The organism is Megasphaera sp. DISK 18 (assembly GCF_001682955.1).
GTDB lineage: Bacteria > Bacillota > Negativicutes > Veillonellales > Megasphaeraceae > Megasphaera > Megasphaera massiliensis.
The window spans coordinates 1-57,671 of sequence record NZ_LUGJ01000005.1 but is presented as its reverse complement, the minus strand read 5'-3'; the positions used below and the strand labels follow the sequence as shown (position 1 = coordinate 57,671).

Genomic DNA, 57,671 nt, shown 5'->3' with positions numbered 1-57,671 from the left:
CTACACCATCGGTGACGTCATCGCCCGCTACCGCCGCATGAACGGCTACAACGTTCTCCATCCTATGGGTTACGATGCCTTCGGCATGCCTGCTGAAAACGCAGCCATTAAACACAATATTCCGCCGGCAGAATGGACGTACAGCAACATTGAAAACATGACCCGTCAGCAAAAGGCCTTGGGCCTGTCCTACGACTGGGACCGCGAAGTAGCGACGTGCCATGAAAAGTATTATAAATGGACCCAGTGGATCTTTGAACTGTTCTACAAACGGGGCCTGGCCTACCGCAAAGAAGCCAAGGTCAACTGGTGCGATACGTGCAACACCGTCCTTGCCAACGAACAGGTCATTGACGGCAAGTGCTGGCGCTGCGACAATCCCGTCGTCAAAAAGGACCTCAAACAGTGGTTCTTCAAGATCACGGACTATGCCGACCGCCTCTTAGACGACCTCAAAGAACTGCCGGGCTGGCCGGAACGGGTCAAGACCATGCAGAAGAACTGGATCGGCCGCAGTGAAGGGGCCGAATTCTCCTTCGACATCCCGGAAATCGGCAAAAAGGTACCCATGTTCTCGACCCGTGTCGATACGATCTTCGGCGTTACCTACATCGTCCTGGCTCCGGAACACGAATACGTTGCCGACCTCATCAAAGGCAAGGAAAATGAAGCCGAACTCCGGGCCTTCATTACCCGCATGAAGAACATGAGCGACATCGACCGCACGGCGACGGACGCCAAGAAGGAAGGCATGTTTACCGGGGCTTATGCCGTAAATCCGGTCAACAACGAAAAGGTCCCCATTTGGATCGCCAACTACGTCTTGGCCGACTACGGTACCGGCGCCGTCATGGGCGTACCGGCTCACGACCAGCGCGACTGGGAATTTGCTAAAGAATTTGGCCTGCCCCTGCGCCTCGTCGTCCAGAATAAAGAACAGAACCTCGATCTTGCGACCATGGAAGGGGCCTACCACGAACCGGGCACCTTGGTCAATTCCGGTGAATTCAACGGCCTGACCGACGAAGAAGGCCGCAAAGCCATCACCAAATGGCTGGCTGACAAAGGCCTTGGCAAAAAGACCGTAAACTATAAGCTCCGGGACTGGCTCATTTCCCGTCAGCGCTATTGGGGCGCTCCCATTCCCATCATCTACTGCCCGACCTGCGGCGAACAGCTCGTCCCCGAAGACCAGCTGCCGGTTAAGCTGCCGGAAGACGTCGAATTCACGGCCGGTGCCGTATCGCCCTTGGCGACGAGCAGCAGCTTTGTCAACTGCACCTGCCCGAAATGCGGCGGCCCGGCGAAACGGGAAACGGATACGATGGATACCTTCATCTGCTCGTCGTGGTACTTCCTGCGTTATACCGACGCCCGCAACGATGAACAGGCCTGGGATCCGAAGAAGGGCAATCACTGGATGAACGTCGACCAGTACATCGGCGGCATCGAACACGCCATCCTTCACCTCATGTACTCCCGCTTCTTCATGAAGGTCTTCCATGACGCCGGCCTCATCGAAGCGAAAGAACCCTTTGAACGCCTCCTGACCCAGGGGATGGTTCTCCTCGACGGCAGCAAGATGAGTAAATCTAAGGGCAACATCGTATCGCCGGAAGATATCATCGCCAAATACGGTGCCGATACGGCCCGCTTATTCATCCTTTTTGCCGCTCCGCCCGAACGTGATCTGGCTTGGTCCGATCAGGGCGTCGAAGGCTCGTACCGCTTCTTGAACCGCGTATGGCGCATCGTTCACCAGTTCCGGGACATGGAAAAAGTCGGTGACTCCCATAAGGCCTATACTGAAGGGGAAAAAGAACTGCGCTTTGAAGAATTCAAGGCCATTTCCAAGGTCACCGAAGACGTCCTCGGTAAAGACGGCGAATACGGCCTCAATACAGCCGTCAGCTCGATCATGGAATTCGTCAACGCCATGCACGCCTATGCCGGTGCCAACACGACGATCCATGACGACGTAGCTCTTGAAGCCAATAAGAACCTGCTCAAGATGCTGGCGCCCTTTACGCCGCATATTACGGAAGAACTGTGGCAGATCTGCGGCTTTGAAGGCAGCGTCCACCAGGAATCCTGGCCGGAAGTCGACAAGACGGCCCTCGTCGTCGATGAAATCGAACTGCCGATCCAGGTCAACGGCAAAGTCCGCGACCGCCTGACCGTCGCCGTCGATGCCGATAAGGAAGCCCTCGAAGCACAGGTCTTGGCCCTGCCGCATATTAAAGAATTCATCGGCGATAAAAAAGTCGTCAAATTTATCGTCGTACCGAAGAAAATCATCAATATCGTCGTTAAATAAAGAAATGTGAATATACTTAACAAAGGAGGGGACTGTCTGTCAGGCAGTCTCCTTTTCTTTAGATTGTACTTATTGTAACGTAATCTATACCTGAAAGGAGATTGACATGAAGCCTTTTACGCCTTGGCCCGAGCGCATTGTCCGTCAAAACCACTGCCTCAATACCGTTCCCTGCGCTGTCTTGGTACCGGTCATTCACAAAGACGGGGAAGAACATTTAGTGTTTGAAGTCCGCAGTTCCAAGCTCGACTGGCAGCCCGGAGAAATCTGCTTTCCCGGCGGCCGCATCGATAAGACCGACGAGAGTCCCTTGGCGGCAGCCCTGCGGGAAACGAGGGAAGAACTGGGCGTTTCTGCCGACCACATCCACCTCTGGGGGCCTTTGGACTACCTGGAATCGCCTGTCGGCGTCACCGTCTGGCCCTTTGCCGCCTATATGGATACCAGTGATTTTACCCTCAGTGCCGGCGAAGTCGACCACACCTTTACGGTTCCCTTGAAATGGTTCGACGCCCATCAGCCGGAAATCGGCAACATCGAGCTGGCAACCCGGCCGGCACCGGACTTTCCGAAGGACCTGGACATGCCCATGCGAGGCCAGTGGCGGCCGCGCCGGACCTACCAGGTAAAGATTTATACGTACGGCGATTATAAAATTTGGGGAATTACGGCACATATCCTTGACAACTTTAGGGGTATCCGTGCTATAATACAACCGTAAGCTTTCCTAAGTATTTGTAACCAGTATAGTTAGGTATAAGAATAAAAACCGACAGTAAAATAAGACGTACCGTGTCAAGGCTATTTTCTCCTTTTTGCCTTGCTAGTACCAAAAAGTCTTGTTAATACTTTAAGATGAGAAAATGGAATGGTTATATTGTGATTTATAGCACTTTTGCTATTGATTTAACTTGTGAAAAGTTGTACAATGCACTTGTAAGCACTGAGACCGTGTGAATATATATCCAAGCTGTTTTTTTGTATCAACCGGACAATGTATTGTCTCAGATTTCAGGTTTTATCTTAAGGCTTTACTGTAAATTAACTATACACTAAGGAGAGTGGACACATCATGGATTTTAACTTAACAGAAGTACAACAGGATTTCATGAACCTCGCTAGAGATTTCGGTGAAAAGAGATTAGCTCCTACGATCATGGAACGCGACCATCAGGGCATTTATGATGACGCACTGATCGCTGAACTGCTCAGCTTGGGCATCACAGGCGCTTACTTTGAAGAAAAGTACGGCGGTGCCGGCGATGACGGCGGCGACGTTTTGAGCTACATCTTGGCTGTTGAAGAATTAGCTAAATACGATGCTGGCGTTTCCATCACCTTGTCTGCAACGGTTTCCCTCTGTGCTAACCCGATTTGGCAGTTCGGCACGGAAGAACAGAAAGAAAAATTCTTGGTTCCCTTGGTTGAAGGCACGAAACTCGGCGCTTTCGGCTTGACCGAACCGAATGCCGGCACGGACGCTTCCGGCCAGCAGACTGTCGCTGTTAAAAACGACGACGGCACGTACACCCTGAACGGCTCCAAGATCTTCATCACCAATGGCGGCCATGCTGATATCTACATTGTCTTCGCTATGACCGACAAGAGCAAAGGCAACCACGGCATCACGGCCTTCATCCTCGAAGACGGCATGCCTGGCTTCACTTATGGTAAAAAAGAAGACAAGATGGGCATCCATACGTCCGTCACGATGGAACTCGTATTCCAGGACGTCAAAGTTCCGGCTGAAAACATGCTCGGCGAAGAAGGCAAAGGCTTCAAGATCGCTATGATGACCCTCGACGGCGGCCGTATCGGCGTCGGCGCTCAGGCTCTCGGCATTGCAGAAGCTGCTTTGGCAGATGCTGTTGAATACTCCAAACAGCGTGTACAGTTCGGCAAACCGCTCTGCAAATTCCAGTCCGTTTCCTTCAAATTGGCTGACATGAAGATGCAGATCGAAGCTGCTCGCAACCTCGTTTACAAAGCTGCTTGCTTGAAACAGGAAGGCAAACCGTTCACGGTTGAAGCTGCTATCGCAAAACGCGTTGCTTCCGACGTTGCTATGCGTGTTTCCACTGAAGCTGTCCAGATCTTCGGCGGCTATGGCTACAGCGAAGAATATCCGGCTGCTCGTCATATGCGCGATGCTAAGATCACTCAGATCTACGAAGGCACGAACGAAGTTCAGCTCATGGTTACAGCTGGTGCTCTGTTAAGATAATTGAAGTTTATGATGCAGGCTTGGCATCAGCCAAGCCTGTTGCATAAAAAAAGACTTTAGGAGGCAAACGTAAATGGAAATATTGGTATGTGTCAAACAGGTTCCGGACACAGCAGAAGTTAAGATTGACCCCGTAAAAAATACCATCATCCGTGCTGGTGTTCCTAACATTTTCAACCCCTTCGACCAGAACGCACTGGAAGGTGCTCTGCAGTTGAAAGACGCTGATAAGGATAACGTCAAAGTCACGTTACTCTCCATGGGTCCTGAACAGGCTAAAGATGTCCTTCGTGAAGGTCTCGCTATGGGTGCTGACGATGCTTATCTCGTATCTGACCGTAAACTCGGCGGCTCCGATACGTTAGCCACGGGCTATGCTTTGGCACAGGCTGTTAAAAAAGTTGCTGAACTCAAAGGCATCGAAAAATTTGATTTGGTTCTTTGCGGCAAACAGGCTATCGACGGAGATACCGCTCAGGTTGGCCCGCAGATCGCTTGCGAACTCGGTATTCCGCAGATTACGTATGCTCGCGACATCAAAGTCGAAGGCGACAAAGTCACTGTCCAGCAGGAAAATGAAGAAGGCTACATCGTAACTGAAGCTAATTTCCCTGTCCTCATCACAGCCGTAAAAGACTTGAATGAACCGCGTTTCCCGACCATCCGCGGCACGATGAAAGCAAAACGCCGTGAAATCCCGACCTTAGACGCTGCTGCTATCGGCGTTGACGAAACGCTTATCGGTTTGAGTGGTTCTCCGACAAAAGTTCGTAAAACTTTCACTCCGCCTCAGAGATCCGGCGGTCTCGTTCTCAAAGTTGAAGACGACAACGAACAGGCAATCGTCGACCAGCTCATGGAAAAACTGACTGCCCAGAAAATCATTTAATTCAAGGAGGAACAGTGAAAATGGATTTAGCAGAATGCAAAGGCATTTATGTAATTGCTGAACAGTTTGAAGGCAAATTACGTGATGTATCTTTTGAATTGTTGGGTCAGGCCCGCATCTTGGCTGACACCATTGGCGACGAAGTCGGCGCTATTCTTATTGGTAAAGATGTAAAACCGTTGGCACAGGAACTGATCGCTCACGGTGCTCATAAAGTTTTCGTCTATGACGATCCTAAACTCGAACATTACAATACGACGGCATATGCAAAAGTTCTTTGCGACTTCTTCGAAGAAGAAAAAGCTAACGTATTCCTCGTCGGTGCAACCAACATCGGCCGTGACCTCGGCCCTCGCGTTGCCAACACCTTGAAAACGGGCCTTACGGCTGACTGCACGCAGCTCAGCGTTGACGACGACGGCAAGACCATCGTTTGGACTCGTCCGGCTCTCGGCGGCAACATCATGGCTGAAATCATTTGTAAAGACAACCGCCCGCAGATGGGTACGGTTCGTCCGCACGTTTTCAAAAAACCGGAAGCTGACCCCAATGCAACGGGTGAAGTTATCGAAAAAGAAGTCAAAGTTTCCGATGCTGACATGATGACTCGTTTCGTCGAACTCATTAAAATGGGCGGCGAAGGCGTTAAGATCGAAGACGCTGACATCATCGTTTCCGGCGGCCGCGGCATGAATGGTGAAGAACCGTTCGCTACGGGCATCCTGAAAGAATGCGCAGACGTTCTCGGCGGCGCTGTCGGTGCTTCCCGTGCCGCAGTTGACGCTGGCTGGATCAGCGCTCTCCATCAGGTCGGCCAGACGGGTAAAACCGTTGCTCCGAAGATCTACATTGCCTGCGCTATCTCCGGTGCTATTCAGCACTTGGCTGGTATGTCCGGCTCTGACTGCATCATCGCCATCAACAAAGACGAAGATGCTCCGATCTTCAAAGTTTGCGACTACGGTATCGTAGGCGATGTCTACAAAGTTCTTCCGATGCTCACCGCAGCTATCAAGAAAAAGAAAGGCATTGCATAAGTTACCTGATTGTGCATAATCAAAGCACTGTCTCTTGTGAGGCAGTGCTTTTTTTTGCGACATATTCCGGGTGGAAAGATGGTTTCTCTCACTTGACAAGGCCCGAAACGTGCCGTATAATTTACGCATACCTTAGATATAAGAGAAAAGCTTTGAAAAGGACAACACTTTACAGCTCCTTTATGACAGAGAGAGGTACGTTGCTGGGAGTACCTTATAAAGACTGAAAAGTTACCGCCTTGGAGCTGAGTTTCTGAACTGAGTAAGAAGCTCCGGACGCCCCGTTACGGCGCTTGAGTACGCTGGGATTTTTCCTGGTGAACTAGGGTGGAACCACGTGAGTAATGCTCTCGTCCCTTGAGGACGAGGGCTTTTTTTATTAAGGAGGATGTTTCGTATGGCAGAATTACTGTTGAAAGATGGAAGCAAAAAAAAATTTTCCGATGGCATTTCTCTTGCCCAGGCCGTAAAAGAACTGAGCAACAGTCTTGCTAAAAAAGTATTGGTCGCAAGGGTAAACGGCGAAGTCACGGACCTTCGTGAAACCATCGTCGACGGCTCGACGGTCGAATTCTTCACCTTTGCCGATCAGGAAGGGAAGGATACCCTTCGCCATACAGCCTCTCATATCATGGCCCAGGCGATTCAGCACCTCTATCCGGGCGTCAAGTTCGCCATTGGCCCGTCCATTGAAAATGGTTTCTACTATGACCTCGATACAGAACACCGCTTCACACAGGACGACTTCGGTGCCATTGAAGCTGAAATGGCTAAGATCGTAAAAGAAAACCTTCCCATTACCAAAGAAATTCTCTCCCGTGCCGACGCGTTGAAGATGTTCAAAGATGCCGGCCAGGATTATAAAGTAGAACTCATCCAGGACCTTCCGGAAGATGCCGTCATCTCCGTCTATCGCCAAGGCGACTTCTACGACCTCTGTGCCGGTCCGCACTGCGAATCGACAGGCCGGGTCAAAGCCTTTAAGATCCAGACCGTTGCCGGTGCCTACTGGCGGGGCGATGAAAAAAACAAGATGCTCCAGCGTATCTACGGGACGGCTTTTGAAAAGAAATCCGAACTCGACGACTACTTGAAGATGATGGAAGAAGCTGAAAAGCGCGACCATCGTAAATTGGGCAAACAGCTCGGCCTGTTCATGCTCAGCGAATACGGCCCGGGCTTCCCCTTCTTCCTGCCGAAGGGCATGATCGTCCGCAACCTGCTCATCGACTACTGGCGCGAAGTTCACCGCCGCTACGGCTACCAGCAGGTCATGACCCCGATGATCATGAACCGCGAACTCTGGGAAACTTCCGGTCACTGGGATCATTACAAAGAAAACATGTACTTCACCAAGATCGACGATGAAGACTACGCCATCAAACCGATGAACTGCCCGGGCGGCATGTTGGTCTATGCCAACGAACCTCATTCCTATAAGGAACTGCCCCTGCGCATCGGCGAACTGGGACTCGTTCACCGTCATGAATTGTCCGGCGCCCTCCACGGCCTGTTCCGCGTCCGCTGCTTCACCCAGGACGATGCCCACATCTTCATGATGCCCAGCCAGATCGAAGACGTCATCCAGGAAACGATCCGCCTCTTCGACGAAGTCTATGCAACCTTCGGACTGACCTACCACGCTGAACTGTCGACTCGTCCGGACAACTCCATGGGCGACGACGCTACTTGGGAAATGACGACCGATGCCCTGCGCAAAGCCATGGATGACTTCGGCCTCGACTACAGCATCAACGAAGGCGACGGCGCCTTCTACGGTCCGAAGATCGACTTCCACTTGAAGGACTCCATCGGCCGTACCTGGCAGTGCGGTACCATCCAGCTCGATATGCTCCTGCCGGAAAAATTCAACCTGACCTACACCGGGGAAGACGGCCAGAAACACCGTCCGGTCATGATCCACCGCGTCGTCTACGGTTCGATCGAACGCTTCATCGGCATCTTGACCGAAAACTATGCCGGCGCCTTCCCGACCTGGCTGGCTCCGGTTCAGATCAAGATCCTGCCGATCTCTGAAAAACACTTGGCCTACTGCCAGGACGTCGCCAAGAAGATGGAAGCCAAAGGCATCCGCGTCGAAGTGGACGAAAGCAATGAAAAACTGGGTTACAAGATCCGCAAGGCACAGATGGAAAAAGTTCCTTACATGGCCGTCGTCGGCGATAAGGAAATGGAAAACGGTGCCTTCGGCCTGCGCGACCGCTCGAAAGGTGATTTAGGCGACAAGCCGATCGATGACGTCATCGAACACATCCTTCATGTGAGCGCAACTAGAGAAGGCTAATCTCCTTTGTCGAAAGCATGCCCTATGGTAAGCCCTCGAAGGACGAAATCGCTTATACTGTCATTCGCTGTCTCAGGACAGTGAAAAGGGGCTGTTTTTAGGAACAGCCCCCTTTCTTTTTTCTATAAAGGAGTTTCTATGATAATCAACTGGTATCCCGGCCATATGGCCAAGGCCAAGCGCCTGATTCAGGAAAATCTCAAAATCATCGACGTCGTCATCGAACTCGTCGACGCCCGCATCCCGTTGAGCAGCACCAACCCCATGATCAAATCCCTCATCGGCGACAAGCCGTCCGTCGTCGTCCTCAATAAGGCCGATTTGGCCGATCCGGCCGTCGTCGACGAATGGGTGGCCTACTATAAACAGCAGGGGAGAAAGGTCATGGCCCTCAACAGCAAAGGCGGCAAGGGAGTCAAACAGCTCGTGTCCCTCATCCGCTCCTTAGCGGCGCCCAAGCTCGAACGCTGGAAGGCCCGGGGCCTCAAGAACCGCGCCGTCCGGACCATGATCCTGGGCATCCCCAACGTCGGCAAGTCGACGCTGATCAATAAGTTGTCCCACAGAAGCGCCGCCAAGACGGCCGATAAGCCCGGGGAAACGAAGGGCAAGCAGTGGGTCCACATCGGCGACCAGCTCGACCTCCTCGATACGCCGGGCGTCTTGTGGCCGAAACTGGAAAATCAGACCAGTGCCTACCGGTTGGCCGCAACGGGGGCCATTTCCGATACCGTCTTCGATATGGAAACGGTCATTTGCCGGCTCATGGAGGAGCTGACCGACCGCTATCCGGAAGCCCTGAAAGGCCGGTATAAGCTGGAAGCCCTCAGTGACAAGCCACTGGAAACGATTGAAGCCATCGGCCGCAAGCGGGGCTGTATCGTCTCCGGCGGCGTCGTCGACCTGGAAAAGACGTATAAACTCATCTTGAAAGAGTTTCGCGAAGGCGTGATCGGCGCCATTTCCCTCGACCGCCTCGGTGAATTTGAAGGGGATGAATGACATGGACATTGCCAAATTAAAGGTAGCCGACCTGAAAGAGCTGCTGGCCCAAGGCCGGGACATCGAAGCGTTGCTCTCGGCCATGAAGGGCGACGGCCGGGTGTCGGTCCGAAAGCTGGCCGACACCTACATGAAGCGGAAAATCAAGGAAGAAGAGGAACGGGAACGGGTCCTTCACCTCTATGATCCGGAAGGGCAGTATTACCGCCAGGGCCTGTACCATGTAGCCGGTATCGACGAAGCCGGCCGCGGCCCTGCGGCAGGTCCGGTCATGGTAGCCGCCGTCATCCTGCCGCCCTTTTGGGACTGTCCGGGCCTTAATGACAGCAAAAAAGTACAGCCCGCCAAACGAGACGAGCTGTACGATAAAATCATGGCCGAAGCCGTGGCCGTGTCGTGTATCGCAAAATCAGAAAAGGACATCGACCGCCTCGACATCTACCATGCGACGATGCAGGCCATGTACGAGACGGTAGAAGGCCTTGCCGTTCCGGCCGAAGCCGTCCTGGTCGATGCCATGCCCCTGCGGGACCTTACGATGCCGCATCGGTCCCTGGTCCACGGCGACGCCTTAAGCGCGTCCATCGCCGCCGCGTCGATCATCGCCAAGGTGACGCGAGACCGGCTGATGGTCGAATACGACAAAAAATATCCCCAGTACGGCTTTGCCGTCCACAAGGGATATTTGACGAAGATGCATATGGAAGCCCTTCGGGAATATGGGCCCTGTCCGATACACCGGCGGTCTTTTGAACCGATCAAGAGCATGGTGCAGGGGCAAGGCAGTTTTTAGCATAACTTTTAGAATAAATCCTTTCGCCACAATAAGATAGCCGCCGTAATCGTACAGATGAGGGCGATGCCGGATACGTAGAAGAAGCCGTTGGCCGTATCTTGGAAGGGGACCTGGACGTTGATGCCCCATAAACTGAAGATAATCGTCGGAACTGCCAGCATGATCGTAATCGAGGCTAAGAATTTCATGACTAAGTTCAGGTTGTTGGAAATGATCGACGCGAAGGTATCGGACATACTCATAAGGATGTTGGAATACATTTCAACCATTTCGATAGCCTGCTTGTTTTCGATGATGACGTCTTCCAGGAGGTCTTCGTCTTCTTCATACATTTTAATGAGATGGTGAAGGGCCGTGTTGCGGCGCAGGCGCATGAGGCGCTCCATGACGATGCCGTTGCCCCTGAGGGCCGATGTGAAGTAGGTCAAGGATTTCTGTAATTCCAAGAGCATGAAAAATTCCTTGTTGCGCATGGAATGGCGCAGTGTTTCTTCGAGATCATCCGTTCGGTGATTGATCTGCATTAAGTAACGAAGGAATAAGGTTGCCGAACGATAGAGTATTTGAAATAAGAAGCGCGTCTTTTTAAAGGTGTGGAACAGGGGATAGGTGTTTTTCGTAAAAGCGCGCATGACTTCCGTCTCCTCGATACAGAGGGTGATGATGAAGTCGGATGTGATGAAGATACCGAGGGGCAGTGTGTCGTAACTGTCCGTTTCCAGGACGACGGGAATGTTGATGACGACGAAGATGTAGTTGTCTTCGATTTCAACGTGGGAACGTTCTTCCGTGTCCAAGGCGGTTTTCAAAACATCGGTGGGGATTTCCGTGACCATGGATACGAGCTGCAAATCGTCGGAATCCGGGTTTACGACGTTGATCCATGAGCCTTTTTCAGCCGATGCCAAGGAAATGTTTCCATCCAAGTGGCCGTTGCTGTGCTTGTAAACTTGAATCATGTTACGGTACTCTCCCTTTCTGCAGAATCAGGGCCTCTAACCCCAAATTCTAATATAATCATTAATCTTTCGTTCGTCAACCCTTTTGGGGATTTTTTACACAATCTTTGTCTGTCCCGGCGGCGAAGAGGTGCGGCTGGCGACGGACGGCTAATTATGGTATGATAACTATACGAAAAAATAAGGGGAGGCCTGCGTATGACCAGAAAATTCGTACTCACGGCTGATGAAGAGAGTAAACCATTATGCAGTTATTAAAAATGGAGCTGAGAGGCTTCAAATCCTTTGCCGATAAGACAATTTTGAACTTTGATAAGGGGATTACGGCCATCGTCGGGCCCAACGGCAGCGGTAAGAGCAACATTTCCGATGCCGTCCGCTGGGTCATGGGGGAACAGAACATCCGCCAACTGCGGGGCCAGCGTGCCGAAGACATCATCTTTGCCGGTACACAAACCCGCCGGCCTCAAGGTGCGGCCGAAGTATCGCTCTATTTTGATAACAGCGACCATGCCCTGGACACGGAATTTACGGAAGTCGTCGTCACCCGGCGCCTCTTCCGGTCCGGTGACAGTGAATACTATATCAACCGTCGGCCGTGCCGCTTAAAGGATATCCACATCCTCTTTGCCGACACCGGTATCGGTCAGGATTCCATGGCCGTCATCGGCCAGAACCGCGTCGACCGCATCTTGAACAGCAAGCCTGAAGAACGGCGGGTCATCTTTGAAGAAGTGGCCGGCATCAGCCGCTTTAAGGGGCGAAAAGCCGAAGGCCTGCGAAAAATTGCGGAAACGGAACGCAATTTGGAACGCATCGGCGACCTTACCAGTGTCCTCGAAGAGCAGCTGGAGCCCTTGCAGAAACAGGCTGAAACACTGAAGGAGTTCCGAACCCTCGACAGCGAACGACTGGCCTATGAAGGAACTTTGACCTTGCAGGAGCTGCGCAACAGCGAACGCCTCTTGGCCAAAACCGAAAACAGCCGCCAGTCGGCAGCGGCGGAAGAACAGGAAGCGGCCAAAGCCTTGACCGATGCCGAACAGCGGCGCAAGGCCCTCATGGCCTCCATGGCGGCGGAAGAAGAAAAACTGCGCCGCCTCGATGAGGAAGCCATGGCCGTGCACAACGAATTGGACAGCCTGACCCATCGCCAGGAAGCCTGCATTCAGCGAAAAGCCGAGCTGGCTGAGCAGCAGGCTGCCGATGAAAAGGATGAAGGCCAGCTCCAAGAGCGGCAGACGTCTTGGGAAGCCAAGGAGAAAGAACTGCGGCAGCAGAAGGAACAAAAGGAAACCGAGCTGGCAGCGGCTCAAAAGGCCCTGGCCCTGACCGAAACTTTAGTCACCCAAGCGGACGACAAGGCTAAACAAGCAGCCGACGCCCTAAAGGAACGCCTCGATGCCAATTCCAGCCGCAGCCGCGACGCCTTCATGCTACGCCGCGACCGCGATGACCTGCGCCGCCGCTTAGAAGAAAATGCCGACGCCTGTGAAGAAGCCTTTCGCGCTTTCGAAGAAAAAAAGCAGGCCTTGGAAGACTTGAAGGGCCGTAGTCAGGATGTCGAAGACCGAAGAGACCAGTGGCAGCAACGCCTTCGAGACCGGGAAAAGGAGGTTGCCGCTCAGAAGGAGGCCGCTGCCAAGGCGCAGGCCCTCCTGGAGGACGTCGAACGAGACTATCGCCGTCTTCGCAGTGACGTCGACGGGGCTCAACAGCGCATCGGCGTCTTACGGAGCATGGAACAAGAACACGAAGGCTTGGGCCGGGCCGTCAAGGTCGTCCTTACGGCATCGCAGCCCTGGCGCAGAGAACTTTGCGGCGCCGTCGGCGAATTATGCCGCATTCCCGGTAAATTTGCCGTCGCCGTCGACATTGCCCTGGGAGCCGCGGCCCGGTACGTCGTGGCTGAAAACGAAGGGGCGGCCAAACAGGCCATTTCCTATTTAAAAGAAAAGAAAGCCGGCCGGACGACCTTCCTGCCCCTGGATACCCTGAGAAACCGGACGCGGACCGCCGATGAAGAACGGGCCGCATCCGAAAAAGGCATCCTGGGTTTTGCCTCTGATGTCATTACGTATGAAGAAAAATATAAGACGGTCTTTACGTCTTTATTGGGGAAGACCCTCTTGGCCGATACGATGGACACGGGGTCGACTGTCGCTAAGAAATACGGCCACCGCCTGCGCATCGTCTGCCTCGACGGCACGCAGTTCAATGCCGGCGGCTCCCTGACCGGCGGCAGTACGCGAAATCAGGAAGGCTCCCTCATCAGCCGCAGAGCCTTGATGGAAGACTTGCAGCAGCACCTTGACGACGGTCAAAAAAAGCTCCAAGGGTTGACGGAAAAGGGTAAGGCTTTGCGCCGAACGGCTGAAGACGGGAAACAGGTCTTGGAGGCGGCCGAAGAAGCCCTGCAAAAGGCCAAGCAGGAATCGGGCCAAGCCGCATGGCAGGCTGCGCAGCTCGCTTCGGAATTGCGCGGCCTTGAAAAGACCGTGACCGATATGGATAAGCGCGTCGAAGCCCTCGACACGGCCCGCTCGGATATCCAAGCCGACCTCGTTTCCAAAGAAAAGGCCCTCTCGGCCCTGGAAGAAGAACCGGAAACGGACATTCACCAGTGGCAGGCCGCAGCCGATGCAGCCAAGGCCGAAGCGGAGCGGTGCCGGAAGAACCTGACGGAATGTCAGATCACGGCGGCGACCTTAAAAGAACAGGTCCGCCATGGGGAAGAACAGCTGACTCAGCACGCTTCCTGGCAGGACGAATTGACGAGTCAGCAGGAAATCCTTGCGCAACGGCGTAAGGACCTTCGCGAGCGCCGCCAAACGACGGAAAGGCTCTTACAGGAGCTGGCTCAGAATATCGAAGTGAAGAAGGCCGAAACGGCTCGTTCCGATGAGGCCAAAGAAGCTTTCTATAAGAGCCGCAGCGAACGGCTGCAGCAGAGCCATGACCTGGACGAACTCGTCGACGACCTGCGTAGGCGCAGTCAGACCTGGCAGCAGCGCCTCAATGCCGCCGATATCCAGATGGAAAAATATAAGAGCGATATCAGTCATCATGAAGAACGGCTGGCCATGCAGGGCCTGAGTCGGCAGGAAGCCATGGATCGGCGCCGCGAAGGCTCGCTGAAAGAGCTTCACGACAAGGTCAGTCAGTTAAAATCACAAATAACGGCCTTAGGTACCATCAACCCGGCTGCCGAAGACGACTATCAGGCAGCCCTGGATAAACAAGAATTTTACAAGAAGCAGTGCCTCGATTTAGAAGAATCGAGAGAAAAGCTGCGGGCCGTCGTCGCCGACATCGACAAGGCCATGGCTGACCAATTCGGTCAGGCCTTTCAAGATATCGGCGTCCATTTCCAGCAGATTTTCAGCTGCCTCTTTGAAGGCGGCACGGCCCATTTGGCCCTGACCGATAAAGAACACATCTTAGAGTCCGGTGTCGAAATCTACATCCGGCCGCCGGGAAAGAAACAGCAGTCTCTGACCCTCCTCTCGGGGGGCGAACGAGCCCTTACGGTCATCGCCCTGCTCTTGGCCTTTTTGGCCTTTCATCCGGCGCCGTTCTGTCTGGTCGACGAAGTCGACGCGGCCCTCGACGAAGCCAATGTAGAGCGCATGGCCAAGTATCTCCAGAATTACAGCGGCTCGACGCAGTTCATCGTCATCACCCACCGCCGCAAGACGATGGAAGCGGCCAATACGCTCCTCGGCGTCACCATGGAAGAAAAGGGCGTATCGCGGCTGCTGTCGGTCAAAGTAGATGAATTATTAAAGGAAGGAACATGATCATGGGATTTTTTTCAAAACTTCGAAAAGGCTTAGAAAAGACGAAACACTCGCTCATTCAAAATATAGAGACCGTCGTCCGCGGCTACGCGAAAATCGACGACGACATGTATGACGACTTGGAAGCGGTCATGCTGACCGGTGATATCGGCGTCGAAACGACGGAATACCTCCTCAATCAGATTCGGACCGGCGTCAAGAACCGGGATATCAAAGACGGGAACGACGTCGTACCTTACCTCGAAGGGGGCATCGTCAAGCTTTTGAATGAAAACGATGAACCCCTGCCGGAAACGGAGGGGACACGGGTCATCTTCGTCGTCGGCGTCAACGGCGTCGGCAAGACGACGACCATCGGCAAGTTAGCGAAATACTATGAAGAACAGGGGAAATCGGTCATGCTGGCTGCCGGCGATACCTTCCGGGCTGCCGCGTCGGAACAGCTGACCATCTGGGCCGAACGGGTCGGCGCTCCCATCGTCAAGCATCAGGAAGGGGCCGATGCGGCAGCCGTCGTCTTCGACGCCACGGCTTCGGCGAAAGCCCGGAACATTGATATCCTCCTGGTCGATACGGCAGGCCGCTTGCAGACCAAGTCCAACCTCATGGAAGAACTGCGGAAAATGGCACGCATCGCCGGCCGCAACATCGACGGGGCTCCCCAGGAAACGCTGCTCGTCCTCGATGCCACGACGGGACAGAATGCCGTCAGCCAGGCCAAGCTCTTCGGCGACGTCGTTCCTTTGACCGGTGTCGTCCTGACCAAGCTCGACGGCACGGCCAAAGGCGGCGTCATCCTGTCGATTAAACGGGAACTGGGTGTTCCTGTCCGCTGGGTCGGCGTCGGTGAAGGCGTCGACGACCTTCGTCCCTTCGATGCTGCTCAGTTTGCCGATGCCCTCTTCGACAAGAACGTCGCTGCCCGTGAAGAGGGCGGCGAATAAGGAGGGAGGAGGTCATGACCATCGTCGAAGACATGGGCTCGAAACTTGCGGCCCTGCGCCGGGAACGGCCCCTCATTCATCACATTACTAACTTTGTCACCATGGACGACTGCGCCAATGCGACCTTAGCCATCGGCGCCTCGCCGACGATGACCAATTCCGTCGAAGAAGTGGCCGAAATGGCGTCGGCCGCGAAAGCACTGGTCCTCAATCTGGGTACCCTCCAGCAGTGGACCCTGGAGGCCATGATCCTGGCCGGAAAGGCGGCAGCCCGTAAGGGCGTTCCCATCATCTTCGACCCTGTCGGGGCCGGCGGGACGACCTTTCGCACGGAAGCGGCCCTGCGCCTGGTCCGGGAACTGCCCCTTTCGGTCATCCGCGGCAATGCGGCGGAAATCACCTGCCTGGCCGATCATAAGAGCGGGAAGAACCTCGGCGTCGACAGCCTGGTCGGTACCACAGGCAGCGCCTTGGCGGCCGAACTTGCCCAAAAACTGGGGACGACCATTGCCATTACCGGCGCCGTCGACATCATTTCCGACGGCAAGCAGACGGCTGCCGTCCATAACGGCTGCCCCATGCTGACCTATGTATCGGGCACGGGCTGCATGACGTCGTCTCTCATCGGCTCCTTTGCCGCCGTCAGCGACGCCTTCACGGCAGCTGTCGCCGGCGTCACGGCCATGGGCATCGGCGGGGAACTGGCCCTTGAACGAGGCGGCAGTGCCGGTCCCGGTTCTTTTCACGCCCGCCTCTTCGATGCTTTTTACAGCCTGAATGGCGATCTGTTGCAACAGTATGGAAAGGTCTTGATTACCCATGAACAATGTTGAACTTAAAAGAATGACGGTGACGGCTATCTTCATCGCCATCGGAGTCTTGCTGGCTCCCTTCGTTTCATTTCCCTTCGGCGGGGCCCGCGTCTTTCCCCTGCAGCATCTCATCAACGTACTCTTAGCCGTCCTCGTCGGCTGGCGCTATTCGACGGCCGGTGCCTTCTGTATCTCGTCGATCCGCATGGCTATGGGCGTCGGGACGGTCCTTGCCTATCCCGGCAGCATGATCGGTGCCGCCCTGGCCGGCATCTTATATAAAAGAACCGGTTCCATCTGGGGGGCCGTCGTCGGTGAAATCATCGGGACCGGACTTTTAGGCGGCCTCATCGCCTACCCCGTGGCGGCCTTCGTCTTAGATTCCAAAGCCGTGGCCTTGTGGTTTTTTATCGTTGCTTTTTTACCCAATACCTGTCTCGGTGCCGCCTGCGGAGCCCTGTTATACCGCTTTTTGCCGGTTCGTAAATTGGCCGGCCAATTGGGAAAATAATAATTACAAGTTGTTTACAACCTTATATTGACTTATATAGTGCGGTATATTAAACTATAAAGTGGTACTGGGTTTTATGTTTGAGTTTCAGAGACAGTATGTTATATTTTTGTGAGTAGGATGTGTTTGAATGACAGAAAATATCCGCGCCAAGATTTTGGCGGAAGCCTTGCGTGAAATCGACCGGCACGGTTCCGATTTCCACATGGATGATTTAGCCCGCAAGCTGCGCATCAGTAAGCGAACCTTGTACGAATATTTTTCGTCAAAGCAGGAAATCGTGGAAGAAGCGATCAGTTCGTTTCTTGAAAGGGTCTACCAATACCATCGGGAGCTCGTCGACGACGACAGCCTGACCTGTGAAGAGAAATTGATTGCCTATTTCGACGTGCCGGATGAAAACTGGCAGGTCTTGTCGGTCCGGAAGGTCTCTGACCTTTTAGTGAAGATGCCCGACGTCTATGATCGATTGCAGTCCCGCTACCAAAAGGATTGGAGTCTCTTGGAACAAATCCTCGATGAAGCCCAGCAGACAGGGGCCTTCAAACCTTTTGACAAAGTCCTGTTATTGCGCATGCTGCACAGCGCAGCCGATGATATCATCGATTACTTCAATGATGTCAATCAAGATTCCAGTTTTAGTGCCTATATGAAACGTTGTATAAAGGTCTTATTGTACGGCATTAAAAATCAGGAATCGAAAGAAATAGGAGGAAAAAAAAAGATGATACAAAAACGCAAACTCGCGACGATGAGTGTTGCCGTCCTGACGGCTGCGGCGCTCCTAGCCGGTTGTGGTGCTGATAAAGACGCAGCGAAAGCGGCCGTTGCTGTCAATACGTATAAAGTCGTCGCCTCAGACACTCCCATTCAAGCTGAATACAGCGGTACCGTATCGGCTATGGATAAGGTACCCGTTCAGCCGCGGATTTCCGGCCGAGTCGTAGAAAAATACGTCCAGGGCGGTCAGGATGTCACGGCCGGCCAGGCCTTGTTCCGCATCGACAGCCGTACGTACGATGCCGCCTTAGCCCAGGCCCGGGCAACGCAGGCCCAGTCCGAAGCCAGTTTAGCCAACGAGCAGTTAAATCTGCGCCGTTACCAGGCCCTGGCCAGCCAGGATGCCATTCCGCAGCAGACCGTAACCGACCAGGAAGCGGCTACGCGCCAGCAAGCAGCTGTCGTCGCGGCCAATGCGGCCCAGGTCGATGCCGCCCAGGATAACGTCGACGATACCATCGTCTACGCACCCTTCAGCGGTAAACTGAACGTCGACGACGTCCCCATCGGTACCTTTGCGACAGCCGGTTCGACGGCACTGGTCACCATTTCGTCGAGCAACCCGGTCTATGTCGAATTTTCCATCAGTGAAGCCGAATACCTGCAGATGACCAAGCAGGGCAGTGACGGCGCTGGCAATAACTGGGGCGATCACCTCCTGCTCCGCCTGAGCGACGGCTCCATGTATCCCTATGCCGGCCGTATTGCCCAGGTCAACCACGGCATGGACGGCAGCTCCGGATCGATCGTCATCAAAGCTGTCTTTGACAATCCGGAAAACCTCCTCATCCCCGGCCTCTATGCTACGGTCATTTCCGATACCAGAATTCAACGCAGTGCCTTGTCCGTACCTCAGCGGGCTGTCCAGCAGCCCCTCGGTAAATACTACGTTTCTGTCATCGACGGCAATGGACAGGCTCAGACTCGGGAAGTTACGCCGGGCCAGAAAGTCGGTAAATTCTGGATCATCACCAGCGGACTTCAGAGCGGCGATATCGTCATCGTCGACGGCTATCAGAAAGCCAAGGGAGCGACCCTCGACCAGCACCTGCTGACCAAGGCGGATATCGATAACGATAACTCCAATACGGCTTCTGACTCGTCGTCAAACAAGTAGGGAGGCGAGACCGTGATATCAAAGTTTTTTATTGACAGGCCTATTTTCGCCGTCGTCATTTCCCTGATCATCTCCATCCTCGGTCTGCTTTCCATCGCAACCCTGCCGGTAGCTAAATACCCGAACGTTACGCCGCCCCAGGTCTGCGTGTCGGCATCTTACCCCGGGGCCAACGCCGAAGTCATCGGCACGACCGTCGCCAGCGTCATCGAACGCCAAATGGTCGGTGTCGACGACCTGGTCAGCTTGGAAAGTTCCAGTAATGACAACGGGACCTATTCGCTGACGGCCCAGTTCGAAACGGGCAGTGACGGCGACATGGATACGGTCAATACCCAGAACCGCGTCAGCCAGGTTTCTTCGACCCTGCCGTCAGAAGTTACGGCGACGGGCGTTACAGTCCAGAAGTCGACGAGTTCCATGGCCATGGTATTCGCCCTCGTTTCGCCGAATGGGTCGTACGACGCTACGTTCATGAAGAACTATGCGACCCAGTACTTCATGGATGCCTTGAAATCCGTTCCCGGCGTCGGCAGTGTTCAGGAATTCGGTTCGGACTATGCCATGCGTATTTGGCTCAATCCGATGAAGATGAGCATCCTGAACGTCACGCCGACGGATGTCATTTCGGCCATTTCGGCCCAGAACACCCAGGCTGCCGTCGGTACCATCGGCGCTCAGCCGTCGGCCAACAACCAGACCTATCAGTACACCATGCGTACCGACGGCCGTCTGCAAACGGCCGAACAGTTTAAGAACGTCATCATCCGCACCAACTCCGACGGGACCATGGTCCGCGTCGGCGACGTAGCGGAAGTTAACTTAGGTTCGAAAGACTACAGCGTCACGTCCAAACTCAATGACAGTAATGCTGCCGGCTTCATGATCAGCCTGACGGCTGATGCCAATGCCATGCAGTCCGTCAGCGGTGCGAAAGCCGTCCTTGAAAAGGCCAAGGAATCCTTCCCGTCCGATATGGACTATGAAGTCGTATACGACAGCACGAAGTTCGTCCGGGCCTCCATCGAAGAAGTTATCCAAACCTTCATCGAAGCCCTGCTCTTGGTTGCCCTCATCGTATACCTCTTCCTCCAGAGCGGCCGGTCGACACTCATTCCGTTGATCGCCGTCCCGGTATCCCTCCTCGGTACCTTTGCCCTCTTTTCCGTCCTTGACTTTTCCATCAACACCTTGACCTTGTTCGCCATGGTCTTGGCTATCGGCCTCCTCGTCGACGATGCTATCGTCGTCATCGAAGCCGTCGAATATGAAATTAAATACAACGCCCGAAGTCCGCGAGAGGCGACGATCATCGCCATGGAAAACGTACAGAACCCGGTTATCGGCGTCGCCTGCGTCTTGGCTTCGGTCTTCATCCCTGTCGCCTTCTTAAGCGGCATGAGCGGTATCCTCTACCGCCAGTTCGCCTTGACCATTGCCGTCTCGGTCCTCATTTCGGCCTTCGTCGCCCTGACCCTGACGCCGGCCATGTGCGCGACCATCTTGAATATCCATAAGCCCGAAGAAAATCCAAAAGGGATTTACAAATTCTTCAATAAATTCAATGAATGGTTCGACCGCCTCATCGCAGGCTATGGCAAGATCCTGGCTCACTTACAGCTCCACCTGCGCTGGTGCGTCGTCTTCCTGATCGTCATCAGTGCGGCCACCCTCGGCGTCTTCCGGGTCATGCCGACGGGCTTCGTACTGGCTGAAGACAGTGCCTTCGTCATGATGGATATCACCCTTCCGGAAGGTATTTCTCAGACGGAAACGAAGAAAATCAGTGAAGAAATGGGCAACTGGCTCAAAGAACAGCCCGGCGTATCGCAGGCCATGAATATCGTCGGCTACGGCCTTCTGGCAGGCGGCCAGAAGTCGAACGCCGCCGCTGCCTTCATCGGCCTTGACGACTGGGATGAACGGACGACGAAGGATCTCTCCGTCGACGCTTTGATGGGTAAGATCATGGCCCGCGGCGCCCAGATTCCCCAGGCCTCGATCATCGCCTTAAACCCGCCGCCAATCGATGGCATGGGTACGTCGTCAGGCTTCACCATGCAGCTCGAAGACCGCGGCGGCCATACGACGGCCGAACTGTCAGAAACGGCACAGAAAGTCATCGCCGCTGCCCGTCAGCGTCCGGAAATCGGTTCGGTCTACACCGCTTTTGCTGCGGATACACCGGGCTATGAGCTCGAAATCGACCGCGACAAAGTCGCCCGTGAAGGCGTCTCCCTGAGCGACCTCTATTCGACGCTCCAGTCCTTCTACGGTTCCTATCAGGTCAATGACTTCACCATCTTTGGCCGTAACTTCAAGGTTATCGTCCAGGCTTCTCCGGAATTCCGTGAAACCGTCGATGCCAACAACCATATCTATGTCCGCAACTCGAGCAACCAGCTCGTTCCGGTATCGAACTTCGTTCGTCCGAAACCGATGGGATCGGCATCGATCATCACTCGTTTCAATGACTATCCGGCTATTACCATCCAAGGGGCTCCGGCCAATGGCTACAGCTCCGGCGACGCCATTAAAGCCTTGGAAGAAATCGCAGCCGATACCCTCGGCGAAGGCTATGCCTACGAATGGAGCGGCATGAGCCGTGAAGAAATCGAAGCCGGCAACAAGACGGTCTACGTCTTTGCCTTGGCCATCCTCTTCGTCTTCCTCGTCTTGGCAGCCCTCTATGAAAGCTGGAAGGTTCCCTTTGCCGTACTGTTCAGTCTGCCGGCCGGTGTCTTTGGGGCAGCTCTCTTTGCCTACCTCCTGAGCCAGCAGAACAACATCTACTTCCAGATCGGTATCTTGGCCGTCATCGGCCTGGCTGCCAAGAACGCCATCCTGATCATCGAATACGCCAAAGTCCGTGTCGATGAGCGCGGCATGGATCCCGTGTCGGCTGCTATTGAAGCCGCCAAGATCCGTCTGCGCCCGATCATCATGACGTCCCTGGCCTTCGTCGTCGGCTCCATTCCGCTGGCCATGGCCTCCGGTGCCGGTGCCGCCTCGCGTGTCAACATGGGGATCACCGTCGTCTTCGGTACGTCCGTTGCGACCATCGTTGGCGTCTTCCTCATTCCCATGATGTTCATCATCGTCGAAAACTTTGGCCATAAAAAGGTGAGACCAAAGAGTGAAGTCGGACGGCTGAAAGACATGTAGCCCCCGGTTCATACCTTGTTTTATACTATCAGCACGCTCTGTCCTTTGGGGCAGGGCGTGTTTTTTTGTGGCTTCCATCCGTCTTTTTTGATCTGCCGAAAGTATGGAAAAGGGGATACAGAGGCCGTACATCTATCGGTTTTGACACACTTTGTATTGACAGAATCCGACTTTCTATGTTATATAGTAATGAGGTAAATGAGAAATTCGTCTTTTACCATGGCTAACATCGGAGGGACTGCACCGCGAGTCCCGGAGATCCGGTCATGGCAGCTGTTTTCCTTTCACCGGCATGAATCACTGTCGGCACGATTTAAATAGTGAAAGCCTTTTCCCTTGGCGGGAAGAGTCCTTATAGCGTTTTATGGTGGTAAAAAAGGAGGCAACAATATGAATGTATTCTCACGATTTATGAAATTGGCCGTCGTCCTGGCAGTCAGCCTTTTGGCGATGGTCGTCCTCGGCGGCTGCGGCAGTTCCGACAAATTTGCCGGCGAATGGACCGGTACCGGGCGCTACAACCAGACCGATTTTGACTGCTTTTATGATTTAAAGATTGAGAAAGACGGCAATGGCAACGGTTATACCATCGAACAGACCCGCTCCTATTGGAATGCCAAGGAAAGCATAAGCGGCAGCAGTGCGTCCTACAGTTGGCAGAATGAAACGGAAAAACTGACGGGGAATCTCCAAAACGAGGTATTGAAAATTTCGGGCAATACCCAGGCATCCCTGACCTATAACGAAGAAAAAGAAGAACTCCAGTATAAGACCGGCGATTCCATCATTACCCTGCAAAAGAGCAAAGACGCAGCCGGTGACTTGGATTCCTTTAAAAATCGTCAAAAAGAAGAACTGCTGGACAAGTTGAATAAATTGGGGAGAAACTTCTCCTTCACCGAGTAAGGCCACCGATGTTACAACCTAAGGAGGTAATCGAATGAGTTCTCTGTCAAAATTCATGAAATGGGCTGTTCTTACAGCGGTCAGCATCTTTGTGGTCGCCTTTATCGGCGGCTGCGGCAATACAGAACACTTTGCCGGTGAATGGATCGGATATGGTAAAACGGGTTTCCCGAAGGAAATGGACTGCGTCTACGACGTCAAGATTGAAAAGACCGACAATGGGTATACGGTCAGTTTGGACCGGAGCAATTGGGAATTAAAGGACATCCCCGATCCGGGTTTGATCGACAGCATCGTCAATGATGACAATCAGCAGTATGAATGGACGACGATGAAGGAAATGAACCTCAAGGCGACGGAAAAAGACGACGTCCTTACGACGACGACGGAAAATCCCCTGACCTTCACCTATGTAGAGAAGGACGGAACGCTGGAACTGTCCTTTAAAGACTATTCCCATCAGGATGAACAGGTAACGGTACAGCTCCATAAGGCCGAAAAGGGCGAAGTAGAAGACTTTAAGAAACGCTCGAAAGAAGATCTTTTAAAAGCCATGACGCCGGACAATCAGCATTCTTTTAAGGAATGATCCGGTAAGACAGGATCCATAACGACATAACAGGCCATAGAAAAAGGACTACCGATTCACGAGGATGAATCAGTAGTCCTTTTCGATGAGAAGGCGTCAGGCCTTATCGGACAGAATCCGTTCTTTCAATTCTAAGTAGCGGGTCGTATAGTACGGTGTCAGCTGGGCTTCGCGCAGGTCGTTGCCGAAGGGGCGGCGGCTGATGGAAAGAATGGGCGGGCTCTGGATCCGTTTGGCAACGGCAAATCCCGAGAGGAGACGCCACCACCGTTCGAGGTCGTCGATGAATTCCCTGGCTGTCGGAAATAATTGGTGGACGTCGACAGCGCAGCCGATGTTCTTTTCCAGGGTCCCGTCGAGGTACCAGGTAAGGATCGATTCGGGCGTAGCCCTTTGCCAGCGTTCGACGAAGGCGGCGAAGAGGTAGTCGTGATAGGGATAGATGAGGGGGTCGCCCTGTCCCTTGGTGATATCCTGCTTGTTCGACAGTTCGGCGCTGGGGACGATGTCGATGCTGCCCTGAGGGACGATTTGGCGGCCGAAGACCTCGTCGTTGAGGTAGTGGGCCAGTTCGTAGACCTGATGCTTCCAGAGGTCAGCCGTGGCGGCTAAATAGCCGGCGCTGTCGCCGTAGAGGGTGGCATAGCCGACAGACGTTTCGGCCTTATTGGCGTTGCACGTGAAGACGCCGCCAAAGGAGGCTGCCGCAGCGGCCAAGATACGGCTCGAGCGGTCCCGGGCCTGGATGTTTTCTTCGATGAAGCTGGTCAAGGCGAGGCTTCCCTTTTCCTTTTCGCCCTGATGGAGGACGGTTTCCCTGAACTGCCTGCGCGTCAGCTCCAGGCTGTCCTGGACGGGGATGACCGTATACAGGCAGCCGATGTTGTCGGCCAGTTCTTTGGCCAGGCTCTTGGTCGTGTCCGAATTGTAGCAGCTGGGCATGTTGACCAAGAGGATGTCCTCCGGCGGCAGGACCGTCGCATAGAGGGCGGCGTTGACGGCCGAATCGATGCCGCCCGATACGCCGATGACGACTTTATGGACACCGATGGCATCCATGAAGTGCTTGAGGCCGTAGTGGAGGCTGTCGTAAATATCTTCGATCTGGGACTTTTCCGGCTGCACCTGAGATGGAGACGTAAAGGTCTGCGTCGTTTCGTCAAAGTCGACGAGGAGGAGCTCTTCCGTAAAGGGCTTGCAGGCGCTGTGGTGGCTGCCGTCTTTTTGGTAGGTGCTGCTGGCGCCGTCAAAGGTATAGATGTTCTTGCCGTTGTTCTGGATGCCCGTACAGTTGACGTAGACCGCCGGGCAGTGAATCTTGTCGATGGCCTGGCCGAAGAGGCGGTGGCGGCGCTGGGTTTTTCCTAAGGTAAAGGGCGAGTTTGAAATATTGACGAATAAGTCGATATCGTACATCTTGCCTAAATAGTGCATCGGTTTGAAAGGATAGTTTTCATCCCAGCTGTCTTCGCAGATGAGGGGTCCGATGCGGAACTTGCGGCCGTCGTCAAAGGAAATCTGGACCGGCGACAAGAAGTCTTCCGGGAAGGCGTGCCGTTCCTGGGCGACTTCGATAAGGGACGTAAAGTAGCGGATGTCGCTGAATTCCCGGTAATTGGGAAGGAGGGTCTTGATGTAGAAGGGGTAGGGCGAACGGGCAGGGGACAGCCATTGGCCGTTGTAGGCGATGAACATGGCGTTATATTTTCGCGTCCGGCCGTCGAGGTTGACCCGGTCCGTTTCTTTGGCTACGTTGCCGAAGATGATGGCCATGCCCTGAGACAGGTCGCGGATTTCTTCGCCGAAGCGGACGCATTCGTCGATGTAATCGGGCTGGTCCCAGATGTCGCCGATGAAGTAGCCGGGAATGGCAAGTTCCGGGAAGACGACGATGTCACAGCGGGCTGCCTTGGCCTTGGCGATGAAGTCCTTCATGACCGCCGCGTTCTGCCGAGGATTGCCGGGATAGACCCGGGTCTGGGCGAGTGCTATTTTAAACAAGGAAAAGCCTCCTTTTCATAGGTGAGAATCTATATACTACCTCATCTTATCATAAAACGGTAGCTGCGAAAAGGTTGGCCGCCTGCGGTCGGCGAAAAAAACATGACAGAATGGCGTCCTTGCGGTATACTTAATGTATTATCAAGATTGAAGGAAGGTCTTTCATGAAAACGCTGCTCACCATTTTGAATGCGAAATTTATTCAGTCGTCCCTGGCCATTCGCTGCCTGACGACGGCCTGCGCTCATCGAGGCGTCGCCGTCGATGCGGCTGAATATACGATCAATCAAAATCCCTACGACATCCTGCGTCACATAGCAGCCTTTAAAGCCGACGTCATCGGCTTTTCCTGTTATATCTGGAATATTGAAATGACCTGCCATATCATCACCTTAGTCAAAAGCGTCTTCCCCGAAACGAAGATCTTCGTCGGCGGTCCCGAAGTCTCCTATACGGCCCGCCAGGTCCTTCTTGACTGCCCGGATATCGACTACGTCCTCCAAGGCGAAGGGGAAATCATGGTGCCGGATTTCCTGACGGCTCTCGAAAAGGGGGAAGACGGGACGGATATTCCCGGCGTCCTCGGCCGCGTCGACGGGGACATCAAAGGCGATGAAACCTTTCAGGAAATCGACGACCTCGACAGCCTGCCCTTCCCCTATGAAAATCAGGATTTTCGCGACCTCGACCACCGCATCATGTACTACGAAAGCTCGAGGGGATGCCCCTTTCACTGCCAGTACTGCCTGTCGGGCATGAACGACCGCGTCCGCTTCCGCTCGGTCTCGCTGGTCTTACAGGAACTGCAGACCTTCGTCGACGCCGGCGTGTCCCAGGTGAAATTCGTCGACCGGACCTTTAACTGCAATCCTAGCCATCATCGGCCTTTAGTGGAATATATGATCGGTGTCGAGAAACCGGTCAACTTTCATTTAGAAATCGAACCGGCTGTCTTGACCGACGACGACATCGATTTACTGGCCAAGGCCCCGAAGGGACGCATTCAATTGGAAATGGGCATTCAGACGACGTATGAACCGACATTGAAGGCCATCCGCCGCCATAACGACTGGCCGCGGATCACGCATATCATGGAGCGCCTCGTCGCCCTCGATACGATGCACCTTCACCTCGACCTCATCGTCGGCCTGCCCTATGAAGACTATGATCACCTGCGCCAATCTTTCAACGACATCTATGCCCTGCGGCCCCATAAGCTGCAAATCGGCTTTTTAAAGCTCCTCAAGGGCTCGGGCATTCGCCGCGACTATCCTGATGATTACCGCTACGACCCGAAAGGGCCTTACGAAGTACTGGCCACGACCTGGCTTCCTTATGAAAAGGTGGCCTATTTGAAGGTCTTTGAAGACGTCTTCGAGCGGACGTATAACTCGGGAAAGTTTACGTATCTCTTGTCCTTTCTGGGCCGCCGGTATGCTCCGGATTACATGAAGCTCTATGAAGTCTTGACAGATGAGTGGCTTGTCCTTCATAATGACCAAAAGGCCCTGTCTGACGATACGCTGTGCCGTTTCCTCGGCCATTGCCTGGAGGATATACTGGATCTTGCGGAGGATCAAAAGGCTCTGGCCAAAGAACTCTTGGCCCTCGATATGCTGACCTTTTTCCGCTTCCGCCTTCATCCCGATTTCCTCGGCTGGCAGCCGGCAGCGCGCCGTGAGACCGACCACATCTTCCGCCATGAAGATTGGCTCTGCCGCTATATTCCCAACTATCGATTTACGAACTGGCGCGACATCAAGATGCGCTACTATATCTGGCCTGTCAGTCAGGCCATGAAGGCTGAACTGAGCCGGTACGGGACGGTTCCCGACGGCCCGGCCTATATCATTGCCGAGAAGAAGAAAGAACGGGCCGACTGGTTCGTCATTCCGGCAAAAGGAGAGACTTTGTGAACGAACGCTACCGTGTCTATTCGACCTATTTAAAAGAAACTTACGGAGAAAAAGTATATAAGCTGCCCATCAGCATCCCCGATACCTGTCCCAACCGCGACGGTACCCTGGGCGTCCGGGGCTGTGCCTTCTGCGGCTCCATCGGTGCCGGCTATGAAAACCTGCCGGCCTCGGTGACCATCGAACAGCAGATCGAGCAGAATATGGCCCATATCAAGCCCAAATACAAGGCCAATAAATTCATCGCCTACTTTCAGAATTTTACCAATACCTACCTGCCGCCCGACCGTTTCCGGGACTTCCTGACGGCGGCCTGCCGGCCCGATATCGTAGGCCTGGCCATTGCCACCCGGCCGGACTGCCTCAATGAAACCTATCTTGACATCATGGCCGACGTAAAGCATCAGTACGGCGTCGACATCCTCGTCGAGCTGGGCCTCCAGACGGCCAACTACAAGACCTTGACCAAGATCAACCGCGGCCATACGACGGCAGAATACGTCGATGCCATGATGATGCTCCGCGATTACCCTTTCCGGGTCTGCACCCACGTCATCTTGGACCTCCCTTGGGATACGATGGAAGATACGATCGAAACGGCCAAACTCGTGTCGGCTGCCGGTACGGATGAAGTCAAGCTCCACGCCCTGTACATCATAAAGAATACGGCCATGGCCGAATGGTACGCCAAGGGCGAAATCAGCCTTTTCACCTGCGAAGAGTACGTCCGCCGTGTCGTAGCCTTCCTCGAATACAGCCGGCCGGACATCATCTTCCAGCGCCTCATCGGCAGGGCGCCGAAAGAGGCGACGGATTTTGCCAACTGGGGCATGGGCTGGTGGCGCATCCGCGATATGATCGACGAAGCCTTAGAACGCCGTGACACCCGTCAAGGCGCCTTGTGCAACTATCTGCACGGCAAAGCTGTCCGTAAATTCATGACATAAAGGAGATTATTTTGGTAGAAAAGAAACTGCAATTTTCCGATTTGCGTGAAGCCCGGGCCGTCCTGGGCATGAAAGATGAATTTTTAAAGACGATGCAGCGTGAATTTCCGGACTGCCGCATTGCCGTCCGCGGCGACACGGCCATGATCGTCGGCAGTGAGCAGGAAGTCGAACAAGTCCTGGACGTCTTCGGCGCCCTGCGCTACCTGTTCCGGGAAAATACCTATCTCACGACGCAGCACGTCCGCTACTCAGCGGGCCTCATCAAAGCCGGGAGGGGCGAAGAGCTGCACGCCCTCTATGAAGATACGGTCGGCATTTCCGCCCGCCACCGCCTGATCAAGCCCAAGACACTGGGACAGAAACGCTACGTCGATTCCATCCGAAAGAACCTGGTCACCTTCGGCATCGGCCCTGCCGGTACGGGGAAGACCTATCTGGCCGTAGCCCTGGCTGCTTTTTACCTCAAGAATCGTGAAGTCGAACGCATCATCCTGACCCGTCCGGCCGTCGAAGCCGGCGAAAAGCTGGGCTTTCTGCCCGGGGACCTGCAGGAAAAAATCGACCCGTACCTGCGCCCTTTATACGACGCCTTGGCCGATATGTTCGGCTATGACCAGTTCCAAAAGCTCATCGAGCGCAACATCATCGAAGTGGCACCCTTGGCATATATGCGCGGCCGGACCTTAGAAGAATCGTTCATCATCCTCGACGAAGCCCAGAATACGACGCGGGAACAGATGAAGATGTTCCTCACTCGTATGGGCAACCATTCGCGGGTCGTCGTCAACGGCGATGCCACCCAGATCGACCTCGTCGACCGCCGCATGTCGGGCCTTACAGAGGCTGAAAAAATCCTCGACGGCGTCAAGGGCGTCGGCATGGTCCACTTCAGCGACGAAGACGTCGTCCGCCACGACATGGTCGGCCGTATTATCAGAGCCTATGAAAATTATTATAAAGATAAATGATCTGCCCGAAAGGACAGGGGGACACTGTATCAAAGGGGGTACCACTCGTGCATATCAACATCAACTATGAAGATCCTTCATTCGAACAGGAAGACTATGAAAAAGTTATCGAACGGGTCTGTGAAGAAGCGGCCTTGGTTTACGGTCTCGGACCGAATGCCGAAATCAGCATTCTCTTGTGCCACAACGACTACATCCACGCCTTGAATAAACAGTACCGCAACATCGACCGGCCGACGGACGTCCTGTCCTTTGCCTTAAACGAAGGCGAAGAAGACGGCTATGAAGGCCCGGATACGGCCCTTTTGGGGGATATCATCATTTCCCTTGAAAAAGTACAGGAACAAGCCGACGAGTACGGCCATTCCTTCGAACGGGAACTGGCTTACCTCACCATTCACGGCATGCTGCACATCTTAGGCTACGACCACATGGAACCGGAAGACAAGGCCGAAATGCGCAAAGAAGAAGAATTTATCTTACAGCGCCTGGATTACGTCCGCCAAGGCGAAGAATTATAAGGAGGACCTATTATCGTTATGGAATCGTTTAAATCGGGATTCGTCGCCGTCGTCGGCCGCCCCAACGTCGGTAAATCGACCCTTATCAACCGCATTATCAAGCATAAAGTCTCGATCGTCTCCGATAAGGCTCAGACGACGCGCAACCGCATCCTCTGCATCCATACGGACGAGGCTTGTCAGATCGTCTTCCTCGACACGCCGGGGATCCACAAGCCCAAGCATAAGCTCGGGGAATTCATGGATGAAGCGGCCTACCAGTCCCTGCGCGATATCGACGCCGTCCTGTTCCTCATCTCGGGCAATGAAAAGAAGGGGCCCGGTGACTTATTCGTCCTCGAAAAAATCAAGGATACAGGCGTTCCCGTCTTCTTAATCATCAATAAAGTCGACCTCATGAGTAAGGAAGAAATCCTGACCAAGATTACCGAATACGCCGAACTCTATCCCTTTGCCCAGGTCATTCCCATTTCGGCCTTAAACGGAGACAACGTCGACGCCGTCGTCGAAGAACTACGCAAGATCTTGCCGGAAGGACCGAAATACTTCCCGGACGACATGATTACCGACCAGCCCGAACGGCTCTTGGTGGCCGAAATCGTCCGGGAAAAACTGTTCCGCTGCACCCGCGACGAAGTGCCCCACGCCATCGCCGTCTTTACGGAAGAAATGAAAGACCGGGGCAACCATAAGGTCTATATCCGGGTCACGGTATACGTCGAACGGGATTCGCAAAAGCGCATCGTCATCGGCAAGAACGGGGCCGTCCTGAAAGAAATCGGCAACCTGGCCCGTCAGGAAATCGAAAACCTCCTCGGTTCTTCGGTCTACCTCGACATCTGGGTCAAGGTCAAGCGGGACTGGCGCAACAAGGCGGCAGCCCTCAGCGAATTCGGCTATAAAAACGAGTAGGGGGCCGGCAAGATGGAAGCACAACTCATCGTCCAATGTTTTCTTGTTTTTCTGATCTGCCTGATCATCAGCGCCGTCTGCGTTACGGGGAAGTTCGCCTTTGCCCAGCTGCGCAGGGAATATTTGGAAGAACTCATCCGCGACGGCGACGTATCCTTAAGGCCCTTGCTGTCTCTCTACGATAAGCCCATTATCTTCCTAGCGACGGCCCAGCTCGGCATGGCCTTGTCGGGCCTCATTGCCGGGGCTGCCGGATTCTGCATCCTCTACAGCCTTTACGGCCTCCTCGAGCCCTATGTCGGTCACGTCTGGATCTTATGGCTCATCGACGTCGTCGTGGCCGTCATCCTCTGCTTTATTCTCTGGGTCTTTGGCGAACTGATCCCGAAATCCGTCGGCCTCCAGCGGCCGGAAAAGAGCCTGCGCATGGTCCACCGCCTCATCCATCCCTGGAGCCATCCGCTCTTGCCCTTCATCGTCTTCGGCAACGGTCTGGGGCGGCTCATCTTGGCCGACCGCGGCCTCGACGTCACCAACGAAATCGACTTGGCTCATTCGGAAGATGAAATCCGGATGCTTATTACGGCCAGCCATAAAGAAGGGAAGATCGACCAGGTCGAAAGCGAACTCATCGGCAACGTCTTCGACTTTGCCGACCTCTTAGCGAAAGAAATCATGGTGCCCCGTCAGGATATCGTCTGTCTCTATACGGAAGAGACGATGCACCAGCATCTGCAGACCATCCGCCAGTCGCGGCACACGCGGTACCCCTTGTGTGAAGACGACAAGGACCATATACTGGGCCTGGTCCACATCAAGGACATTATGGATCTCTATATCCATAAGCGCAGCAACCTCAACCTCATCAAGCGGCCGATCCTGACCATTCCGGAAATCATGCCGGCGTCGAAGCTGCTCCAGCTCATGCGCATGCGCCGGACCTACCTGGCCATGGTCGTCGATGAATACGGCAGCACCGTCGGCCTCATCGGCCTGGAAGACATCTTAGAAGAACTGGTCGGCGCCATTCAGAATGAGCACACCCATGAAAAAGAAGAAATCCAGCCCCTGCCCGACGGAGCCTATGAATTTGCCGGGACGGTCCTCCTCGACGACGTCGAAGAGCTGCTGCACATCCCCGTCGAAGAGGACGTCGATACCGATACGATCGGCGGCTACGTCTTTAATGCCTTAGGCCATACACCGATTGTTCACGACGAAGTCACCATTGGAAACTACCGCTTTGAGGTCCTTGAAATGCAGCGCTTCCGCATCGTTCGCCTCAAGGCCGTTCCCATTCCGCCGCCGCCCGTAGCAGACGCCGGGCCGGGGGAAGGGGACGGTGACAGCCATGGCGACTAATCGATCCTTCGGTCAGCGGCCGTCACGACCTTACGACGGCATCATCCTGGCCGTCAAAAAGACGAGTGCCAAACAACTGGTCCTGACCGTTTTGACGCACCAGGAAGGGATTCTCCACGTCCTGGCCCGGCGCAGTACCCAGGGCAAGATGGGCTACGGTGCCTTGGCGCCTTTGGCGGAGATTTCCTTCGACGTCTTTGAAAAGGACGGCGTCCACACCTTGACCGAGTACGACTGCCGTGCCAATCGGCGCCTTCGCGACCTGACCTGGGACGGCTACGTCTATTCCCAGATTTTCGTCGAAATGGTCCTCCTTCTCACGGCGAGCGGAGAAAAAGATGAAGAACTGTACCGCTTGGTCCGCCTCTACGGACGGTCCATCGAAGTGAAAGACGTCCGCATCGTCACCCTCATCGCCGGCTGGCAGCTCCTGGCGCTGACGGGCTTTCTGCCGGAAACGGACGAGGCCCGCATCTTTTACCGCGGCCGGGGTTACTGTGACCAGCCCGTTTACTACATCGACTACCAGAATCGGGGCGACATGGCCGAACTGCCGCTTACGCCGGCTGTGCGCCAAACGTGGCAGACCCTTATCCGATATCCTTGGGGGACGGACGAAAAAATAAATCTGCGCAGGGGAGACCTGAATTTTTTAGAAGCCCTGCTCTATAACTACGTCAACCAGTGCAGCGAGGGGCAGATGAAAACGCCGGACTTATTGAAAACCGGCCTGCCGCCGCAGCCGTAAAGAGCCCGAAAGAACTGAACGCCTTTCGGACTCTTTTTTGCATCTCCGGAAACGGATCGGGCCCTGCCCTTCGGAGGCTTCCTTCAAAAAATGACAGTCCGGGATATATAGAAGTATGATTTCCGTAAGAAAGAGGGAAGGATGCCTGGTTCCGTGGCCGCCGGCGATGGGGCGATGAAGCCGTAGTTTTGGCGTACCGGGTCCATCAGGGACAGCCTTTATATTTCCAATGATGGAGCTCATCGTGCAGGCTTTCTACGACGGCCTGCCGGGCCATATCGCCATAGACTAACTGGGTATGGGCTCCTTTTTTCCATATCGGCGACGACGGGAGCTTCCCGCCGGTGATGTGACCGGCCAGAAAATTTTTTAAGCGCCGGATGAACCACGCGGGCAGGCGTTTGTGGTACTTTCGGTAGCGAATAAAGATTTGGATGCGGTCGGGCATGATGCGAAAGCCTTCGACGACGGCGATTTTATTGTATTCTTTCATGAGGTCTAAGGCCTTAGTGACGGCCTTGCCCGACGGGGAGGGCTGCCAGACGAGCTGGTCTTCGTCGGTGGCAACGGTCCCGAAAGGGGCTTTTCCGTTGCAGGCATAGAGGGTGATCAACTGGCCTCGGGGGACCGTCGAAAAAGGCGGCAGCCAGGAGGGGATCGGGGAAAATGCTTTTAGGGTCATGACGACACCTCCGTGAATTGAATGGTGTGACGAGCTGTCATTGCCTCTATTGTACACGTCCACTCTGAGAATACAATTAAGGGAAGATGTTCTCCTGTTAAAACCAAATTAGACCTTGTTTTTCCTGAATAAGGTGGTATAATAAAACTATTTCACTTTAGGTTCTGTGTACTGCAAAGAGAGGATGATTCCATGGTTCGCAGTATGACTTCCGGCAACCCGATCGGGCTGATCCTGGCCTTTACCGTGCCCTTATTGATCGGCAACGTCTTCCAGCAATTCTATAATATTGCCGACATCATCATCGTCGGCCGGACGATCGGCGTCAATGCTTTAGCGGCTGTCGGCGCCGTCGCCCCTGTATATATGTCCGTTTTTGGCGTGACCATCGGTCTGTCGGCCGGTTTTTCGGTCATCGTCGGCCAGCGCTTCGGCGCCAAAGACATGGAAGGCCTGCGCCGTTCTGTGGCGACATCGACGATGCTGGCCTTTGTCATTACCCTCATGGTTACGGCCGGTGTCAGCCTGGCCATGCCCCTTATCCTGCGGGTCATGAACATATCCGGTGTCCTCTATGACGATGCCTACCACTACATGATCATCATCGTTCTGGGACTCATGGCGATGATGGCCTATAACCTCTTGTCCAGCATCTGCCGGGCCCTGGGGGACAGTCGGACGCCCCTTTATTTTCTCATCGTATCGTCCCTTTTGAACATCGCCCTGGCCCTCTTGTTCATCGTCGTCTTCGGCTGGGGTGTACCGGGATCGGCCATCGCCTTGGTCATCGCCCAGGGCGTGTCAGCCGTCTTGTGCTTTGCCTTTATGAAAAAGCGGTTTCCCATGCTTCGCCTGACCCGCTATGACTGGAAGTTTGATTGGGCCTTTGCCTGGCAGCACCTGCGCCTGGGCCTTCCCATGGCGGTCCAGTTCCTCATCATTTCCATGGGAATCTTGATCCTCCAATCGGTCTGCAATACCTTCGGACCGGAGACGATTGCCGGCTTCGTATCGGCGACGAAAATCGAACAGTTGGCCCTGCAGCCCATGATTTCCTTCGGCATTGCCATGGCCGTCTATTCGGCGCAGAACTACGGCGCCGGTAAGTTTGACCGCATCCGTATGGGTGTCCGTCAATGTTCCCTGGTCTCCCTGGCCTTCTGCGCGGCAGCGGCTGTTGCCATGTACTTTTACGGCCGCAACGTCATCGCCTTGTTCACGACCGTTCACGATGATATCCTCATGGAACAGGCCCTCCTTTATTTAAAGATGTCGGTCCCGTTCTATATTTTTTTGGGACAAATCTTTGTCTACCGCAATGCCCTTCAGGGAATGGGCATTTCCAGCGTGCCTTTGATCAGCAGCCTGTTAGAACTCAGCGGCCGCAGCGTGTCGGCCTTGGTATTGGCTTCGATGTGGGGCTACTTCGGCATTTGCTGTGCCAGTCCGATTTGCTGGGTCATGGCGGCCTTGTTTACGGGCGGTTCCTACTATTGGGTCATGCACTCCATGAAGAATAAAAGGCGCTGCGTAATCGAATAGACCCTGTCGTCCTCGGGCATAAAAAATCCCGTCTCTCTTTTAGGAGGCGGGATTCTTTTCGGTTAGAGATGTTTTTCACCCCAGTGCTTCAATTCCAGCAGGATGGGAATCATGGAGTGGGCTTTTTCGGTCAGGGAGTATTCGACGCGGACCGGCATTTCACGGTACTGTTTGCGTTCGATGAGGCCGTCTTCTTCCATTTCTTTTAAGGATTGGGCCAGCATCGTATTGGTGATGCCGTAGACGGCGCGGCGCAGTTCGCCGTAGCGCATGACGCCCTTGTCGTCGATGACGCAGAGCAAGAGGATTTTCCACTTGCCGCCGATGATATTTAAGACCTTTTTTAAGCCGCAGCCCTGGCCGGCGATATTTTCGCAGATCGATTCGTGATTCATGGTATTCTTTCCTTTCGTAGTCCGTTTTTTCGTACTACCTCCAAAAAAACTTCGTACTTGATAAGTTTTACATACCATGTATAATATACGTATCAAAAGAAAAAATCAAGTCATTTACAGAAAGGTGGTCTTCCTCATGGAATACAAATTCACATCGGATAATTTTCAGCAAGAAGTCTTAGAAAGCAAAGAACCGGTCATGATCGACTTTTATGCCGACTGGTGCGGCCCGTGCCAGATGATGGGCCCTGTCGTCGCTAACTTTGCCGAAGAATATGCCGGCAAAATCAAAATCGGCAAGGTCAACACCGATGCCGAACCGCAGTTGGCGAAGGATTACCAGGTCATGAGCATTCCGAACTTCGTCTTCATCAAAGACGGCAAGGTCGTTGACCAGGCCATCGGTGCCGTATCGGCCGATGCCTTGAAAGAAAAACTCGACGCACTCCTCTAAGTGGTTATGAAAGAAGGGAACGCCATGATTTATGATGTATTGATTCTCGGTGCCGGCCCGGCCGGGCTTGCGGCAGCCATCTATGCCGGCCGCAACAACCAGTCGGTCCTGCTCATCGAAAAGGGCCAGGACGGCGGTCAAATTTCGCTCACGGCAGATCTTGAAAACTATCCCGGCCAGATGCTGGAAGGGGAGAGCGGTATGTCTCTTTCCATGCGTATGGCTCAGCAGGCGAAGAACTTTGGCGTTACACGCGCCCTCGATTCGATCGTCGAAGCCAACCTTTCCGGTGACGTCAAGGAACTGGTGGGGAAATCCGATACGTATCGCGGCCGTACGGTCATCATCGCCTCCGGTGCCAACCATCGTCAGTTAGGGATTCCCAGTGAACCTGAGCTGGTCGGTCATGGCATTTCCTATTGTGCCACTTGTGATGCCGGCTTTTTCCGCGGCCTCGACGTCTACGTTGCCGGCGGCGGCGACAGTGCCGTCCAGGAAGCCATCTTCCTGACCCGCTTTGCCCGCAAGGTCACTGTCGTCCATCGCCGCCATGAACTGCGTGCCGTCCCGGCCTTGCAGGAACAGGCTTTTGCCAATGACAAACTGGATTTTATCTGGGATTCTGTCATCGACGATGCCGGCGGCGACGGCAAACTGCAGTGGCTTTCGGTGCGCAACGTCAAGACCGGTGAAACGACGAAAATCGAGGCACCTGCAGAAGACGGCTTCATGGGCCTCTTCGTCTTCCTCGGCATCGTACCGGCGACGGATATGTTTGCCGACGTCTTGACCTTGAAAGACGGCTACATCGTGACCGATGAAGAGATGCACACCAACATCCCCGGCGTCTTTGCCGCCGGCGATATCCGCTATAAATCGCTGCGGCAAGTCGTGACGGCCGCTGCCGACGGCGCCATTGCCGCCATGGAAGCTTACCATTACTTGAATCACTAATATATGGAAGGCACGTTGACCGAAATATAGTCAGCGTGCCTTTTTTCGTTTTGCAGCAAAAAAACGCCCTGCAGTCATTAGAGATGCAGGGCGTTTCAGGTGAAGGCTTCTTTCCGGGAGCCTTCTTATTCGAAGGAGTTGATCAAAGTCAGGAGCTCTTCTTGATGGGCCGGATACCATTCATCATATGGCTGGTTGGCCTTGAGGAGGACGTCGTTTAAGGCCAGGAAGAAAGCCGGCAGGTTTTTCGAGGTGATCGTTCCGATCTGTTCGGCGACGACGCCCTTTCCGAGGGCGTAACTGCCGCCGGCATAGATGTTGAAGGCCGGTTCCATGGCGTCGCCGACTTTTTTTGCAGCACCGCGCAGGCCGAGGGCGGCCGTCTGCTGGACGGCACAGTTCGACGGGCAGCCCGAGAAGTGGCATTTGGGCAGGAAATGGCTGTCGACGCCGCGGTCTTTCAAGGTTTTGGCAACTTCGGCCAGCATGCCGTGAGAGTCGCGCAGGCCCTGCTGGCAGACGGTGGCACCGATGCAGCTGACCGAGTGTTCGAAGGCCGTCGTCGCCGTATCACCTGCTGTGAGGGCGGCAACTTTCCGGGCTTCGTCAGCCGTCAAGTTGATGATATACGCCGTTTCATCGGCATTGAGGCGGATTTCGGCGCCTTCTATCGTCGAGAGCAGCCCTAAGAGGTCTTTGAAAACGGACAACTTCGGCGTGCCGCCTAAAGGCTTGTATTCGACGTGGTACAGGCCTTCTTGTTTCTGCTTGCGGATGCGGGGGTCAGCGAGGACCGAGTCATCGGCACCGCTCTTGGCAAGGGCCGGTTCTTCGTCGATGGAGAAGTCCGGGATGCCTTCTTTGCGGGCTTTTTCGACAGCGTCGCGGACGGCCTTTCGGAAGGCGTCTTCGCCGAGCTGATCGAGGATGAAGCGGGACCGGTTCTTGGCCCGGTGTTCATAGTCGCCGTACTTCATGTAGACGTCGCGGCCGTAGCCTAAGATGTAGTAAGGGATGTCCATGGGATCGATGCCTTCGTCGATGAGGATGCCGAAGCGCGAGCCGTTGACGCCGAAGCCGCCGCCGGCGTAGACGTCGAAGGTGTGGTCCGGACGAGCGACGAAGCCCAGGTCCTTGAAGGTCGCATGGCCTTCGTTGTCGCGGCCGCTGGAGAAGCTGATTTTATACTTCCGCGGCAGTTTGAAGACGGGAATGAGGTTGATGACGAAGTTGGCGGCGGCCTTAATATAAGGCGTCATGTTGAAATATTCGCCGGGAGCGATACCGTGGAGCGGACTGGCCGTGATATTTCGCGGGTTGTCGCCGCCGGCGCCGATGCAGTAGATGCCGTTCTCGAAACAGTCCTGGTAGAGGTCGAGGACGGACTGTTCGTTGAGATGATGGATCTGCAGGGCTTCACCGGTCGTGAAATGGACGAGGTCCGTATCGTATTTGTCGAGGGCTTCTTTCAAAAAAGCGATGTGAGCGCTGTCGATAGCCCCGCCGGAGAAGCGGAGGCGCAGCATGCTGCTGTTGGCACCGCGTTCGCCGTAGCTGCCGAATTTACCGGAAATGCCTTTATATTTGCCGGGCGGCAGTTCCTTAGCATAAAAAGCCTTGGTCGCTTCGACGAATTGGGGGAAGCGGCTGCGTATTTCTTCCTTTGTTTCTGCTGTAATCTGAGTCATTTTTTAACCACCCCTTATAAAACAATGGATTTTTGTCTTATTATAACAGACTTTACCGGTCGGGGCAAAAAGAGAATTGCCGGAAAAATTGCATTTTCTTTCAAATTTGTTTACTCTATAGATATAAAATAGAGAGGTTCAAATTTACATAAAAACAGGTGATGGGTATGCAGTTACGCGACTGGCCGCTGCGCAAACGGCTTTTGTTTTCTAATTTCATTATGATTTTTATCCCCGTCTTATTTACGGGTATCGTCAGCATCTTCATCCTGCTGGGCCTTCAATTCGGCAACATCAACCGGACCAGTATCATTTCCTTCGTTTGGCCGGAAAGCGGCCAGAATATGGCCATCCAGTTCGAGCTGAGCCGCCTTCGCGTCCGCTCCGACCGCTACGACGGTAATTTGGCGCCTTTGCTGCTGGTAGCCGATCACTTGGAGGACCAGGGGCTCAATGTGTCCATTTGGAAGGACGGACAAGATCTCTACGATACAGCCGGTATCGACGGGGATTACCTCCGCCGCCAGGTGATGGACGGTGAGCCCCGAGGCCACGCCAGCTTTTCCTGGACCGGCGAAGGCCTGCGCTTTTATTACGTGTCACCCCATACGGACGTCCATCTGGCCGTTTCCGGCGCCGTGCCCTTGTACCCCGAGTCGGAATTCATCGATTTATCTTCCAAAGAAATCTTGAAACTGGCCTTCTATGTCCTGGCGGTCTTGGCCATTTTGCTGACCGTTGCCGTCGGCATCGCCTTGTCGCGGTGGATGGCCCGCCAGATCGTCGAGCCCGTCGAACGGTTGCGGGACATGGCCGATGCCATCAGTCAGGGGGATCTCGACCACCCCGTGCCCATCGTGTCGCGCGATGAAATCGGCGATACGTGCCGGTCTTTTGAACAGATGCGGCTCCAGCTTCGTTCGGCTCGGGATACGCGGGAAAAGTATGATCAGAACCGCAAGGAACTCTTGGCCGGCATCTCTCACGACTTATCGACGCCCCTTACGAAAATCGAAGGCTACGCCAGCGGCATCGTCGACGGTATTGCCAATACGCCGGAAAAGAGACGCCATTATTTGACCATGATCCAGGACACGTCGCGCCATATGGCAAAGTTGGTACAGACCCTGTTCCTCTTTTCGAAGCTCGATTTAGGGCAGATCCCCTTCCATTGGGAGACGGTTGACATCAGGGCCTACGTGGCCGACTATGTCGGGGAACAAGGGCCGCTCTATGAATCGCAGGGCCTCTCTGTCCGTTTCACCTCCGCCGTCGATAAGGCGGAGGCACGTCTGGACCGGAGTCAGTTCCAGCGGGTCCTTGAAAATATCCTCAGCAACAGCCTGAAATACAAGGATCAAGACCGGGGGCAGGTGGACGTGTCTCTCAAAGACGACGGCGGCCAAGGCTGGCTCTTGACCTTTGCCGATGACGGCCGCGGCGTCGACGACGCTGATTTGACGAAAATCTTTGAAAGTTTTTATCGCAGCGATAAGGCCCGCAGCAATGTGGCTAAGGGCAGCGGTCTGGGACTGGCTGTGGTGCAGCAGATTGTCCTTGCCATGGGCGGCACCATTTGGGCTCGCCATACAGAACCGAAGGGGCTCACCATCTGCATTCGATTACCGAAAGGAGAGGCATAAGATGAAGCGGATTTTAATCATTGAAGACGACAAGGGCATTGCTGAATTGGAAAGGGACTACTTGGAAGCCAACGGCTTTGCCGTCGATATGGCGTTTGACGGCGATGCGGGGGAGCAGAAGGCCCTTCAGGAAGCCTATGACTTCATCATCCTCGACATCATGCTGCCCGGCCGCGACGGCTTCCAAATCTGCCGCACGATCCGCGAATCGAAGGATATTCCCATCATCCTCGTATCGGCCCGGCAGGAAGACATCGACAAGATACGGGGCCTGGGACTCGGTGCCGACGACTACATCGTAAAGCCTTTCAGTCCCAACGAACTTGTAGCCCGTGTCAAGGCCCACCTGGCCCGGTATGAACAATTGACGGCCCGGGAAGTCCACCGTCATGCCCTCTGTTTTGACGGCCTTGAAATCGACGAAAGCGGCCATCGCGTCTTCGTGAGGGGGCAGGAAGTGAGCCTGCCCAATAAGGAATTTGAACTCCTCTTGTTCTTTGCCAAGAACCCGGGCATCGTCTTTAGCAAGGAAACCCTCTTTGACCGCGTCTGGGGCAGTGAAGCCCTGGGCGAAACGGCGACGGTATCGGTCCACGTCAACCGCATCCGCGAAAAGATCGAAGAAGATACGGCCAAACCCCGCTATATCGAAACGGTCTGGGGCGCCGGATACCGCTTCCACGGATAGAAAGCGATTTTTATAGATCCTTCCCGGTTTATTGTCAGTCTGTTCAAACTTTGTTTAACTTTCCTCCCTATACTGTAGCCATCATCACAGATGTATAGAAAGGAAAGGATACCATGGAGACTTATCAGACGAAACATGAAACGCCGGGGGTGATTTCCCTCGTCCAACGGCTCTGGCAAAGAGTCCTGTCACAACCGGCTGTCGTCCTCGCCGTCATGACGGCCATCCTTTGTTTTGCTGCCAATCACTTGCTGGTCGTTACCGACCCTGTCGAATCGAATTACGCCTTGACGGCCAAGGAAATGCTGGCTTCGGGTGACTATGTTTCGCCCCGCATCTTTGGCAATTATTGGTACGATAAACCGATCTTCTTTTATTGGGAGCTCATCGCTGCCTTTAAGTTGTTTGGCATCAGTAATTTTGCGGCTCGCTTCTTCCCGGCCCTCTTCGGCGTTGCCGGCATCCTCTTGGCCTACGCTTTTACGGCCCGGCTCTACGACAAGAAAACGGGATTTTTCACGGGCCTCATCTTGTTGACGACGGTCGAATATTTCTACCTGTCCAAGGCCATCATCACCGATATGACCTTGTTCGTCTTCTATTCGGCCTGCCTCATGGCCTTTTATATCGCCTACAGTGAAAAACGGCCGGCCTTTTATTATGCAGCCTACGCCTTTGCCGGTCTCTCCGTTTTGACCAAAGGTCCCATCGGACTCTTGCAGCCGGGGCTCATTATCCTGCTGTTCCTCTTATGGCGCCGCGATTTAAAAGCCTTGCTGCACCTTAAAATGATTTCCGGGCTAATGCTCTTTTTGGCCATCACAGCCGTCTGGTACGTCCCCATGTACATGATGCACGGCGACGCCTTCATCAGCCAGTTCATCGGCGTCCACAACGTCCTGCGGGCGACCGTATCGGAACATCCGCGATACGACGTCTGGTATTACTACAGCGCCATCTTCTTAGTGGGATTCATCCCCTGGGTCTTTACCCTGCCCCTGGCTTGGCGCGACTACGGCCTTACTCGGAAAATGGCAGCTCTTTGGAAGGAAAAGAAAGTGCGCCTTCCGGCCCTTTCCATGAAGACTCAGTTCCTCCTCGTCTGGGCGGTCACGATTTTCGTCACCTACCAGTTCATGGCGACGAAGTACATGACCTACACCTTCCCGTACATGATTCCCATCGCCATCGGCTTTGCGTCTTATTTGAAGAAATACGACCGCTTTGTCGTCAACATGGCCGGCATCGTCCTGGCCCTTTACGTCGCCGTGACCTACCTGGTCATCATCCCTCAGTGCCAACAAGCTTCGGCTTACGGCGTCTCCCAGATCGTCCGTACCGTAGCCGATGACCAGACGACGGTCGTCATGTACGGCGGCCGCTATTCCGTGTCCCAGACGTATTACTCCGGCCATCGGGCTTACCGCTTAGCTACAGCCGACCGAATCCGTGAACTCCTGCCCGGCGACATCAGCTGGAATGCGAAAAATGTCATGCCTTTCATGGCTATCGAAGACCTGCCCGACCACGACAAGGTCCTGGCCCTGGTCAATGACCGCGAGGAAGCCCACTTCCTTCAGGAAGTTCCCGGCCATTGGAAATGGATCGGTCAAAAAGGCGTCTGGGTCGTTTACCAAAAAGAAAGCGATTTGTAGTCCCCTTGGAATGGCCTTGTGACTGAATTGTAAAGGCCGGCGCGTATACTATAGTCAATCTTAAATGAAGGGATTGATATCTATGAAAAAGTTTCAGAATATAGTACGAATGGCTTTAGTATTGGCTGTTACGACGGCAACCTTCAGCGGCGCTGCCCTGACGGCCCAGGCTGCAGAACCGAGACCGTACAATCAGCAGTGGGAACAGCACGATAACGACCGCAATCGTGACAACCACAACGATAAGAACCACAAAAACGACAAAAATCACAAGAAATACAAGAACGACAAGAAGTACAAGAACGATTGGAAAGAAAAAGAAAATCCTAAAAAAGATGTCGACCAGGCCAACCGTAAAGCCAATATCGCTATCGGCGTCGCTGCTATTGCAACGATCGTCGCCTTGTCGAAATAAGATCGATTCCAAGACTGTCCTTTTGGGGCAGTCTTTTTTTTGTGCCGGAACCTTTGGGGGCCATCCTTGTCAAGGGGCGGTCCGATGGGTATAATAAAATAGTATATAACGATAAAGGATGTGTTTGTTATGCAATTGACGCCGCGCCTGGAGGCGGCCGTGTCTCTGATTCCTAAGGGGACGGTCATCGCCGACATCGGGACCGACCATGCTTATATTCCGGTCCATACCTGTGAAACGGGGTGGTGCCCGTCGGCCATTGCCGCCGATATCGTGCCGGGACCCCTGGCGGCGGCCAAGGCTCACGTCGCCGGTGCCGGCCTTGCGGACCGTATCGACTGCCGCCTCGGCGACGGCCTGACCTGCGTTGAAACAGGGGAAGCGGACGGCGCCGTCATCTGCGGCATGGGCGGGTCCTTGATGATCAAAATCCTGCACCAGTCCTATGACCTCTGGCAGTCTTTGAAGTTCGTCGTTCTCCAGCCTCAAAGCGACAGCGGCGATCTGCGGCGCTTTCTCTATGAAGCGGGCTGGCATATCGAAGACGAAAAAATGGTCATCGACGACGGCCGCCTCTACGAGCTGCTGCGGGCCGTGCCGGGAAGGGCAGAGGCTTTGCCGGACTGGCAGTATGAACTGGGCCCGGTCAATTGGCAGCGCCGCGACGGACTCCTCGTCCGCAAGATCGAGATCCTCATGGAGACCAAGGGGCGCATTTTAGCGGGCCTCAAGAAGAGCCGCCGCGACCTGCACGTTCAAATAGAAGCATTAGAAAAGGACTTATCCTTTTGGAGGGACATGAAATGTCAGTTACAGTAGGTGAAATTGTAAAGGTATTGAATACCTGGGCGCCCTTATCGCTGAAAGAGTCGTGGGACAATCCGGGTCTGCTCATCGGAAATCCCGATGAAACCGTCGATAAGGTCTTGGTGACCCTGGACGTCATGACGGACACCGTCGACTACGCCGTCGAACAGGGCGTGAAATTGATCGTCAGCCATCATCCGGTCATCTTCGACGGCCTGAAATCGCTGCGGACCGATACCTATAACGGGGCCATGTATCAAAAGCTCCTGGCCCATCATATCGCCGTCTACAGCGCCCATACCAACCTCGACAGCGCCGACGGCGGCGTCAATGACGTCCTGGCAGGCTTACTGGGCCTTACGGACATCGAAGGCTTAGTCCCTGTTTCCGAAGACAAACTCTATAAAATCGCCGTCTACGTCCCGGAAAGCCACGGCGACGCCCTGCGCAAGGCATTGGCTGACAGCGGCGCCGGCTATATCGGAAAGTACAGTGACTGTTCCTTTACGACGAAGGGCGAAGGGCGGTTCAAAGCCCATGAAGGGGCGAATCCCTTTATTGGCACCGTCGGAAAAGTGGAAACGGCAGCGGAAGAACGGATTGAAACCATCGTTCCTGAAAGGGGCCTCAAAACGGTGCTGCAGGCTATGATAGCGGCTCATCCCTATGAAGAACCGGCCTACGATATCTATCCTTTAAAAAATGCCGGTCATGCCTTTACCATGGGCCGTGTCGGCAATTGGCCGACGCCGGAACCGGCCATGGCCGTCCTCCAGAAGATAAAGGACATCCTCCACCGCGATGCCTTGTCCTATGCCGGCAATACGGATGTAACCGTTCGCCGCGTCGCCCTCCTCGGCGGCGGTGGGGCCGGCTTCATCAAAATGGCAAAAAATGCCGGTGCCGACCTCTATCTTACGGGTGACGTCAAATACCACGACGCCCAGGAAGCCTTTAAGCAGGGCCTCGTCGTCGTCGACGGCGGCCACTTCGGTACAGAATCGCCTGTCGTCGACGACCTTTGCCGGAGACTTCAGGCCGCGTCAGAAGAACGGCAGTGGGGCATCGACTGCCGGCGCGACCCGACGTCGCAGGATATGATTCAGTATTTAATCTAAACGGTTCTCGGGAGAACCGATAAGGAAGGTAGCTGTACTATGACTAAAGAAGACCATGTAAAACACTTATTAGAAGACCCGGTCTATGCCATCATGGGCAATGAAGAACTTTGCCTGGGCCGGAGCAATATCGACGTCGCCAAGGGGCTGATTGAAGCCGGCGTTACCATCATCCAGTATCGGGAAAAGCATAAAAAATGGCGTGCTAAATACGAAGAAGCCAAGGCCATTGCCAACCTCTGCCATGAAAAAGGCGTGACCTTCATCATGAATGATTCGACAGACCTTGCCATCGCCTGCGGGGCCGACGGCATCCACGTCGGACAAGACGATGCGCCGGTCGAAGTCGTCCGCCAATTGGCAGGGCCCGACGTCTTCATCGGCGTTTCGACGAATACCGTCGACGAAATGAAACAGGCCCTGGCCGACGGTGCCGATTACGTCGGCTTCGGCCCCATGTTCCCGACCCAATCGAAGGCCGATGCCGATGACGTCGTAAGCGGCGAAGCCAAGGCCTTTGCCTTGACGTTCAGCCTGCCCGTCGTCACCATCGGCGGCATCAGCCTGGACAATATCCGCAGTATCTATGATGAAGGCTTCCGTTCCTTTGCCATGATTTCAGCCATCGTCGGCAAGGAAGACATGACCAAGGCCGTCGCCGACATCCGCCGTATCTTGCAGTAACGGCATAACAAGGCCGACGGTGGTCATTGACGGCAATCGGAAAATATGATATTCTATAAGACGTTGAGTATGAAAGGCAATCGCTAGTGCTTCGGCATTAGAGGAAAGTCCGAGCTCCGCAGGGCAGGATGCCGGCTAACGGCCGGCGAAGGTGACTTTAGGGACAGTGCCACAGAAATGTGTACCGCCACGCAAGTGGTAAGGGTGGAACGGTGCGGTAAGAGCGCACCAGCGGTACAGTAATGTGCCGGCTAGGTAAACCCCATCTGGAGCAAGACCGAATAGGGAAGGGATGAAGCGGCCCGCTGATCTTCCGGGTTGTGTCGCTTGAACATGCTGGCAACAGTATGTCTAGATAGATGATTGCTGCTGCGCAAGCAGTACAAAACTCGGCTTACTGATTACTCATCATTATAGGAATACAAGGGACTGTTGCGTGACATGACAGCATGCGGCAGTCCCTTTACATTTATGGCCGTCCATGATATTATTGCAATAAGTGGTTTTTATGGGCCTCAACCATAAGAATGAATTACCACGGCAAGGAATACTTAAACAAACAAAAGCGAGGGATTTAAGTTGGCATTAATCGTTAAGAAGTTTGGCGGCAGCTCTGTCGCTACGCCGGACAAAATGCGTGCTATTGTGCAACGGGTCTTGAAAGGGAAAAAGCCTGAAGACAAAATCGTCATCGTCGTCTCTGCCATGGGGGATACGACGGATGATTTAGTAGCCTTAGCAAAGCAGATTACCTCTAAGGCTTACGGCCGTGAAATGGATATGCTCCTGACGACGGGCGAACAGGTTTCGATCGCCCTCATGGCCATGGCCTTCCAAGAAGCCGGTCAGAAGGCCGTCTCCTTTACGGGGGCTCAGGCAGGCATCAAGACCAGTGATGCTTTCAACAAGGGCCGTATTCTGGCTTTGAAGCCGGCCCGTATCATGAAGGCACTGGAACAAGATAATATCGTCGTCGTTGCCGGTTTCCAGGGCATTACCGGTCATGGTGACATCACAACCCTCGGCCGAGGCGGTTCCGATACGACAGCCGTCGCCATTGCCGGCGCTATCCACGCTGATGTTTGTGAAATCTATACCGACGTTGACGGCGTATACACGTCCGATCCCCGTGTCGTTCCCAATGCTAGAAAAATCGATCAGATCACATACGGCGAAATGCTGGAAATGGCGAAACTCGGCGCCGGTGTCATGCAGCCCCGGGCCGTCGAAATGGGCAGCCGCTTCGGCGTTCCCATTTACGTGCGCTCGACTTTTTCGGAAGATGAAGGAACTATGATACAGGAGGATTGCTCTATGGAAGTCAAACAATATCTCATCCGCGGCGTCGCTTCGGATAAAAATGTTGCTAAAATCACCGTTCTCGGGATTCCCAATAAACCGGGGTTTGCTTATCGCGTCTTTTCTGAATTGGCAGAAAAGAACGTCGACGTCGACATGATCGTTCAGAGCGTCCGCTATGCCAACGAAGGCGTTACGGATATTACCTTTACCATTGCCCGCACGGATTTGGAAGAAGCCGAATCGGTCTTCGAATCCCTGCGCACGGAAATGCCGGTTGAAGACATCATCATCGACGACAAGATGGCTAAGGTTTCCGTCGTCGGCGCCGGTATGGCCGGTCACCCGGGCATTGCCGCCGGCATGTTCGGCGTCCTCAGCGACAATGATATCAACATCGAAATTATTTCTACGTCGGAAATCAGTATTACCTGCCTCATTGCGGAAGAAGTCGTCGATTCGGCGGTCAAAGCCATTCATCAGCACTTCTTCGACGAAGAAGACTAGGGGGATCCATGTCTGTATTGGATAGCTTTACCGAAGAAATGCTGCAGTCTGAACTGCCCAAGCGAGTGACCTTGGAGCGGCTCATTCACGGGCTGGAAGTCGAGAAGCCGCCGAAGTTTTCCATTCCGGCACCGAAATATACCTTTGAAACGAATTTACATGGCTTTCGGTACGATTACCAGCATCAAACTGTTACGATTTCTTATAAAGTAGCCCACGGCCTTCACGATGATATGACCGTGTCCTTTACGACCTTTCGGGTCTTGCTGGAAGGGCTGGGGGTCTGTATCCGAATGCAGAAGTGGTAGTTAACGTTGCCGCAGTTCCTGAGGGGATTGCGGCTCTTTTTTTGGAGGAATTATGCGCTGCGGAACGGATATGGTACAAATCAGCCGCATGGATGATTTAGTGCGGCGTCACGGCACGTCGCTGCATCGATTCTTTACGGAACAGGAACTGGCCTACTGCCAGCGTGGCGGGGCGTGGCGGACGGAGTCCCTGGCCGGCATCTTTGCGGCCAAAGAGGCCTTGTTCAAGGCCTTGGGAACGGGTTTTCGCCGGGGAAAATGGACCGACGTCGAAGTCGTTCACGATGAATGGGGGGCGCCGCAGTTTTGCTGTTACGGTTTCTATGCCGAGGCCGTGCGGGAAAAAAGCGATCAGCCGCCGTCCCTGTCCATTGCTCATGACGGGGACTATGCCGTCGCTTTCGTCGTCCTGTAAGGGCGATACGATTTAGGATTTAGAAGGGAGCCAGGCCATGAAAAAAATAAATACAGCCGCCCAGATGCGGCAAATGGATTATGAAGCCATGCACGGAATATACGCGATAGCACCGGCAGTACTCATGGAAAACGCCGGTCGGGCCGTTGCCGAACGGACCGAAAAATGGATCGAAGGCTGGGACGGCAAAGACGTCGTTATCTTTTGCGGTAAGGGCAATAACGGCGGTGACGGCTTCGTCATCGCCCGCTATATCTTAGCGGCCGGAGCCAGAGCCTATGTCTACATCTTAGGCGATGACGGAGATTACAGCGACGAAGCGCGTCAACACCTGCATACCTTACGGGAGCTGGCAGATGACGAAACGTGTCTCCTCCTTTCGGCTCCGGAAAGTCAGGATGATTGGCAGCTCCTGCGAAAACGGCTCCACGCCTCGTCCATCGTCATCGATGCCATGGTCGGAACGGGCTTTCACGGCAGCCTGCGCCAACCTGTAGCAGCCATCGTAGCGGAAATCAACGTGGCCTCTGCCGTCGGGGCGGTGACGGTCATCGCCGTCGACATGCCGACCGGTGTCAATGCCGATACGGGCGTCGTCAGCCATGGCGATGACGAAGAAGACGGACCCCTCTTTGCCGATATGACGGTCACCTTCGGTGTCTTGAAACGAGGCCTTTCCCTCTATCCCGGACGGGCCTGCGCCGGCCATATCGAAGTCGATTCCATCGGCATGCCCGGGCCGCTCCTATACGGCGCCAATGACGATGCCGTCTATTTACTGCAGCAGTCAGATATCGCCGAAATCGTCGTGCCCCGCAGCCCCGACAGCCATAAGGGCAGTCACGGGACGATCGCCATTGTCACCGGCAGCAGCCAAATGGCGGGAGCCGCCCTCATGGCCGCCCACGGAGCCGTCCGCAGCGGTGCCGGGAAAGTCTTTCTCCGCGTACCCGGTAAGGTCGGGCCTTACTGTATCGGTGTCCAGCCGGAAGTCATGGTCAAAAGTGTCGGGACCGGCGACTCTTTTATGGCAGAGGACGCCGAGTCTATCATCGAAGAAAGCCGGAACTGGTCGGTATTGGCCATGGGTCCCGGCATGGGGAAGGATGACCGGACGCGGGAATTCTTGAAGCGCGTCTTAGCCGGAACGACGTGCCCCGTCGTCCTCGATGCCGACGCCTTGAACCTCTTGGCCGGTGAAAAGGAATTCATCCGTTCCCTGGGACAGGGACTCATCGTAACGCCCCACTTGGCAGAATTTTCCCGCCTCAGCGGATTGTCCCTGGATGACATCAAAGAGGACCTCATCGGAACGGCTCGGGCCTTTGCGGCAGACTGGAAGGTCAACCTGGTCCTCAAAGGGGCGCCGACCCTCATCGTGTCGGCCAAGACGGGCAACGTCTACGTCAACCCGACGGGCAATGCCGGCATGGCCTGCGGCGGCATGGGCGATATCCTGACCGGTATGATTGCCGCCATGACGGCCCATCAGGGCATGAGTGATCTCTGCAGTGCCGCCTGTGCCGGCGTCTATCTCCACGGTGCCGCCGGCGACGCCTGCCGAAAAGACCGCGGCCCTTACGGCTTTACGCCCATGGAAACGGCCGATGCCGTGCCGAGGGTCTTAGCAGACCTCGAAGAAAATTTGGCCCTGCCTATTTTGCAGCAGCCCTTAATTGGAGGCAAGTAAGTTGAAGAAACGAAGATTTTTATTATTTCCTGTAACCCTGTTATTGACCTGTATGCTCATCCTCGCCGGTTGTGCCAACAGCCTTACGTCCATGGCGTCTTCCGGAGCCAGTGCCGTCCAGTCCCTGACCGATTCTGATAAAGACCTGAAGGTGTCGGTCCTGAACGTCGGCCAGGCCGATGCGACCCTCATCCAGTATAAGGGCCAAAATATGCTCATTGACACAGGCGACGTTGACAGCCGCGATTCTTTGGTACAGCAGCTGAAAGAGCGCAACGTAAAAGAACTCGACGCCATTATCATCACCCATCCTCACGGCGACCACATGGGCGGCATGGCAGCCTTATTTAAAGCCTTTCCCATCAAGCAGATTTACGATAACGGACAAGTGGCCAACACGGTCATGTACCGCAACTACTTAAAGAACATCAAGGCCAAGCAGATTCCCTACAAGGTATTGAAGAAAGGGGACAGCCTGACCCTTGGCGATGACGTCGTCTTTACGGTCCTCTCGCCGGGTACGATTTTCACTAAGGAGAATACGACCGGTGTTTCGGAAAGCGGCTTGACCAATGATAACTCCATCGTCTGCAAGATGACCTACGGCAAGTTCTCCATGCTGTTCACCGGCGATGCCCAAAAGGAAGTCGAACAGCAGCTCCTCAAAGAGGACATCAAGGCCGATATCCTGAAAGTCGGCCACCACGGCAGCAAGACGTCGTCGTCCGATGCCTTCGTGAAAGCCGTAGCTCCTAAGGCAGCGACCATTTCCTGCGGCGTCAATAATTCCTATAAATTCCCGCATGAACCGACCTTGAAGACCCTTCAGAAATATCATGTCGACGTATACAGAACGGACCGCAACGGCGTCATTACCATCAAGACCGACGGTTCGTCGTACAGCATTGAAAAGGAGCATGAATGATGAAAAAAGAACTCATCGGCAGCATCGACCGCATTACGGAACAGACAGCCTATATCGTCTTGAATGACGATGAGCATGAACTCCAATTTCCCGTCGAACTCCTGCCCGAAGGGGCCGATGAAGGCATGGCCTTTACTCTGACCATCGAGCGCAACGAAGCGGAGGAACAGAAGTTAGCCGACGAAATCGCCGAGCTCCGCAGCAGTCTGCAGCAGAATCCATAGTCGATAACGCCCGTTGAGAAGCGAGATACCTTCTCAACGGGCGTTTTTTCTGTTTTGGGAGAGGCAGATATGTTAGCCGCTGAATGATGCGGTGCGTCCGATTAAAACGAAATGAAATTGTAAAAATGAAATGCTTTCTTACTATGCATACGAAATTGACAAATATGGCATAAAATGAATAAATAAACATAAAATGAATGGATATGTAAAATTACTAAGCTGTAAATCGTAAAAAGTTAGTAAATTCACAAAATAAAATGGCTTAATTAAGCTAATGTTTAAAAATAAAGAAATTTTTCACGAAGGACGTTACTTTGACAGGGTAAAAACTAAAATGTATAATAATTACAGTGAGTGTGGTGCGCAGGCAGGCAGCACTCGCCCGATAGAGCCGACAAACAGTGTGATTCAAGGCAGTAAAAGAGAGGAAACTAGGACAACTCGCCAATGAACCCTTGAAGAATACGTTTCGACACTCGCCTGTAACGGTGTAAGGCTTACAGAAACTTCATCTTATCGAAAAGGGGTTATACTCATGAAATCCAAAGTATTAGCAGCTCTCGTAGCAACCATGGCCGTTGGCGCAACTTGTGCTTTCGCAGCGAACCCGTTTGTCGACGTACCGTCCGACAGCTGGGCTTACAAATCCGTCGTAGAATTGGCTGACGCCGGCATCATCCAGGGTGTTGACGGTGAACACTTCCAGGGCCAGCGTAACATCACTCGTTACGAAGCCGCTGAAATGGTCGCTAAAGCTATGGCTCACATGGACAAAGCTTCTGTCGAACAGCGTGCCCTCATCAACAAATTGGCTGATGAATTCGCTGACGAACTCAACAACCTCGGCGTTCGCGTAAGCGCTCTCGAAAACCGCGTCGGCAACGTTAAACTGACCGGTGACGCTCGTGTTCGCTATCGTTATCAGAAAGACAGCAAAGAAAACGACGCTTCTTGGGATTATCGTGTTCGCCTCCGCGCTAATGCTATGGTCAACAAAAACACGAAAGTTACCTATGGCATCAGCACCGGCAACCATTCCTTTGCTGATAATGGCAAAGCTGAAGACGAAAACGACATCTTATCGGATATCGCTAAAGTCGACTACAACTTCGGCGGCGGCGACTGGACTCTCAGCGTCGGCCGTACGGACAAATACGTTATCGGCGGTTCTAAAGGTTATGGCTACAACTACGGCGATATCTTCGACCGCGCTGAATTGAAGTACAGCGGCGACAGCTTCATGGCTACGGCCGGCTACGGTAAATTTAAGGCTGGCGGTGTTGCAGGTCTTGCAGCTGATTCGTCGAGAACTGTCTTGCCGGATGGTCTTGACGGCACCAAGACGGCTTACGGCGTCATCGAAGGCCGCTTCGGCAACGGTACGGCTATCGGCGGTTACTACAACACCTTCGACAACGATGACTACAACGCTTTGGTACGCGGTACGGAACTCGATTACCTCTGGGGTGCTTATGCCAGCCTCAACTTCAGCAAGGACTGGAACCTCCTCGCTAACTACGAACGCGTCAACTACAACAGCAACATCAACTCCACCGTTCGTGGCGACGAAGATTCCGCTACCGTTTGGATCGGCCGCCTGACCTACGGCAAAGCTGTCATGGCTACGCCGAAGACCTGGGACGCTTGGGTTGAATACCTCAACGCTGAAGACGGCGCTTACATCGGCGGTTCCACCAACTCCTGGAGATGGGGCAAACTGGATAACCTCGAATCCTGGGGTGCCGGTATCGACTACACCTTCGCGAAAAACGCTCAGTTCCAGGTCATGCAGTCCTTCGCATCGAAAGTTAAAGATGGCGACGGCAGCGATCCGGAAGAACAGACGCGTGCTCAGTTCGTATTCGCATTCTAATCCTTCCTCATCAAGGAACTTACAGAGACCACTCAGAAATGGGTGGTCTTTTTTTGTGCGGACAAGGCCTGTGAAAGCCTTGACGAATATCGCATAAAATGAGTCAATCAAGATGGATGAGCCTGTACTTGGATGTAACGTGTAAAAAAAGTTAGTAAATTCACAAACTAAAATAGCATACTGAAGCCGATATTTAAAAATAAATGGATTTTTTACAAGATACTTTGACAGGTTAGAATACAAAATGTATACTCATTACAAAGATTGTTGTGCCAAGGCAGGCAGCACGTGCCCCGTAGGGCAGACAACGGTATGATTCAAGGCCGTAACAGAGAGGCAACCGGGATAACTTGCCAAAGGACCCTTGAAGCATATGTGTTGACACGCGCCTGTGACGGGGGAAGGCTTACAGAAATTTCATTTTACATCGAAAGGGAGGTTACTACTCATGAAAGCCAAAGTATTCGCAGCGCTTGCCGCAGCCATGGCCGTTGGGGCCACTTGTGTTTTCGCCGCCAACCCGTTTGTCGACGTACCGTCCGACAGTTGGGCTTATCAATCCGTCGTCGAATTGGCTGACGCCGGCATCATCCAGGGCGTTGACGGGGAACACTTCCAGGGCCAGCGCAACATCACTCGTTACGAAGCCGCTGAAATGGTCGCTAAAGCCATGGCTCACATGGACAAAGCGTCTGTCGAACAGCGCGCCCTCATCAACAAATTGGCTGATGAATTTGCTGACGAGCTCAACAGCCTCGGCGTCCGTGTCAGCGCTCTCGAAAACCGCGTCGGCAAGGTGAAACTGACCGGGGACGCTCGTTTTCGCTATCGTTATCAGAAAAACAATAAAGAAAACGATAAATCTTGGGATTATCGTATTCGCCTTCGCGCTAACGCCATGGTTAACGACCGAACGAAGGTTACGTACGGTATCAGCAGTAATTACCACTCCTTTGCCGATAATGGCGCCGCTGAAGATGAAAATGATATCCTGACCGATATCGCTAAAGTCGACTATAATTTTGGCGGCAAGGCTTGGAACCTCAGCGTCGGTCGTACGGATCGATATGTCATCGGCGGCAATAACTCCTATGGCTATAACTACGGCGATATCTTCGACCGTGCGGAGTTGGCATACAAGGGCGACGGCTTCAAAGCTGCGGCCGGCTACGGTAAAATCAAGAAGGGCCGTCTGGCAGGGTCCGGCACTATGGAAGGCGCTAAGACGGGGTACGGTCTCATCGAAGGTTCCTTCGGCAACGGTACGGCTATCGGTACTTATTACAACTCCTTCCAGGATACCAACCTCGATGATCTCTGGGGGGCTTATGCCAGCTTCCTTTTCGGCCGGGACTGGAAGCTCCTCGCGAACTACGAACGCGTCAGCTACGACAAGGCTATCTCCACGGCACGTGGCAGCGAAGATTCGGCCGGCGTTTGGATCGGCCGCTTGACCTATGGCAAGGCCGTCATGGCTACGCCCAAGACATGGGATGTTTGGGTTGAATACATCAATGCTCAGGACGGTGCCTATGCTGTAGGTGCTTTTGGTGCCACCAGTTCTTGGAGACGGATTGGCAAATTAGATAACCTCGAATCTTGGGGTGCCGGCATCGACTATACCTTCGCGAAAAACGCTCAGTTCCAGGTCGGACAGTCCTTCGCTTCGAAAGTGAAAGACGGCGACGGCAAAGATCCGGAAGAACTGACGCGAGCCCAGTTCGTATTCGTATTCTAATCCTTCTCTGTCAAGAAATTTACCAAGACCACTCAGCCATGGGTGGTCTTTTTTGCGCTGTCAGGGCCTTATTTTTCGTGGAAGACGCCGGCAGCGGATATCGCTCTTGGGGGAGGGGAAATAAAAAAACGCAGCTACATGACGTGGCTGCGTTTTTCATCTCACCCGTTTGGAGGCGGCTGATTCTTTCTTATAAAGCTTTCGGCAGGGTAAAGAACCAAATCTGGCTTTCCTGTTCCGTCGGAGCGTTCTTCTTGAGGCTGATTTTGACCTTATGGACTTTATTGTCTTTATTGTAGATCATGGCTTTTTTGTCGCTGTCGTAGGTGTAGTCCGATACTTCCGGATCGGCGACGGCCGGGTCTTTGACATCGATATCCATGCCGAAGTCATTGTCGTTGACGACGGCGAGGGTCTGGCGGTCCGGCAAGAGGGCCAGGCCTTCGGCTTTTTCGATGTTCCAGCCATTCGCACGCAGGTCGAGGATCAGTTCTTTCTTAGCCGGTACGATTTTTCCGTCCAGGCGGCCGTATTCGAGATCGCCGTTATCGCCAATGGGCGTCGCGCCGTTGAGGTCTACTTTGTAAATCAGGTTCTGCATTTCGCCGTGCTGTTTGCCCTGTTCGATCATGAGGAACTGGCCTTTGCCGATGGACGTGATGTCGCCGATTTTGGCAGCGCCGGTGTTCTTATAGCCCGTGTCGACGGGATAGGCATACATGGTCGTTTCTTTCGTGACCGGATCGAATTCGACGATGCGCGTATATTTGGCCGTCTTGGCCGTTTTGCCATCGACGTTTAAGGGGCTTTGGATGAGGGCGAAGACATGGCCCTTTTCATCGACCGTCAGGCCTTCACTGCCGCGGTTGGGGACGCGGTCGGCTAAGATTTTGGGCAGGCCCATGCCGGGGCCGTATTTTTCAAGGATATTGCCTTTTTTATCGACTTTCGCGATGAAGGGGCCGTATTCGTCACTGATCCAGAAATTGCCGTCCTTATCGAGGGCCAAGCCTTCCGTATCGAGACCGTTTCTGTCGGTACCGAGATCATTCATCTTGAAGTCCAGGGCGACTTCATTGGTCGAACCGGTCAGGCCCGACGGAATCGGTTTGCCGCTGATGGGCTTGCCGTTTACTTTCAAGGGGATGGAAGAAATGATATCGGCCCGGTCTTTAGCCGGATTAACCTTGATGACGCCGATGCTGGGCGTGAAGTTCGGCGTCGGGAAGAATTTCCCGGACATCTTTTTGCCGTCTTTGACGTACGTCGGGATGTCGCCGTTAGGGCCGCGGTCGGTGATGGCGTAGAATTCCATCGTGCCGTCGGCTTTGACCGATTTCAGGGCCAGGGCCGAGCCGTAACCGGGGTTGATGCGATGGTTAAAGGCTTTTTCATTTCCCTTATAAGGCAGCTGATAGGCATCAGCATGGACGATGTAGGCCGTCGGTTCGACGTCCTTGGCACTCAGGGCCATGCTTCCCATGGCGGTAAGGGTCAGCCCTAAAGCGAGCCAGCGTTTCCATTGTTTTTTCATAGTGATCATGCACCTCCTGCATATTTCAGCTCATTTTATCAAAAGGGCATCAATGTTTTGTGATAAAAGGGTAAGAGCCATGTAAAAACAGAAATGGTGTATAATGGTAGAAAAGGCATCGAAAAGGAGACAGGTACATGACGGAATCAGAATGGGAACAACTTTTACAAATCAAGACGGCCGGCCGCGACGACAGCCACTCCGACGGGGAACATCATCCCTATGAACCGACGGACTACGGCGTCCTCGAAAAATTGGCCAACAGCGGCTCTATCCGCAAGAAGGACACCCTCGTCGACTATGGCAGCGGCAAGGGAAGGGTCAGCATCTTTATGACCTATCAGACCGGATGCCGCTCTATCGGCATCGAATACGACGAACGGTTGTGGCAGAAAGCCCTGGTCAACGCCGAGAGTCCGGCAGCTCGAAACAAGGTGGCCTTTATCCTGGCCGATGCAGCGGTGTATGACCTGCCGGATGAAGCCGACTGCTGCTTCTTCTTCAACCCCTTTGCCCTGCACACCCTGAAAAGGGTCTTGGGGAAGATCTTCGATTCTTTGCAGCGCCGGCCGCGGCGGCTGCGAATCTTCTTTTACTATCCTTATGAAGACGTGGAAGATTTTCTCAGCCACCACCTGCGCCTCGTGGCAGAAAACCCGATCGACTGCAGCGACCTCTTTAGGGGCGATGGGAAAGAAAAAATCCTCGTATATCGCGTGAGAGAGGAGCTGTAAGCCCTTAGCGGTTTTGCTGATTGCGGAGATAACGGGCCGCACTGCACCGCAGTGTATCGAGTTCATCCGATTGGATGTGGTTGTCGCAGAGGGGCAGGATCTGATCTTGTAAGACGGAATCCGGCGCCATTTTCAGCCTTTCCGGATCCATGATATGCTCCCCTTTAG

The 57,671-nt window shown here is 54.0% G+C and carries 48 protein-coding genes, 1 other RNA gene and 1 other annotated feature (1 of these 50 running past the window's edge); of the genes, 43 read left to right on the top strand and 6 right to left on the bottom strand.

What is annotated here, in order from left to right; translation table 11 throughout:
- From leuS to A0U42_RS01110, 8 genes are all read left to right on the top strand, one after another.
- Positions 1-2,317 carry the 3' portion of a leucine--tRNA ligase gene (gene leuS / locus A0U42_RS01145; protein ID WP_176698829.1) on the top strand. The gene continues 164 nt to the left of window position 1, outside the view, so the window shows 2,317 of its 2,481 coding nt (coding positions 165-2,481); its start codon lies beyond the left edge, outside the window; the stop codon is at positions 2,315-2,317.
- Positions 2,318-2,423: 106 nt separating this feature from the next.
- Positions 2,424-3,038: a CoA pyrophosphatase gene (locus A0U42_RS01140; protein WP_065359541.1), complete on the top strand. Its 615-nt coding sequence runs from the start codon at positions 2,424-2,426 to the stop codon at positions 3,036-3,038.
- A gap of 351 nt (positions 3,039-3,389) precedes the next feature.
- Positions 3,390-4,541 carry an acyl-CoA dehydrogenase gene (locus A0U42_RS01135; RefSeq protein WP_044503460.1) on the top strand — a complete coding sequence of 384 codons (1,152 nt, stop codon included), beginning with the start codon at positions 3,390-3,392 and terminating at the stop codon, positions 4,539-4,541.
- A gap of 73 nt (positions 4,542-4,614) precedes the next feature.
- Positions 4,615-5,430 carry an electron transfer flavoprotein subunit beta/FixA family protein gene (locus tag A0U42_RS01130; protein ID WP_044503461.1) on the top strand — a complete coding sequence of 272 codons (816 nt, stop codon included), beginning with the start codon at positions 4,615-4,617 and terminating at the stop codon, positions 5,428-5,430.
- A gap of 20 nt (positions 5,431-5,450) precedes the next feature.
- A complete protein-coding gene (locus A0U42_RS01125; RefSeq protein ID WP_065359540.1) occupies positions 5,451-6,467 on the top strand; it encodes an electron transfer flavoprotein subunit alpha/FixB family protein in 1,017 nt (338 codons plus the stop codon).
- A gap of 143 nt (positions 6,468-6,610) precedes the next feature.
- Positions 6,611-6,828: a binding site (T-box leader), on the top strand.
- A gap of 36 nt (positions 6,829-6,864) precedes the next feature.
- Positions 6,865-8,772 carry a threonine--tRNA ligase gene (gene thrS, locus A0U42_RS01120; protein WP_065359539.1) on the top strand — a complete coding sequence of 636 codons (1,908 nt, stop codon included), beginning with the start codon at positions 6,865-6,867 and terminating at the stop codon, positions 8,770-8,772.
- 138 nt (positions 8,773-8,910) lie between these two features.
- A complete protein-coding gene (gene ylqF, locus A0U42_RS01115; RefSeq protein WP_065359538.1) occupies positions 8,911-9,774 on the top strand; it encodes a ribosome biogenesis GTPase YlqF in 864 nt (287 codons plus the stop codon).
- Position 9,775: 1 nt separating this feature from the next.
- Positions 9,776-10,567, top strand: a complete 792-nt coding sequence (locus A0U42_RS01110; RefSeq protein ID WP_065359537.1) for a ribonuclease HII — start codon at positions 9,776-9,778, stop codon at positions 10,565-10,567.
- Between the two features lie 8 nt (positions 10,568-10,575).
- Here the strand turns inward: A0U42_RS01110 and A0U42_RS01105 are convergent, their stop codons facing one another.
- On the bottom strand, positions 10,576-11,529 hold the full coding sequence (locus A0U42_RS01105; RefSeq protein ID WP_044503466.1) for a magnesium transporter CorA family protein: 954 nt from the start codon (positions 11,527-11,529) through the stop codon (positions 10,576-10,578).
- 245 nt (positions 11,530-11,774) lie between these two features.
- On the opposite strand from A0U42_RS01105, the gene smc reads away from it, so the two are divergent.
- The 8 genes from smc to A0U42_RS01065 all read left to right on the top strand — a co-directional run bounded on the left by smc (position 11,775) and on the right by A0U42_RS01065 (position 24,153).
- A complete protein-coding gene (smc, locus tag A0U42_RS01100; RefSeq protein ID WP_065359536.1) occupies positions 11,775-15,329 on the top strand; it encodes a chromosome segregation protein SMC in 3,555 nt (1,184 codons plus the stop codon).
- A 2-nt stretch (positions 15,330-15,331) separates the two neighbouring features.
- A complete protein-coding gene (gene ftsY, locus A0U42_RS01095) occupies positions 15,332-16,273 on the top strand; it encodes a signal recognition particle-docking protein FtsY (protein ID WP_065359569.1) in 942 nt (313 codons plus the stop codon).
- 14 nt (positions 16,274-16,287) lie between these two features.
- On the top strand, positions 16,288-17,106 hold the full coding sequence (thiM, locus tag A0U42_RS01090) for a hydroxyethylthiazole kinase (RefSeq protein WP_065359535.1): 819 nt from the start codon (positions 16,288-16,290) through the stop codon (positions 17,104-17,106).
- Positions 17,093-17,596: an energy coupling factor transporter S component ThiW gene (thiW, locus tag A0U42_RS01085; RefSeq protein ID WP_065359534.1), complete on the top strand. Its 504-nt coding sequence runs from the start codon at positions 17,093-17,095 to the stop codon at positions 17,594-17,596. The genes thiM and thiW overlap by 14 nt, the downstream gene beginning before the upstream one ends.
- Before the next feature lie 130 nt (positions 17,597-17,726).
- Positions 17,727-19,493, top strand: a complete 1,767-nt coding sequence (locus tag A0U42_RS01080) for an efflux RND transporter periplasmic adaptor subunit (protein WP_255304071.1) — start codon at positions 17,727-17,729, stop codon at positions 19,491-19,493.
- A gap of 12 nt (positions 19,494-19,505) precedes the next feature.
- Positions 19,506-22,658, top strand: coding sequence for an efflux RND transporter permease subunit (locus tag A0U42_RS01075; protein ID WP_065359533.1), 3,153 nt, complete (start codon positions 19,506-19,508; stop codon positions 22,656-22,658).
- A 390-nt stretch (positions 22,659-23,048) separates the two neighbouring features.
- Entirely contained in the window at positions 23,049-23,564 is a 516-nt protein-coding gene (locus A0U42_RS01070) for a hypothetical protein (RefSeq protein ID WP_065359532.1), read from the top strand.
- 34 nt (positions 23,565-23,598) lie between these two features.
- Complete coding sequence (locus tag A0U42_RS01065; RefSeq protein ID WP_065359531.1) at positions 23,599-24,153, top strand: hypothetical protein; 555 nt, start codon at positions 23,599-23,601, stop codon at positions 24,151-24,153.
- Between the two features lie 96 nt (positions 24,154-24,249).
- On the opposite strand, the gene nadE is transcribed toward A0U42_RS01065, so the two are convergent.
- On the bottom strand, positions 24,250-26,154 hold the full coding sequence (gene nadE / locus A0U42_RS01060) for an NAD(+) synthase (protein ID WP_065359530.1): 1,905 nt from the start codon (positions 26,152-26,154) through the stop codon (positions 24,250-24,252).
- Positions 26,155-26,318: 164 nt separating this feature from the next.
- Here nadE and A0U42_RS01055 point away from each other — a divergent pair, with 164 nt between their 5' ends.
- The 7 genes from A0U42_RS01055 (at position 26,319) to A0U42_RS01025 (ending at position 33,531) form a co-directional block, all read left to right on the top strand.
- Entirely contained in the window at positions 26,319-28,070 is a 1,752-nt protein-coding gene (locus A0U42_RS01055; protein ID WP_065359529.1) for a B12-binding domain-containing radical SAM protein, read from the top strand.
- Positions 28,067-29,017, top strand: coding sequence for a TIGR01212 family radical SAM protein (locus A0U42_RS01050; protein ID WP_065359528.1), 951 nt, complete (start codon positions 28,067-28,069; stop codon positions 29,015-29,017). The genes A0U42_RS01055 and A0U42_RS01050 overlap by 4 nt, the downstream gene beginning before the upstream one ends.
- Positions 29,018-29,085: 68 nt before the next feature.
- A complete protein-coding gene (locus A0U42_RS01045) occupies positions 29,086-29,988 on the top strand; it encodes a PhoH family protein (protein ID WP_065359567.1) in 903 nt (300 codons plus the stop codon).
- A gap of 47 nt (positions 29,989-30,035) precedes the next feature.
- The gene (gene ybeY / locus A0U42_RS01040; RefSeq protein ID WP_044503477.1) at positions 30,036-30,509 is read left to right on the top strand and encodes an rRNA maturation RNase YbeY; all 474 of its coding nucleotides are present in this window, start codon (positions 30,036-30,038) and stop codon (positions 30,507-30,509) included.
- An 18-nt stretch (positions 30,510-30,527) separates the two neighbouring features.
- On the top strand, positions 30,528-31,421 hold the full coding sequence (era, locus tag A0U42_RS01035) for a GTPase Era (RefSeq protein WP_065359527.1): 894 nt from the start codon (positions 30,528-30,530) through the stop codon (positions 31,419-31,421).
- A 12-nt stretch (positions 31,422-31,433) separates the two neighbouring features.
- On the top strand, positions 31,434-32,783 hold the full coding sequence (locus tag A0U42_RS01030) for a hemolysin family protein (protein WP_065359526.1): 1,350 nt from the start codon (positions 31,434-31,436) through the stop codon (positions 32,781-32,783).
- Positions 32,773-33,531: a DNA repair protein RecO gene (locus A0U42_RS01025; protein ID WP_065359525.1), complete on the top strand. Its 759-nt coding sequence runs from the start codon at positions 32,773-32,775 to the stop codon at positions 33,529-33,531. The genes A0U42_RS01030 and A0U42_RS01025 overlap by 11 nt, the downstream gene beginning before the upstream one ends.
- 205 nt (positions 33,532-33,736) lie before the next feature.
- Here A0U42_RS01025 and A0U42_RS01020 read toward each other — a convergent pair whose 3' ends face one another.
- Complete coding sequence (locus tag A0U42_RS01020; RefSeq protein WP_065359524.1) at positions 33,737-34,213, bottom strand: hypothetical protein; 477 nt, start codon at positions 34,211-34,213, stop codon at positions 33,737-33,739.
- Positions 34,214-34,405: 192 nt separating this feature from the next.
- Between A0U42_RS01020 and A0U42_RS01015 the strand changes: the two genes are divergently transcribed.
- A complete protein-coding gene (locus A0U42_RS01015) occupies positions 34,406-35,755 on the top strand; it encodes an MATE family efflux transporter (RefSeq protein ID WP_065359523.1) in 1,350 nt (449 codons plus the stop codon).
- 62 nt (positions 35,756-35,817) lie between these two features.
- Here A0U42_RS01015 and A0U42_RS01010 read toward each other — a convergent pair whose 3' ends face one another.
- Complete coding sequence (locus A0U42_RS01010) at positions 35,818-36,150, bottom strand: helix-turn-helix domain-containing protein (protein ID WP_044503483.1); 333 nt, start codon at positions 36,148-36,150, stop codon at positions 35,818-35,820.
- A 136-nt stretch (positions 36,151-36,286) separates the two neighbouring features.
- Between A0U42_RS01010 and trxA the strand changes: the two genes are divergently transcribed.
- Complete coding sequence (gene trxA / locus A0U42_RS01005; protein ID WP_062411555.1) at positions 36,287-36,604, top strand: thioredoxin; 318 nt, start codon at positions 36,287-36,289, stop codon at positions 36,602-36,604.
- 24 nt (positions 36,605-36,628) lie between these two features.
- The gene (locus tag A0U42_RS01000; protein WP_218055510.1) at positions 36,629-37,558 is read left to right on the top strand and encodes an NAD(P)/FAD-dependent oxidoreductase; all 930 of its coding nucleotides are present in this window, start codon (positions 36,629-36,631) and stop codon (positions 37,556-37,558) included.
- 125 nt (positions 37,559-37,683) lie between these two features.
- On the opposite strand, the gene A0U42_RS00995 is transcribed toward A0U42_RS01000, so the two are convergent.
- Complete coding sequence (locus A0U42_RS00995; protein WP_065359521.1) at positions 37,684-39,246, bottom strand: nitrite/sulfite reductase; 1,563 nt, start codon at positions 39,244-39,246, stop codon at positions 37,684-37,686.
- A 167-nt stretch (positions 39,247-39,413) separates the two neighbouring features.
- Between A0U42_RS00995 and A0U42_RS00990 the strand changes: the two genes are divergently transcribed.
- The 16 genes from A0U42_RS00990 (at position 39,414) to A0U42_RS00915 (ending at position 55,235) form a co-directional block, all read left to right on the top strand.
- On the top strand, positions 39,414-40,889 hold the full coding sequence (locus tag A0U42_RS00990; RefSeq protein WP_065359520.1) for a HAMP domain-containing sensor histidine kinase: 1,476 nt from the start codon (positions 39,414-39,416) through the stop codon (positions 40,887-40,889).
- Position 40,890: 1 nt separating this feature from the next.
- Entirely contained in the window at positions 40,891-41,577 is a 687-nt protein-coding gene (locus tag A0U42_RS00985; protein ID WP_065359519.1) for a response regulator transcription factor, read from the top strand.
- A gap of 113 nt (positions 41,578-41,690) precedes the next feature.
- On the top strand, positions 41,691-43,232 hold the full coding sequence (locus tag A0U42_RS00980) for a glycosyltransferase family 39 protein (RefSeq protein ID WP_083122107.1): 1,542 nt from the start codon (positions 41,691-41,693) through the stop codon (positions 43,230-43,232).
- Between the two features lie 109 nt (positions 43,233-43,341).
- The gene (locus A0U42_RS00975) at positions 43,342-43,647 is read left to right on the top strand and encodes a hypothetical protein (RefSeq protein ID WP_255304070.1); all 306 of its coding nucleotides are present in this window, start codon (positions 43,342-43,344) and stop codon (positions 43,645-43,647) included.
- A gap of 129 nt (positions 43,648-43,776) precedes the next feature.
- Positions 43,777-44,466: a class I SAM-dependent methyltransferase gene (locus A0U42_RS00970; protein WP_065359517.1), complete on the top strand. Its 690-nt coding sequence runs from the start codon at positions 43,777-43,779 to the stop codon at positions 44,464-44,466.
- Positions 44,451-45,572 (top strand): Nif3-like dinuclear metal center hexameric protein, encoded by a 1,122-nt coding sequence (locus A0U42_RS00965; RefSeq protein ID WP_065359516.1) that lies wholly within the window; start codon positions 44,451-44,453, stop codon positions 45,570-45,572. Before A0U42_RS00970 ends, A0U42_RS00965 begins: the two co-directional genes overlap by 16 nt.
- A 39-nt stretch (positions 45,573-45,611) precedes the next feature.
- Positions 45,612-46,256 carry a thiamine phosphate synthase gene (gene thiE, locus A0U42_RS00960; RefSeq protein ID WP_065359515.1) on the top strand — a complete coding sequence of 215 codons (645 nt, stop codon included), beginning with the start codon at positions 45,612-45,614 and terminating at the stop codon, positions 46,254-46,256.
- 64 nt (positions 46,257-46,320) lie between these two features.
- Positions 46,321-46,668, top strand: an RNA gene (rnpB, locus tag A0U42_RS00955) — RNase P RNA component class A.
- Between the two features lie 167 nt (positions 46,669-46,835).
- Positions 46,836-48,062 carry an aspartate kinase gene (locus A0U42_RS00950; RefSeq protein ID WP_065359514.1) on the top strand — a complete coding sequence of 409 codons (1,227 nt, stop codon included), beginning with the start codon at positions 46,836-46,838 and terminating at the stop codon, positions 48,060-48,062.
- A gap of 8 nt (positions 48,063-48,070) precedes the next feature.
- Entirely contained in the window at positions 48,071-48,370 is a 300-nt protein-coding gene (locus A0U42_RS00945; RefSeq protein ID WP_044503494.1) for a hypothetical protein, read from the top strand.
- 52 nt (positions 48,371-48,422) lie between these two features.
- The gene (gene acpS / locus A0U42_RS00940; protein WP_065359513.1) at positions 48,423-48,785 is read left to right on the top strand and encodes a holo-ACP synthase; all 363 of its coding nucleotides are present in this window, start codon (positions 48,423-48,425) and stop codon (positions 48,783-48,785) included.
- A 37-nt stretch (positions 48,786-48,822) separates the two neighbouring features.
- On the top strand, positions 48,823-50,475 hold the full coding sequence (locus tag A0U42_RS00935) for a bifunctional ADP-dependent NAD(P)H-hydrate dehydratase/NAD(P)H-hydrate epimerase (protein WP_065359512.1): 1,653 nt from the start codon (positions 48,823-48,825) through the stop codon (positions 50,473-50,475).
- A 1-nt stretch (position 50,476) separates the two neighbouring features.
- On the top strand, positions 50,477-51,400 hold the full coding sequence (locus tag A0U42_RS00930; protein WP_044503497.1) for a ComEC/Rec2 family competence protein: 924 nt from the start codon (positions 50,477-50,479) through the stop codon (positions 51,398-51,400).
- Positions 51,397-51,624: a DUF3006 domain-containing protein gene (locus A0U42_RS00925; RefSeq protein ID WP_255304069.1), complete on the top strand. Its 228-nt coding sequence runs from the start codon at positions 51,397-51,399 to the stop codon at positions 51,622-51,624. Before A0U42_RS00930 ends, A0U42_RS00925 begins: the two co-directional genes overlap by 4 nt.
- Positions 51,625-52,159: 535 nt before the next feature.
- Complete coding sequence (locus A0U42_RS00920; RefSeq protein WP_065359510.1) at positions 52,160-53,497, top strand: S-layer homology domain-containing protein; 1,338 nt, start codon at positions 52,160-52,162, stop codon at positions 53,495-53,497.
- A 448-nt stretch (positions 53,498-53,945) separates the two neighbouring features.
- Positions 53,946-55,235 carry an S-layer homology domain-containing protein gene (locus A0U42_RS00915; RefSeq protein WP_065359509.1) on the top strand — a complete coding sequence of 430 codons (1,290 nt, stop codon included), beginning with the start codon at positions 53,946-53,948 and terminating at the stop codon, positions 55,233-55,235.
- Positions 55,236-55,425: 190 nt separating this feature from the next.
- Here A0U42_RS00915 and A0U42_RS00910 read toward each other — a convergent pair whose 3' ends face one another.
- Complete coding sequence (locus A0U42_RS00910; RefSeq protein ID WP_176698827.1) at positions 55,426-56,769, bottom strand: esterase-like activity of phytase family protein; 1,344 nt, start codon at positions 56,767-56,769, stop codon at positions 55,426-55,428.
- 137 nt (positions 56,770-56,906) lie between these two features.
- Here A0U42_RS00910 and A0U42_RS00905 point away from each other — a divergent pair, with 137 nt between their 5' ends.
- On the top strand, positions 56,907-57,503 hold the full coding sequence (locus A0U42_RS00905) for a class I SAM-dependent methyltransferase (protein ID WP_065359508.1): 597 nt from the start codon (positions 56,907-56,909) through the stop codon (positions 57,501-57,503).
- Positions 57,504-57,671: the final 168 nt, after the last annotated feature.

Excerpts from the sequence above, each read along its gene's own strand:
- A0U42_RS01140 (WP_065359541.1), top strand. The coding sequence starts at position 2,424 with ATGAAGCCTTTTACGCCTTGGCCCGAGCGCATTGTCCGTCAAAACCAC.
- A0U42_RS01135 (WP_044503460.1), top strand. The coding sequence starts at position 3,390 with ATGGATTTTAACTTAACAGAAGTACAACAGGATTTCATGAACCTCGCT.
- A0U42_RS01130 (WP_044503461.1), top strand. The coding sequence starts at position 4,615 with ATGGAAATATTGGTATGTGTCAAACAGGTTCCGGACACAGCAGAAGTT.
- A0U42_RS01125 (WP_065359540.1), top strand. The coding sequence starts at position 5,451 with ATGGATTTAGCAGAATGCAAAGGCATTTATGTAATTGCTGAACAGTTT.
- thrS (WP_065359539.1), top strand. The coding sequence starts at position 6,865 with ATGGCAGAATTACTGTTGAAAGATGGAAGCAAAAAAAAATTTTCCGAT.
- ylqF (WP_065359538.1), top strand. The coding sequence starts at position 8,911 with ATGATAATCAACTGGTATCCCGGCCATATGGCCAAGGCCAAGCGCCTG.
- A0U42_RS01110 (WP_065359537.1), top strand. The coding sequence starts at position 9,776 with ATGGACATTGCCAAATTAAAGGTAGCCGACCTGAAAGAGCTGCTGGCC.
- A0U42_RS01105 (WP_044503466.1), bottom strand. The coding sequence starts at position 11,529 with ATGATTCAAGTTTACAAGCACAGCAACGGCCACTTGGATGGAAACATT.
- smc (WP_065359536.1), top strand. The coding sequence starts at position 11,775 with ATGCAGTTATTAAAAATGGAGCTGAGAGGCTTCAAATCCTTTGCCGAT.
- ftsY (WP_065359569.1), top strand. The coding sequence starts at position 15,332 with ATGGGATTTTTTTCAAAACTTCGAAAAGGCTTAGAAAAGACGAAACAC.
- thiM (WP_065359535.1), top strand. The coding sequence starts at position 16,288 with ATGACCATCGTCGAAGACATGGGCTCGAAACTTGCGGCCCTGCGCCGG.
- thiW (WP_065359534.1), top strand. The coding sequence starts at position 17,093 with ATGAACAATGTTGAACTTAAAAGAATGACGGTGACGGCTATCTTCATC.
- A0U42_RS01080 (WP_255304071.1), top strand. The coding sequence starts at position 17,727 with ATGACAGAAAATATCCGCGCCAAGATTTTGGCGGAAGCCTTGCGTGAA.
- A0U42_RS01070 (WP_065359532.1), top strand. The coding sequence starts at position 23,049 with ATGAATGTATTCTCACGATTTATGAAATTGGCCGTCGTCCTGGCAGTC.
- A0U42_RS01065 (WP_065359531.1), top strand. The coding sequence starts at position 23,599 with ATGAGTTCTCTGTCAAAATTCATGAAATGGGCTGTTCTTACAGCGGTC.
- A0U42_RS01055 (WP_065359529.1), top strand. The coding sequence starts at position 26,319 with ATGAAAACGCTGCTCACCATTTTGAATGCGAAATTTATTCAGTCGTCC.
- A0U42_RS01045 (WP_065359567.1), top strand. The coding sequence starts at position 29,086 with ATGAAAGATGAATTTTTAAAGACGATGCAGCGTGAATTTCCGGACTGC.
- era (WP_065359527.1), top strand. The coding sequence starts at position 30,528 with ATGGAATCGTTTAAATCGGGATTCGTCGCCGTCGTCGGCCGCCCCAAC.
- A0U42_RS01030 (WP_065359526.1), top strand. The coding sequence starts at position 31,434 with ATGGAAGCACAACTCATCGTCCAATGTTTTCTTGTTTTTCTGATCTGC.
- A0U42_RS01025 (WP_065359525.1), top strand. The coding sequence starts at position 32,773 with ATGGCGACTAATCGATCCTTCGGTCAGCGGCCGTCACGACCTTACGAC.
- A0U42_RS01020 (WP_065359524.1), bottom strand. The coding sequence starts at position 34,213 with ATGACCCTAAAAGCATTTTCCCCGATCCCCTCCTGGCTGCCGCCTTTT.
- A0U42_RS01015 (WP_065359523.1), top strand. The coding sequence starts at position 34,406 with ATGGTTCGCAGTATGACTTCCGGCAACCCGATCGGGCTGATCCTGGCC.
- A0U42_RS01010 (WP_044503483.1), bottom strand. The coding sequence starts at position 36,150 with ATGAATCACGAATCGATCTGCGAAAATATCGCCGGCCAGGGCTGCGGC.
- trxA (WP_062411555.1), top strand. The coding sequence starts at position 36,287 with ATGGAATACAAATTCACATCGGATAATTTTCAGCAAGAAGTCTTAGAA.
- A0U42_RS01000 (WP_218055510.1), top strand. The coding sequence starts at position 36,629 with ATGATTTATGATGTATTGATTCTCGGTGCCGGCCCGGCCGGGCTTGCG.
- A0U42_RS00995 (WP_065359521.1), bottom strand. The coding sequence starts at position 39,246 with ATGACTCAGATTACAGCAGAAACAAAGGAAGAAATACGCAGCCGCTTC.
- A0U42_RS00990 (WP_065359520.1), top strand. The coding sequence starts at position 39,414 with ATGCAGTTACGCGACTGGCCGCTGCGCAAACGGCTTTTGTTTTCTAAT.
- A0U42_RS00985 (WP_065359519.1), top strand. The coding sequence starts at position 40,891 with ATGAAGCGGATTTTAATCATTGAAGACGACAAGGGCATTGCTGAATTG.
- A0U42_RS00980 (WP_083122107.1), top strand. The coding sequence starts at position 41,691 with ATGGAGACTTATCAGACGAAACATGAAACGCCGGGGGTGATTTCCCTC.
- A0U42_RS00975 (WP_255304070.1), top strand. The coding sequence starts at position 43,342 with ATGGCTTTAGTATTGGCTGTTACGACGGCAACCTTCAGCGGCGCTGCC.
- A0U42_RS00970 (WP_065359517.1), top strand. The coding sequence starts at position 43,777 with ATGCAATTGACGCCGCGCCTGGAGGCGGCCGTGTCTCTGATTCCTAAG.
- A0U42_RS00965 (WP_065359516.1), top strand. The coding sequence starts at position 44,451 with ATGTCAGTTACAGTAGGTGAAATTGTAAAGGTATTGAATACCTGGGCG.
- thiE (WP_065359515.1), top strand. The coding sequence starts at position 45,612 with ATGACTAAAGAAGACCATGTAAAACACTTATTAGAAGACCCGGTCTAT.
- A0U42_RS00945 (WP_044503494.1), top strand. The coding sequence starts at position 48,071 with ATGTCTGTATTGGATAGCTTTACCGAAGAAATGCTGCAGTCTGAACTG.
- acpS (WP_065359513.1), top strand. The coding sequence starts at position 48,423 with ATGCGCTGCGGAACGGATATGGTACAAATCAGCCGCATGGATGATTTA.
- A0U42_RS00935 (WP_065359512.1), top strand. The coding sequence starts at position 48,823 with ATGAAAAAAATAAATACAGCCGCCCAGATGCGGCAAATGGATTATGAA.
- A0U42_RS00925 (WP_255304069.1), top strand. The coding sequence starts at position 51,397 with ATGATGAAAAAAGAACTCATCGGCAGCATCGACCGCATTACGGAACAG.
- A0U42_RS00920 (WP_065359510.1), top strand. The coding sequence starts at position 52,160 with ATGAAATCCAAAGTATTAGCAGCTCTCGTAGCAACCATGGCCGTTGGC.
- A0U42_RS00915 (WP_065359509.1), top strand. The coding sequence starts at position 53,946 with ATGAAAGCCAAAGTATTCGCAGCGCTTGCCGCAGCCATGGCCGTTGGG.
- A0U42_RS00910 (WP_176698827.1), bottom strand. The coding sequence starts at position 56,769 with ATGAAAAAACAATGGAAACGCTGGCTCGCTTTAGGGCTGACCCTTACC.
- A0U42_RS00905 (WP_065359508.1), top strand. The coding sequence starts at position 56,907 with ATGACGGAATCAGAATGGGAACAACTTTTACAAATCAAGACGGCCGGC.